General features: G+C 70.4%; 45 protein-coding genes, 1 tRNA gene and 3 pseudogenes (1 of these 49 running past the window's edge). 14 read left to right on the forward strand and 35 right to left on the reverse strand.

Translation table 11 applies throughout. The features are described from left to right. The first annotated feature begins 15 nt into the window (after positions 1–15). From F7R91_RS30890 to F7R91_RS43885, 3 genes are all read left to right on the forward strand, one after another. Positions 16–147, forward strand: coding sequence for a transposase (locus F7R91_RS30890; protein ID WP_225320873.1), 132 nt, complete (start codon positions 16–18; stop codon positions 145–147). 657 nt (positions 148–804) lie between these two features. Continuing rightward, positions 805–2,610: a group II intron reverse transcriptase/maturase gene (gene ltrA, locus F7R91_RS30895; protein WP_408056074.1), complete on the forward strand. Its 1,806-nt coding sequence runs from the start codon at positions 805–807 to the stop codon at positions 2,608–2,610. A 103-nt stretch (positions 2,611–2,713) separates the two neighbouring features. Then, positions 2,714–2,845: a hypothetical protein gene (locus F7R91_RS43885; RefSeq protein WP_269144776.1), complete on the forward strand. Its 132-nt coding sequence runs from the start codon at positions 2,714–2,716 to the stop codon at positions 2,843–2,845. Between the two features lie 149 nt (positions 2,846–2,994). On the opposite strand, the pseudogene F7R91_RS30905 reads toward F7R91_RS43885, so the two are convergent. Together F7R91_RS30905 and F7R91_RS30910 are read right to left on the reverse strand one after the other, a co-directional pair. Further along, positions 2,995–3,309, reverse strand: a pseudogene (locus F7R91_RS30905) (hypothetical protein); the annotation flags it as partial. Between the two features lie 121 nt (positions 3,310–3,430). Then, positions 3,431–5,782, reverse strand: a complete 2,352-nt coding sequence (locus F7R91_RS30910; RefSeq protein ID WP_150954331.1) for an immune inhibitor A domain-containing protein — start codon at positions 5,780–5,782, stop codon at positions 3,431–3,433. 387 nt (positions 5,783–6,169) lie between these two features. Between F7R91_RS30910 and F7R91_RS30915 the strand changes: the two genes are divergently transcribed. Then, positions 6,170–6,454, forward strand: a complete 285-nt coding sequence (locus tag F7R91_RS30915) for a hypothetical protein (protein WP_191971698.1) — start codon at positions 6,170–6,172, stop codon at positions 6,452–6,454. A 7-nt stretch (positions 6,455–6,461) separates the two neighbouring features. On the opposite strand, the gene F7R91_RS30920 is transcribed toward F7R91_RS30915, so the two are convergent. Both F7R91_RS30920 and F7R91_RS30925 read right to left on the reverse strand, forming a co-directional pair. After that, the gene (locus F7R91_RS30920) at positions 6,462–7,112 is read right to left on the reverse strand and encodes an RDD family protein (RefSeq protein ID WP_150954333.1); all 651 of its coding nucleotides are present in this window, start codon (positions 7,110–7,112) and stop codon (positions 6,462–6,464) included. A gap of 89 nt (positions 7,113–7,201) precedes the next feature. After that, a complete protein-coding gene (locus tag F7R91_RS30925; RefSeq protein ID WP_150954336.1) occupies positions 7,202–8,803 on the reverse strand; it encodes an RDD family protein in 1,602 nt (533 codons plus the stop codon). Positions 8,804–9,081: 278 nt separating this feature from the next. Here F7R91_RS30925 and F7R91_RS30930 point away from each other — a divergent pair, with 278 nt between their 5' ends. After that, positions 9,082–9,555, forward strand: a complete 474-nt coding sequence (locus F7R91_RS30930; RefSeq protein ID WP_150954339.1) for an SsgA family sporulation/cell division regulator — start codon at positions 9,082–9,084, stop codon at positions 9,553–9,555. Positions 9,556–9,569: 14 nt separating this feature from the next. Here F7R91_RS30930 and F7R91_RS30935 read toward each other — a convergent pair whose 3' ends face one another. Beyond that, complete coding sequence (locus tag F7R91_RS30935) at positions 9,570–10,970, reverse strand: FAD-binding oxidoreductase (RefSeq protein WP_150954342.1); 1,401 nt, start codon at positions 10,968–10,970, stop codon at positions 9,570–9,572. 97 nt (positions 10,971–11,067) lie between these two features. Here F7R91_RS30935 and F7R91_RS30940 point away from each other — a divergent pair, with 97 nt between their 5' ends. Further along, positions 11,068–12,525 (forward strand): tetratricopeptide repeat protein, encoded by a 1,458-nt coding sequence (locus tag F7R91_RS30940; protein WP_150954345.1) that lies wholly within the window; start codon positions 11,068–11,070, stop codon positions 12,523–12,525. Between the two features lie 6 nt (positions 12,526–12,531). Here the strand turns inward: F7R91_RS30940 and hppD are convergent, their stop codons facing one another. Beyond that, a complete protein-coding gene (gene hppD / locus F7R91_RS30945; RefSeq protein ID WP_150954348.1) occupies positions 12,532–13,677 on the reverse strand; it encodes a 4-hydroxyphenylpyruvate dioxygenase in 1,146 nt (381 codons plus the stop codon). Between the two features lie 121 nt (positions 13,678–13,798). Between hppD and F7R91_RS30950 the strand changes: the two genes are divergently transcribed. Genes F7R91_RS30950 through F7R91_RS43090 form a run of 4 tightly spaced genes read left to right on the forward strand, consistent with a single transcriptional unit; the run spans position 13,799 to position 17,047 of the window. Beyond that, a complete protein-coding gene (locus F7R91_RS30950) occupies positions 13,799–14,281 on the forward strand; it encodes an Lrp/AsnC family transcriptional regulator (RefSeq protein WP_150954351.1) in 483 nt (160 codons plus the stop codon). A 36-nt stretch (positions 14,282–14,317) separates the two neighbouring features. After that, positions 14,318–14,983, forward strand: coding sequence for an ABC transporter permease (locus tag F7R91_RS30955; protein WP_150954354.1), 666 nt, complete (start codon positions 14,318–14,320; stop codon positions 14,981–14,983). After that, entirely contained in the window at positions 14,976–16,229 is a 1,254-nt protein-coding gene (locus F7R91_RS43085) for an ABC transporter ATP-binding protein (protein WP_150954357.1), read from the forward strand. Before F7R91_RS30955 ends, F7R91_RS43085 begins: the two co-directional genes overlap by 8 nt. Then, positions 16,226–17,047: an ABC transporter permease gene (locus F7R91_RS43090; protein WP_150954360.1), complete on the forward strand. Its 822-nt coding sequence runs from the start codon at positions 16,226–16,228 to the stop codon at positions 17,045–17,047. Before F7R91_RS43085 ends, F7R91_RS43090 begins: the two co-directional genes overlap by 4 nt. 71 nt (positions 17,048–17,118) lie before the next feature. Here the strand turns inward: F7R91_RS43090 and F7R91_RS30970 are convergent, their stop codons facing one another. From F7R91_RS30970 to F7R91_RS30990, 4 genes are all read right to left on the reverse strand, one after another. Next, positions 17,119–17,910 (reverse strand): S16 family serine protease, encoded by a 792-nt coding sequence (locus F7R91_RS30970; protein ID WP_150954363.1) that lies wholly within the window; start codon positions 17,908–17,910, stop codon positions 17,119–17,121. Positions 17,911–18,009: 99 nt separating this feature from the next. Next, complete coding sequence (locus tag F7R91_RS30975; RefSeq protein WP_150954367.1) at positions 18,010–18,651, reverse strand: IclR family transcriptional regulator; 642 nt, start codon at positions 18,649–18,651, stop codon at positions 18,010–18,012. Positions 18,652–18,960: 309 nt separating this feature from the next. Next, positions 18,961–20,763, reverse strand: coding sequence for a DEAD/DEAH box helicase (locus tag F7R91_RS30980; protein WP_150954370.1), 1,803 nt, complete (start codon positions 20,761–20,763; stop codon positions 18,961–18,963). A 637-nt stretch (positions 20,764–21,400) separates the two neighbouring features. Further along, a complete protein-coding gene (locus tag F7R91_RS30990) occupies positions 21,401–22,873 on the reverse strand; it encodes an MFS transporter (protein WP_150954373.1) in 1,473 nt (490 codons plus the stop codon). A gap of 205 nt (positions 22,874–23,078) precedes the next feature. Between F7R91_RS30990 and F7R91_RS30995 the strand changes: the two genes are divergently transcribed. Further along, positions 23,079–23,150, forward strand: a tRNA-Cys gene (locus F7R91_RS30995). A gap of 379 nt (positions 23,151–23,529) precedes the next feature. Here F7R91_RS30995 and F7R91_RS43095 read toward each other — a convergent pair. The 10 genes and pseudogenes from F7R91_RS43095 to F7R91_RS31045 form a co-directional block, all read right to left on the reverse strand. Continuing rightward, positions 23,530–23,943: pseudogene (locus tag F7R91_RS43095) on the reverse strand (SUKH-4 family immunity protein); the annotation flags it as partial. A 246-nt stretch (positions 23,944–24,189) separates the two neighbouring features. Continuing rightward, positions 24,190–26,496 (reverse strand): xanthine dehydrogenase family protein molybdopterin-binding subunit, encoded by a 2,307-nt coding sequence (locus tag F7R91_RS31005; RefSeq protein ID WP_150954379.1) that lies wholly within the window; start codon positions 26,494–26,496, stop codon positions 24,190–24,192. Continuing rightward, positions 26,493–28,121, reverse strand: coding sequence for a (2Fe-2S)-binding protein (locus F7R91_RS31010; RefSeq protein WP_150954382.1), 1,629 nt, complete (start codon positions 28,119–28,121; stop codon positions 26,493–26,495). The genes F7R91_RS31005 and F7R91_RS31010 overlap by 4 nt, the downstream gene beginning before the upstream one ends. Continuing rightward, the gene (locus F7R91_RS31015) at positions 28,118–29,011 is read right to left on the reverse strand and encodes an FAD binding domain-containing protein (RefSeq protein ID WP_150954384.1); all 894 of its coding nucleotides are present in this window, start codon (positions 29,009–29,011) and stop codon (positions 28,118–28,120) included. Before F7R91_RS31015 ends, F7R91_RS31010 begins: the two co-directional genes overlap by 4 nt. Positions 29,012–29,247: 236 nt before the next feature. After that, positions 29,248–30,873 carry a beta-N-acetylhexosaminidase gene (locus tag F7R91_RS31020; protein WP_150954387.1) on the reverse strand — a complete coding sequence of 542 codons (1,626 nt, stop codon included), beginning with the start codon at positions 30,871–30,873 and terminating at the stop codon, positions 29,248–29,250. A 1-nt stretch (position 30,874) separates the two neighbouring features. Continuing rightward, positions 30,875–31,720 carry a carbohydrate ABC transporter permease gene (locus F7R91_RS31025; protein ID WP_150954390.1) on the reverse strand — a complete coding sequence of 282 codons (846 nt, stop codon included), beginning with the start codon at positions 31,718–31,720 and terminating at the stop codon, positions 30,875–30,877. Next, positions 31,717–32,610: a carbohydrate ABC transporter permease gene (locus F7R91_RS31030; RefSeq protein ID WP_225320870.1), complete on the reverse strand. Its 894-nt coding sequence runs from the start codon at positions 32,608–32,610 to the stop codon at positions 31,717–31,719. The genes F7R91_RS31025 and F7R91_RS31030 overlap by 4 nt, the downstream gene beginning before the upstream one ends. Further along, positions 32,607–33,902, reverse strand: a complete 1,296-nt coding sequence (locus tag F7R91_RS31035; protein WP_150954393.1) for an extracellular solute-binding protein — start codon at positions 33,900–33,902, stop codon at positions 32,607–32,609. The genes F7R91_RS31030 and F7R91_RS31035 overlap by 4 nt, the downstream gene beginning before the upstream one ends. Before the next feature lie 212 nt (positions 33,903–34,114). Continuing rightward, a complete protein-coding gene (locus F7R91_RS31040; protein ID WP_058925017.1) occupies positions 34,115–34,399 on the reverse strand; it encodes a DUF3039 domain-containing protein in 285 nt (94 codons plus the stop codon). Between the two features lie 30 nt (positions 34,400–34,429). After that, positions 34,430–35,002 (reverse strand): YqgE/AlgH family protein, encoded by a 573-nt coding sequence (locus F7R91_RS31045; protein WP_150954559.1) that lies wholly within the window; start codon positions 35,000–35,002, stop codon positions 34,430–34,432. Between the two features lie 252 nt (positions 35,003–35,254). Between F7R91_RS31045 and murA the strand changes: the two genes are divergently transcribed. Continuing rightward, positions 35,255–36,601, forward strand: a complete 1,347-nt coding sequence (gene murA / locus F7R91_RS31050) for a UDP-N-acetylglucosamine 1-carboxyvinyltransferase (protein ID WP_150954396.1) — start codon at positions 35,255–35,257, stop codon at positions 36,599–36,601. 253 nt (positions 36,602–36,854) lie between these two features. On the opposite strand, the gene F7R91_RS31055 is transcribed toward murA, so the two are convergent. The 6 genes from F7R91_RS31055 to F7R91_RS31080 all read right to left on the reverse strand — a co-directional run bounded on the left by F7R91_RS31055 (position 36,855) and on the right by F7R91_RS31080 (position 44,030). Further along, entirely contained in the window at positions 36,855–37,136 is a 282-nt protein-coding gene (locus F7R91_RS31055; RefSeq protein ID WP_007498188.1) for an HU family DNA-binding protein, read from the reverse strand. A gap of 362 nt (positions 37,137–37,498) precedes the next feature. After that, entirely contained in the window at positions 37,499–38,914 is a 1,416-nt protein-coding gene (locus tag F7R91_RS31060; RefSeq protein ID WP_150954399.1) for an NAD-dependent malic enzyme, read from the reverse strand. A 371-nt stretch (positions 38,915–39,285) separates the two neighbouring features. Next, entirely contained in the window at positions 39,286–41,625 is a 2,340-nt protein-coding gene (locus tag F7R91_RS31065; RefSeq protein WP_150954402.1) for a HelD family protein, read from the reverse strand. 128 nt (positions 41,626–41,753) lie between these two features. Continuing rightward, positions 41,754–42,527: an anti-sigma factor family protein gene (locus tag F7R91_RS31070; RefSeq protein ID WP_272918573.1), complete on the reverse strand. Its 774-nt coding sequence runs from the start codon at positions 42,525–42,527 to the stop codon at positions 41,754–41,756. Positions 42,528–42,574: 47 nt separating this feature from the next. Further along, positions 42,575–43,096 carry a sigma-70 family RNA polymerase sigma factor gene (locus F7R91_RS31075; protein ID WP_010039908.1) on the reverse strand — a complete coding sequence of 174 codons (522 nt, stop codon included), beginning with the start codon at positions 43,094–43,096 and terminating at the stop codon, positions 42,575–42,577. A gap of 340 nt (positions 43,097–43,436) precedes the next feature. Continuing rightward, positions 43,437–44,030: a CGNR zinc finger domain-containing protein gene (locus tag F7R91_RS31080; RefSeq protein WP_150954408.1), complete on the reverse strand. Its 594-nt coding sequence runs from the start codon at positions 44,028–44,030 to the stop codon at positions 43,437–43,439. A gap of 198 nt (positions 44,031–44,228) precedes the next feature. Between F7R91_RS31080 and F7R91_RS31085 the strand changes: the two genes are divergently transcribed. Next, a complete protein-coding gene (locus F7R91_RS31085) occupies positions 44,229–44,777 on the forward strand; it encodes an anthrone oxygenase family protein (RefSeq protein ID WP_150954411.1) in 549 nt (182 codons plus the stop codon). A gap of 55 nt (positions 44,778–44,832) precedes the next feature. Here F7R91_RS31085 and F7R91_RS31090 read toward each other — a convergent pair whose 3' ends face one another. The 7 genes and pseudogenes from F7R91_RS31090 to F7R91_RS31120 all read right to left on the reverse strand — a co-directional run bounded on the left by F7R91_RS31090 (position 44,833) and on the right by F7R91_RS31120 (position 53,116). Beyond that, on the reverse strand, positions 44,833–45,984 hold the full coding sequence (locus F7R91_RS31090; RefSeq protein ID WP_150954414.1) for a uroporphyrinogen-III synthase: 1,152 nt from the start codon (positions 45,982–45,984) through the stop codon (positions 44,833–44,835). Positions 45,985–46,104: 120 nt separating this feature from the next. Continuing rightward, on the reverse strand, positions 46,105–47,487 hold the full coding sequence (locus F7R91_RS31095; RefSeq protein WP_150954417.1) for a nitrate/nitrite transporter: 1,383 nt from the start codon (positions 47,485–47,487) through the stop codon (positions 46,105–46,107). Between the two features lie 122 nt (positions 47,488–47,609). After that, positions 47,610–48,784: pseudogene (locus F7R91_RS31100) on the reverse strand (acyltransferase family protein). Next, positions 48,781–50,973 (reverse strand): bifunctional polysaccharide deacetylase/glycosyltransferase family 2 protein, encoded by a 2,193-nt coding sequence (locus F7R91_RS31105; protein ID WP_150954420.1) that lies wholly within the window; start codon positions 50,971–50,973, stop codon positions 48,781–48,783. Before F7R91_RS31105 ends, F7R91_RS31100 begins: the two are co-directional and overlap by 4 nt. Continuing rightward, the gene (locus F7R91_RS31110; RefSeq protein ID WP_150954423.1) at positions 50,973–51,635 is read right to left on the reverse strand and encodes a hypothetical protein; all 663 of its coding nucleotides are present in this window, start codon (positions 51,633–51,635) and stop codon (positions 50,973–50,975) included. Before F7R91_RS31110 ends, F7R91_RS31105 begins: the two co-directional genes overlap by 1 nt. Positions 51,636–52,112: 477 nt before the next feature. Further along, entirely contained in the window at positions 52,113–52,301 is a 189-nt protein-coding gene (locus F7R91_RS31115; protein ID WP_150954426.1) for a DUF397 domain-containing protein, read from the reverse strand. Beyond that, positions 52,298–53,116 carry a helix-turn-helix domain-containing protein gene (locus F7R91_RS31120; protein WP_150954431.1) on the reverse strand — a complete coding sequence of 273 codons (819 nt, stop codon included), beginning with the start codon at positions 53,114–53,116 and terminating at the stop codon, positions 52,298–52,300. Before F7R91_RS31120 ends, F7R91_RS31115 begins: the two co-directional genes overlap by 4 nt. Before the next feature lie 136 nt (positions 53,117–53,252). Here F7R91_RS31120 and F7R91_RS31125 point away from each other — a divergent pair, with 136 nt between their 5' ends. Beyond that, a complete protein-coding gene (locus F7R91_RS31125; RefSeq protein WP_150954433.1) occupies positions 53,253–53,657 on the forward strand; it encodes an ATP-binding protein in 405 nt (134 codons plus the stop codon). Positions 53,658–53,761: 104 nt separating this feature from the next. Here F7R91_RS31125 and F7R91_RS31130 read toward each other — a convergent pair whose 3' ends face one another. Continuing rightward, complete coding sequence (locus F7R91_RS31130) at positions 53,762–54,505, reverse strand: hypothetical protein (protein WP_150954436.1); 744 nt, start codon at positions 54,503–54,505, stop codon at positions 53,762–53,764. After that, positions 54,502–57,671, reverse strand: partial view of an RICIN domain-containing protein gene (locus F7R91_RS31135; RefSeq protein WP_456243072.1) — the 3' portion only. It continues 1,300 nt past the right edge of the window; the window shows 3,170 of its 4,470 coding nt (coding positions 1,301–4,470); the start codon falls outside the window, past its right edge; it ends in the stop codon at positions 54,502–54,504. Before F7R91_RS31135 ends, F7R91_RS31130 begins: the two co-directional genes overlap by 4 nt.

A 57,671-nucleotide genomic window follows, 5' to 3' on the forward strand; every position in this document is an offset into this window, starting at 1 on the left:
GACATACACGTCGTCCTGGACAACGGTTCCTCCCACACCGCCAGGCACACCAAGAAGTGGCTGGCCGACCATCCGAGATGGACGGTGCACTGGACTCCGCCGCACGCTTCCTGGCTGAACCAGGTCGTGCGACACGAAGTCGCTTGAGGAGAGTGGGAATCACCGAGGAGGTTCGACTGATGTCGAAGGTGTAGGACCCGAGCCAGTGCGCAGGGCTCGTTCCCGCCCCAGCGTGCGTTGCGAGTAATCGCGGGGTGCGAAGCCTGGGGAACTGCCCAAGGATTCCCGTTCCATCCGGGGGTTACAGGCTGGGAAATGCCGGACGGGTGAATGCGAATGAACCCTTGATGATGCCTCGTCATGAGCACTCTCGCCGATGGGTTGTTTCAGCGGGAGATAGGGACTGGCCGTTGGAAAGCGGCAGGCGCCGACCGGAGATATCTGACCGGTCGGGAGTGCACCGCCGTCCCCGGGGTGCAGAGGGCACCCTCCCCGGCAGCATCTCTCTCATGCGGAACGTGACAACCCCGATGGAGTCCAGGCCACGCAGTTCTGGTCTGGTAAGCCAACCGCAAGGAAGGCCCAACTCTCCAGCGGGCGCAGGAAGACCCAGCAAGCGAATGCCGGTGGCCGAAAGGCAGCAGGAAACCGGGAACCACATGCCGACACCTCCGTCGGCGGTCCCCGCATAACTGGCCGGATAGGGGCTGATGCTCCGACCTGAAAGGGTGCTGACGTGGGTCTGGTGAGCTTGTGAAGAGACGATGACCGAAGACACCGGAACCGAAGGGCAAGTTGGACGCCGTGACGACACAGACGGCCGGCGCGGCTCAAGCCGCAGCCACCGCCCCCGGCATGGCGAACGGACCTGAGGACGAGATCACCGACTGGCCGTCGATCGACTGGCGCAGGGTCGAGGACGACGTACGGCGTCTGCGGCAGCGCATCTTCACGGCATCGCAGGCAGGAGACCTGGCCAAGGTCAGGAACCTGCAGAAGTTGATGCTCCGCTCCCGCGCCAACACACTCGCGAGTGTGCGGCGCGTCACGGAGGTCAACGCTGGCCGCAAGACGGCGGGCATCGACGGGAAAGTCGTCCTGCTGCCCCAGGGCAAGGCCGAGTTGGCCGACTGGGTGCAGCATGGCGCGGCCCCGTGGAAACCCAAACCCGTCAGGCGGGTCTATATCGCCAAAGCGAATGGAAAACAACGTCCGCTCGGAATTCCCGTGATCGCCGACAGATGCCTTCAGGCTCTGGCGCTGAATGCACTGGAGCCCGAGTGGGAGGCGCGGCTGGAGCCGAAGGTCTACGGTTTCCGTCCCGGTCGTGGCTGTCATGACGCGATCGTGGCCATCCACACGACGGCGAGTGGCAAGAATGCCAAACGCCGGTGGGTGCTCGACGCCGACTTGAAAGCGGCTTTCGACCGGATCGACCACGAGTACCTGCTCGCGTCACTGGGTTCCTTCCCCGGAAGGGGGATGATCGCCGGGTGGCTGAAGGCGGGTGTGGTCGAGGAAGGTTGGTTCGCCCCCACCGTGGAGGGAACTCCCCAGGGCGGGGTGATCAGTCCCGCGTTGTTGAATATTGCTTTGCATGGAATGGGAAAGGCCGCTGGAGTCCACTACCAGACTCTCGGCAGTGATGCCGCGATTTTGGCGCGTGACTCCCCGGTTCTGGTCGTCTATGCCGACGACCTTCTCGCCCTGTGCCATTCACAGGAACAGGCCGAGGAGCTCAAGGCACGGCTGGCCGCGTGGCTCACGCCCCGGGGACTGGCCTTCAACGAGGACAAGACGCGCATCGTCCACCTCGACGAGGGCTGTGACTTCCTGGGGTTCAACATCCGACGCTATCGCGGCAAGTTGCTGACCAAGCCGAGCAATGCGGCCCTGCGGCGGATCCGGGAACGGCTCGCCGCCGAGGTGCTGGCCCTGCGCGGGGCCAACGCCGACGCGGTGATCGCCAAGCTCAACCCGATCATCAAGGGCTGGGCTGCCTACTACCGGATCGGGGTGTCCAAGCGGGCGTTCAACTCGCTGGACGCCTACGTGTGGAGGCTGGTCTACAAGTGGGCCAAGTTCTCCCACCCGAACAAGTCGAAGCGCTGGGTGACCGACCGGTACTTCGGCATGTTCAACCCGTTCAGGCAGGACAGGTGGGTGTTCGGGGACCGCACCAGCGGTTTCTACCTCTACAAGTTCGCCTGGACACCGATCGTCCGGCACCGGATGGTGCCAGGAACGGCGTCGACCGACGATCCCGCCCTGGCCGACTTCTGGGCCAAGCGGCGTCGCCGCGGAAAACCCCCGCTGAGCAAAGGCACCCTGCACCTGTTGCAGAAGCAGCACGGCCGGTGTCCACTCTGCGGAGGACTGCTGCTGCACGCCGACCACGAGCCGCAAACCCCCGACCAGTGGGAACAGTGGCTCAAGGTCACCCGCACCGCGATCCGCAAACACGCGATCACCGCCGATGCGGGCAACGGCAAGCCGGACAAACCCGCCACCCCACGCCTGATCCACACCCACTGCCACCGTCGGCCGACCACCGGCATCGGCAAGACGCCAGCACTTCTGACCAGCCCGCGAGCCATAGAGCTTGCTTGAGCCGGTTGCCCGGAAACGGGCACGGCCGGTTCTTAGGGGGCGGGGACGCAGCAATGCGTCCCCGCTACCCGACGAGCTGTTCTTCTCAGCGACGACCCGCCGGGTGCTGCGGCACGGCGACTTCTCCAGCCGCGACGACCTCATCGACAAACTGGACACCTACGTGATCAACCACAACACCACCGCCAAGCCCTACCGCTGGACCTACGACGGCACCCCGCTCAAAACTTCCTGATGCCCCAACACCCCTCCACGAACTTGCGCGGAGCAGCACTAGGAGCGGTCCAGGAGCCACTCCGGACGCCTCTCGGGACGGCCCAGGAGCCACTCCGGACGGTCCAGGAGTCTCTCCGGGGCCTCCGCGGGGACTGCGGGGGTCTCCTTGGGCTGTCTCAGCAGGGCCCGGATCGGGCGCCACAGCTCGGTCGTGAGGACTCCGTTGTCCGGTGCGGTGCGCCATATCAGGCCGTCCGGATGGTGCAGGACCGCCGTGATCTCGTCCGGGGTCGGAGGCGCGGCGTTGCCCCTGAGGTAGATCGCGCGCATACCGAGGTTGCGCAGCCTGGTCAGGGCGCGCGCCCGGTTCTGCGCGTGGACGAGCACACGCACTCCGGACGAGCCGTCGGCGGCGGGGCTGGGCAGGTTCAGTGCCACCACCACGCTGCCTGACGGCAGCTTGCAGAAACCTCCTGCGGCCATGCGGTCACACCCCCGTGCAAGTCAGTGTCAATAAGAGAGGCACAGGACGCACCTAAACACGATCGGCGGCAACCCGCCAAGGGGCTGCCGCCGATCGCGCTCTGACCTGCTAAAACGCTGACTACCTCACCGCAGGGGCGATCTTGAGCCAGATCTTCGAGCCGTCCTCGGCCTCCCGGACGATCTTGATCTTGGTGTTGGTGTCAGTGATCTTGACGCCACCGGTCGGGTTCGACTCGTCGTAGTAGGTGCTCGTGTGGTCGTTGAAGACCGACACACCCTTCGACGACTTGATCTTGGTCGCCACGTCCGCCTTGTGCAGCGTGATGCCGTCCGTGCGGTTCAGGCCGAACGTCGAGTCGTAGGCCTGGATGCGGTTGCGGATCAGCGTGCCGTCGGCCCACTTCAGCGCCTTCGGGTGCGCGTCGACCGGCATGATCAGGGCGGTGCCCGGGTGCTGGCTGGTGTTGTTGTCCGCCTGGGAGGTGTCCCACTGCCAGATCAACAGGCCGTTCTGGTACGGGTAGTGCTCCACCCAGTCCGGACGGGTCGTCGAGAAGCCGAAGTTGTACGGGCCGACCTTGAGGGTCTTGTCGTACGACACGTACTGGCGGTTCTCGGCGATGTAGTACTGCGCGTAGTCCTTGGTGAAGGACGCGCCGATGCGGGAGAAGCCGTTCGCGGTCCAAGCGGCGTCCGCCGTCTCGGCATTGTCGGAGAACACGGTGGCGCCGTCGGCGGTCAGCGTGATCTCGTCGGCCGCGAAGCCCTTCTGCGCCACGCCGCCGTCGGTCTGGTAGCGGAAGCGGACATCGATCTTCTTGCCCGCGTAGGCGTCCAGGGAGTACGACAGCTTCTTGTAGCCGTCGACCGTGCCGGTCAGGACCGGCTTGTCGCTGCCGTCACGCGGGATCGGCTGGCCGTCCACCGTGCCGTCGAGCGCGGTCCAGTTGGCGCCGCCGTCGGTCGACACCTCGGTGTAGAGGTAGTCGTAGTTGGCCTCGATGTCGTACCAGCCGGCCAGGGTCAGCGCGGCCGAGGACTTGCCGGTGAGGTCGACGGAACGGGACAGCGTGTTCTTGAGGTTGTCGCCGCTGCCGCTCCACCACTGGGTCGCGCCCTGAGCCGGGGTCACGATGGTGGTGGTGACCGCCTTCTCCGGCAGCGAGACCACGAGGGCCTGCTTGTCCCAGGTGTTGTACTCGGCGACGCCCAGCTTGTGGGTGGACTGCTTGCCGGCCTTGGCCGTGTCGTAGTTCAGCCAGCCGAGCTGCAGCTTGTCCCAGGCGCCGAAGTCGCCCGGCAGGTCGCCGATGGAGTCCTTGCCCCGGCCGAGCCAGGAACCGGAGGACATCAGGGTCCAGAAACCGGTGGAGTTGTCGCCGCCGGCCGTGTCGTAGTGGTCCGGCAGCCCGAGGTCGTGGCCGTACTCGTGGGCGAAGACGCCGAGTCCGCCGTTCTCCGGCTGGATGGTGTAGTCGCCGACCCAGATGCCGGTGCTGCCGACCTGCGCGCCGCCCAGCTTGTTGTTGTCCGGGCCGGTGGCGCCGGCGTCGGTGCCGAAGGCGTACCAGCGGTGGGCCCAGATCGCGTCCGTGCCCTGGACGCCGCCGCCCGCCGACTCGTCCTCACCGGCGTGCACGATCTGGAAGTGGTCGACGTAGCCGTCGGGCTCGTTGAAGTTGCCGTCGCCGTCGAAGTCGTAGCGGTCCCACTGGTCGTACTTGGCCAGGTCCGCCTTGATGTCGGCGTCGGACTTGCCGGCCGCCTTCTGCTGGGCGACCCAGGAGGTGAGGCCGTCGCTCACGACGTTCCACACGCTCGGGCAGTTGGTGTCACCGCAGGCGTTGTTGCCGTAACGGGCCTCGTTGTAGGGGACCTTGACCCAGTCGGAGACCTCACCGGCCACCGAGTAGCGGCCCGAGGACTGCTTCTCGTAGAACTTCTTCAGCGACTCGGTCTTCTTGCCGGTGCCGAAGTAGAGGTTCCGGTAGTGCTTCTGGTTGTAGTCCTTCTGCCAGGCCGTGCTGTTGTCCTTGCGGCGGTCCGGCGCGGCGATCTTGTTGTGCAGCGGGCCGGGGGTGCCGCCGAACTTCGGGTCGATCTGGTCGCCGAACTCCACCAGGATCGTGAAGATCTTGTCGGTCTTCTCCCGGCCGAGTTCGACGTACTTGCTGTCGCCCTTCTTGCTCTTGAGCTGGACGACCTGCGAGCCGTTGCGGTCCTTGACCTTGGCGTCGCCGGATATGACCTGGTTCAGGGCTTCTTGACGCTGGGCCTCCTGGGTCTTGCTGAGGGGACCGTCGAGGTCGTGCTTCTGCTGTTTCACCGGCGCCGGGTCGTGCCGGTTCGGTGCCGCTGAGTCGGCCGTCGTGCGGGCCTCCGCCACGGCGAACGTCGAGAACGTGGCGGTGGCCGCCGCGAGCGCGACACCGATCGCGGCCGCTCTGAACGTCCAGGGTCTACTGGTCACTTGAGATCCTCCCCCGCGTTCGTGCGCGCGGAGGGGGATGGTGGTCAGGCAAGGTCCGCGCGCGCGTGATCAACGCGTGTAGTCAAGTGACGACATTTGACTAGAGGTTCACCGGAAAAGACAGACCTTGACTTGCACAGGACAAGTGCACTATGCGGAGCCGCCGTTCGCTTTGCGGACGCCCGACCGGCGCGCGCGTAGGTCCACTTGATGGACGCCATGACTCCGTGCGCCCCCTGTGCACCGGCACTGTTGGTTAGGTCACGCTTACTGTTCGTTCCGCTCGGGCATTCAGCCGGTTAGAGTCGATTGGCGGAACGCCCGGACATCGGCGCAAAGCCAGGCCGACGCCCCCCGTGTACCCCCGATTCCGAGGACACGATTGCCATGCCTCGTCCGACCGCCGCACAGCTCGCCTACGGTTCGTGCACCGTGATCTTCTCGACGCTCGCCATGCTGCTGCTGTCACAGACGAGTTCGGGTGTGGGGATCGCGGTCATCGCCGTCTCGGCGCTCGCCCTCGGACTCCTCGTCGCCATGACGGTGCCGCTGCCCAGGCAGAGCGTCGCCGAGGCTCCCCGGCGCGCCGCCACCATGCACGCGGAGCAGACGCCGGTTCCGGCCACGGTGGCCGCGGCGACCGAGCCCGTGCACGAGCGCGCCGCTTCCTGAGGCGAGGTCAGCCGACGCTGACCACCACCGTCTTGGCGGCCTTGTCGTGCAGGCCCTGCTTGTAGGGCTTGTCGAAGTAGCTCCAGCCGCCCGCGATCGCGGTCCAGATGCAGGCGCAGCAGAAGGCGAACGGAATCCACAGCACCGACGAGCGGATCAGCGTGGACTGCACGGAGGGCGTGGCGCCGTTGTCAAGGTCGGCCACCCGCATGCGCAGCCACTTCTTGCCGAGCGTCTGCCCCGATCTGGCAATCATGACGGTGTCGTAGGCGATGTAGAGGACGGCGGCGATCACCGACTGCGCGAAGGACTTGCTCACCTCGATCTTGTCGCTGTCCACCTCGTACTCACGGACGTTGAAGCCCCAGGTGAGCAGCCAGACGACGATGCCCACCAGGATCATGTCGATGATCCTGGCGAGCGTGCGTCTGCCGCTGTCCGCGAGCGGCGGCATGCCGGCCAGCGGGTCGCCGGGAGCGCCGCCGTGCGGGGCGCCGCCACCGCCGTAGGACCCGCCCTGGAAGGGCGGCGGCTGGCCGCCCTGGGGGGCGTCGTACGGCGAGCCCGAGCCCTCTCCGGGAGCGCCGGACGGGGGTTTCCTGAAACGGTCGTCTTCCGGTGGCTGCTGACCCGAGCCGGGCGGCGGTTCGCTGCTCATGGCCCGAGTCGACCGCGAACGCCCCGGCTCCGCATCCGGCGAGCGGCCGTCCGGAGTACCGCGTCAGGTGCTCCGGACGGCGTACACGGTCACCCCGCCACGAACGTATGCGCGGCCTTGTCGTGCCAGCACTGGTGCCACGGCCGGTCGAACAGACACCACACGACGCCGACGACACCGACGCCGAGCAGACCGGGCACGCTGTAGACGAGCCAGCGGCGCAGCGCCGCTCCGAACGTCGGAGGCTCGTGGGCCTCGATGTCCCGCACCTCCAGCCCGAGCAGCTTCTTGCCGAGCGTACGGCCCCACTTGGCGTGGGGCAGCGCCTCGTAGAGAACACCGAAGACGAGCAGGACTGCCAGGACGATGCCGAGGTACGCCGACGTCGTGCCGTCGAGCAGCCAGACGGTGACGGTCTGTCCGGAGAGCTTGGCCGCGTCGATCTTCTCGTTGATGTGGTCGACCGCCCGTGTGCCGAGGGGTACGGCGGCCACGGCGGTGACGCCGGCGAGGACGAACGTGTCGATCAGCCGGGCGGCCAGCCGCTTGCCGAGTCCCGCGGGCCTGGCCGCCGCCTGACGCCGTGCGGCCGCCTGGAAGATGTCCTCGACCGGCGGCTTCCAGGGCGTGACGGGCTGCTCGTCACCCCCGGCCAACTGGTGCACCTGCTGCGCCCAGGAGGACTGACCGCCGCCGGGACCACTGGTCACGGGGGTGGCGGCCGCGGCTTCCGGCTGGGGGGCGCCGGGCTGGGCGGGCACGGCCGGGGCGGTGGTCTGCGGCGCGGGGGCGGCCGGGGACGGCGGAGTTGGCTGGGGACCGGAGAAGGCCGCCGGGGACGCCGGAGTCTGCTGGGGGCCGGAGAGTGCCGTCGGGGCGGCGGGGGAAGCCTGGGCGGCTGCGCCGCCTGCCGCCGTCTGGGCCGCCGCGGCGCGGGCCGATGCGGCCTTCCCGGCGCCGAAGCCGGGCGCGTCCGGCCTTCCGGCCGCCGCGGACCCGCCGCCCGCCTCCGCGGCCGGATCGGCGGCGGGCACTTCCGCACCACCGGAGCCACCGGCCTGCGCGGACGGCCCCGCCGTGCTCGCGCCCCCGGCCTGCGCCCCGGGCGCCCCGTACTGCTGCCCCGTGCGCGGGGCAGCCGGCCGGAACACCATGGTGCCGTCGTCGCTCGCATCCGTGCCCGAAGCAGCCTCGGTCTGCCCCGGCCCCGCCGCAGGCCTGCGGAACACGAAGGTGCCGGCGGAGTCGGTCGCGGGTGTCTCCGTGGGCGGGACGGTGGCCGTGCCGTCCGTGCGGGCGGAGTTGCCGTCCGGCCGGCGGGGGTCGGCGTCCTGCGGGGCACCCCAGGAGACCCTGCGGTCGTGGTCGCCGCCGAAGCCGGACTGCTGGGCGCGGTCGGCGCCCCAGGCGGACGCCGCTTCGGGGCGGCTGCCGTGCTGGGCGTCCGCCGCCGAGGGCGCGCCGGCCGGGTCCTCGTCGAAGAAGTGCGGGCCCGTCGCCTCGACCGGGGCCGGAGCGGGCGCGGCGGCGGACGGCGGAGCGAGCGGCTCACCGCCCGTCGGCGCCGGACGGCTGGTGCCCGGCACCCAGGCGGCACCGTTCCAGTACCGGACATATCCAGGAATGGACGGGTCCGGGTAATACCCTTCGCGGGGCCTGTCGTCACCGGGGGCCGGGGTTGGGGCGCTCATGTCCGTCGTCCCGTATCTGCTCGGGGGTCAACTGGGGGCCTCAACATCTATCAGACCGGCGCAACGACCACCGCCAGTCCCACTCGACCCACCCTTTCCGGGCAACCTCGCGCACGCTCCTCTCACGACCGGAGAGTCCGCGAACACGGTCGTAAAAAAAGTTCGTCGAACCCGCGTAATGCCCGGCCTCGCGCCCCCTCTCTCCTCTCGTACGCGCCCACCGCCACGGCCGTACGCGCGTCACGAGAGAGCGAGAAAGCGAGAGAGGAACCCACCCCATGGACAAGGTTGTAGAGCGGGAAATGGAGCTCAAGCTCATCCTGTCGCCCGAGCGCAGCGTCGCGGTCCCCGCGCGGCTGAGCTACTTCAGCGACGATCCGTACGCCGTCCACATCACCTTCCATATCGGCTCCGAGCACCCGGTGAGCTGGACGTTCGCCCGCGATCTGCTGGTGGAGGGGGTGTTCCGGCCGTGCGGGCACGGGGACGTGCGGGTGTGGCCGACGAAGGCCGCGGGGCGCAGCGTCGTTCTGATGGCGCTGAGTTCGCCGGGCGGGGACGCACTTCTGGAGGCCCCGGCGGCGCAGGTGTCGGCCTGGGTGGAGCGCACGCTGCGGGTGGTCCCGCCGGGCCGGGAAGCCGACCGGCTGGGCATCGACGACATCCTCGCCGAGCTGCTCACCCCGACGCCGGCCGACGAGCTGTGGCTGTGCGAACCATGGCCCTCGGAGGACTCACTGGACGGGGAGTGACGCGCATCGGTGCGTCAGAACAGCTTGCCCGGATTCAGGATGCCGAGCGGGTCGAAGGCCGTCTTGACCGCCTGCTGCATCTCCACCCCCACCGGGCCGATCTCACGCGCCAGCCACTCCTTCTTCAGGACGCCCACGCCGTGCTCGCCGGTGATCGTGCCGCCCAGCTCCAGGCCGAGGGCCATGATCTCGTCGAAGGACTCGCGGGCGCGCCGGGACTCGTCGGGGTCCTGGGCGTCGAAGCAGACCGTCGGGTGGGTGTTGCCGTCGCCTGCGTGCGCGACGACGCCGATGGTGAGCCGGTGCTTCTGGGCGATCCGCTCGACCCCTTCGAGCATGTCGCCGAGCCGTGACCGGGGCACGCACACGTCGTCGATCATCGTCGTGCCCTTGACCGCCTCCAGCGCGGTGAGGGACAGCCGCCTTGCCTTCAGAAGCAGTTCGGACTCGGCGACGTCGTCGGCCGGTACGACCTGGGTGGCGCCGGCGGCCTCGCACAGCGCGCCGACAGCGGCGAGGTCCGCGGCCGGATCCGGGGTGTCGAAGGCCGCGAGCAGCAGCGCCTCCGTGCTCTCCGGCAGGCCCATGTGCGCGAGGTCGTTGACCGCCTTGACCGTCGTACGGTCCATCAGTTCCAGCAGGGACGGCACATGGCCGCCCGCCATGATCCGGCACACGGCGTCGCAGGCGGCGGCCCCGGACGCGAACTCGGCCGCGAGCACCAGCTGCTCGGGCGGCTTGGGCTTGAGGGCCAGGATCGCCCGTACGACGATGCCGAGCGAACCCTCGGAGCCGACGAACAGCCGGGTGAGGTCGTACCCGGCGACTCCCTTGGCCGTGCGGCGGCCGGTGGACATGAGCCGCCCGTCGGCCAGCACGACGTCCAGACCGAGGACGTACTCGGCCGTCACCCCGTACTTCACACAGCACAGGCCGCCGGAGGCGGTGCCGATGTTGCCGCCGATGGTGCACATCTCCCAGCTGGACGGGTCCGGCGGGTAGTACAGGCCGTGTTCGCCGACCGCGCGGGAGAGGGCGGCGTTGATGACGCCCGGCTCGACGACGGCGATGCGGTCGACGGGACTGATCTCGAGGATGCGGTCCATCTTCGTCAGGGACAGCACGATGCAGCCGTCGGAGGCGTTGGCCCCGCCCGACAGGCCGGTACGGGCGCCCTGCGGGACGACCGGGACACGTAGCTCGGTGGCGATGCGCAGGACGTGCTGGACCTGTTCGACCGTGCGCGGGAGCACGACGACCGCCGGGGAGCCGGCCGGGCAGAAGCTGGCCATGTCGTTGGCGTAGGAGGCCGTGACGTGGGGGTCGGTCAGGACGGCCTCGGCGGGCAGACCGCTGAGCAGACGGTCCAGCAGGTTGCCGGTCACTTCGTCGTGAGGCGCTTCGATACGGCTCATGATCCAAGCCTCGCACCGGGGGCCATCGGTGTGAACCCCGTCTGCGCCGACCGCCGTATGCCGTGGTGACCTGCTGGTACGGACCACAGTGAACGCCATGGAGAACCAGGAGGAGGCACCCGCGCCGGCACCCGCGCCCGGTCGCGGGCGAGGCTTGATCATCGGCGCGGTCGCCGGGTGCGCCGTGCTCGGCGGGACACTGACGCTGCTGCTCTGGGGCGGTGCGGCGCACCAGGCGCCCGCTCCGGCCGCGGGGGCGCAGGCCCTCACGGCGGTGAACGACGGGGTGCCCGCCGCGCTGCCCGACCTCGCGGTGCTGATCGACGAGCGGGAGGCCCATCTGCGGGCGCATCCCGGGGACGCGCAGTCGTGGGCGGTGCTCGGGGCGGCCTATGTGGAGCAGGGGCGGCGGACCGCGGACGCCTCGTACTACCCGAAGGCCGACCAGGCGCTGCGCATGTCGCTGAAGGCGCGCCCGGAGGAGAACGCGGAGGCGCTCCTCGGCCTGGCGGCCCTGGCGAACGCGCGCCGGGACTTCCCCGAGGCCCGCACGTGGGCGGAGGCCGCGCGGAAGCTGGACGCGAAGCGGTGGACGACGTATCCGCTGCTGATCGACGCCTGTACGGGTCTCGGCGACTACAAGGCCGCCGACCGGGCCCTGGAGGAACTGCTGGAGCTGCGTTCCGGGCCGGCGGTGCTGGCGCGGGCCGCGGCCGTCTACCGCGACCGGGGCCGGCGCGAGGACGCGGCGGCCGCGCTCCACGACGCCGCGGCGGCGGCCCGGGCGCCCGCCGAACGGGCGGCGTGGCTGGAGCGGGCCGGGCAGCTGGCCTGGGAGCGCGGGGACCGCGAGGAGGCGCTGCGGTACTTCCGGGAGGCGTCGCGCATCGACCCCGACCAGTGGGCCGCGCGGGCCGGGGAGGCCAGGGTGCTGGCGGCGCTGGGGCGGACGACGGAGGCGCTGAACACGTACCGGGTCGCCCTGGAGAAGCAGCCCTCGCCGCAGTACGCGCTGGAACTCGGCGAGCTGTACGAGTCGCTGGGGCTGCGGCACCCGGCGCGGGTGCAGTACGACCTGCTGCGGGAGCGGGTGCGCGGGGCCGCCGAGGGCGGGGCCGACGAGGAGTTGGTGCTCGGGCAGTTCGAGGCGGACCACGGCGACGCGCAGGCGGCGGTACGGCGGCTGCGGGCGGAGTGGGAGCGGCAGCCCGGGATCGCGGTGGCCGACGCGCTGGGCTGGGCACTGCACCGGGCCGGGGAGGACGAGGAGGCGCTGACGTTCGCCACGGCGGCGACGGACAAGGTGCACGGAGGCGGGGTGCGCAGCGCACTGTACGTCTACCACCGGGGCATGATCGAGCGGGCCCTGCAACAGCAGGGGCCCGCGCGGCGGCATCTTCAGGAGGCGCTGCGGATCAACCCGTACTTCTCACCACTGTGGGCGCCGAAGGCCCGCGCGGCGCTGGCGGAGCTGGGCGAGCCCCCGGCGGAGGGCCCGCCCACGGACGACGACGAGGGTGAGGACGAGTACGAGGACGAGGACGAGGAGAGCTGACGGGATCTAGAGGTTGCCGCGCTTGGCCTGCTCCCGCTCGATCGCCTCGAACAGGGCCTTGAAGTTGCCCTTGCCGAAGCCCATCGAGCCGTGCCGCTCGATGATCTCGAAGAACACGGTCGGCCGGTCCTGGACCGGCTTGGTGAAGATCTGGAGCAGATAGCCGTCCTCGTCGCGGTCGGCGAGGATCTTCAGCTCGCGCAGGGTCTCGATCGGGACGCGGGTGTCGCCGACCCACTCCCCCAGGGTGTCGTAGTACGAGTCGGGGGTGTCGAGGAACTGCACCCCGGCCGCCCGCATCGTCCGTACCGTCTGCACGATGTCGTTGGTGTTGAGCGCGATGTGCTGGACGCCGGCGCCGCCGTAGAACTCCAGATACTCGTCGATCTGGGACTTCTTCTTGGCGATCGCGGGCTCGTTGATCGGGAACTTGACCTTGAGCGTGCCGTCGGCGACGACCTTCGACATCAGCGCGCTGTACTCGGTCGCGATGTCGTCGCCCACGAACTCCTTCATGTTCGTGAAGCCCATGACCTTGTTGTAGAAGCCGACCCACTCGTTCATCCGGCCGAGTTCGACGTTGCCGACGCAGTGGTCGATGGCCTGGAAGGTGCGCTGGGCGGGCGGTTCGACGATCGGGTCGGCCGCGACGAAGTTGGGGAGGTACGGACCGTCGTAGCCCGTCCGCTCGACCAGGGTGTGGCGGGTCTCGCCGTAGGTGGCGATCGCGGCGAGGACGACCGTGCCGTGCTCGTCCTTCATCTCGTACGGCTCGGCCACCGAACGGGCGCCGTGCTCGATCGCGTACGTGTAGGCGGCGCGGGCGTCCGGGACCTCGATCGCGAGGTCGACGACGCCGTCGCCGTGCTCGGCCACATGCTGGGCGAGGAAGTGGCCCCAGGGGGTGGACGGCTTGATGACCGACGTGAGGACGAAGCGTGCCGAGCCGTTGGTCAGCACGTACGAGGCGGTCTCGCGGCTGCCGGTCTCGGGTCCGGAGTACGCGACGAGCCGCATGCCGAAGGCGGTGGAGTAGTAGTGCGCCGCCTGCTTGGCGTTGCCCACGGCGAACACGACCGCGTCCATTCCCTTGACCGGGAAGGGGTCGGCCCGCCGTGCGGTGTCGGGAGTGTGGTCTGTGGTCTGTGTCATAGCGGAAGCCTCGCCCCACCCCGCAAGGTGCGCAATAGTTTGCGTATCCGCTGGACAACATGAGCAGTGCAGGGTCCGTTTCTGCGGGCTTTCTGTACAAGATGACCACTGGAGGCGGGCCGTGGCGATCGATCATCTGGACGGGCGGATCATCCTGCTGCTGGCGAGGGAGCCGCGCATCGGGGTGCTGGAGATGTCCCGGCGGCTGGGGGTGGCCCGGGGAACCGTCCAGGCGCGCCTGGACCGGCTTCAGTCGAATGGCGTCATCCGCGGGTTCGGGCCCCAGGTCGATCCCGCGGCGCTCGGCTATCCGGTGACCGCGTTCGCCACGCTGCAGATCCGGCAGGGGCAAGGACCGGACGTACGGGCGCACTTGGCGACCGTGCCGGAGGTGCTGGAGCTGCACACGACCACCGGCAACGGGGACATGCTGTGCCGGCTCGTGGCCCGCTCGAACGCCGATCTCCAGCGCGTCATCGACCTCGTCGTCGGTTTTGATGGGATCGTCCGGGCCGCCACCGCGATCGTGATGGAGAACCCTGTTCCGCTGCGGATCATCCCGCTGGTGGAACAGGCGGCGGAGGACCGCGACGGACGGGAGTGAACTGGCCGGGCAGGCCCTCGCAGGGGGTGAGCGGATGTGAGCTTCTGGGAGTACCTGGGCGACCGCCACCAGCAGCTGCTGACGGACGCCGGCGAACAGGCGGGCATCGTTTTCCTGTCCATGGTCATGGCGACCCTGCTCGGGGTACTGACCGGCCTCGTCACCTGTCGCAGCGAGCGGGCGGGCAGCCTCGCGACCACGGCCTCCTCGGCCGTCCTGGCCCTTCCCGCGCTCGCCGTGATCGGGCTGCTCGTCCCGGTCGTGGGACTCGGCACTGCGCCCACGGTGATCGCGTTGACCCTGTTCGGGCTGATGCCGGTCATGCGCAGCACCGTCGTCGGGCTGCGCGCGGTCGACCCGTCGCTGGTGGAGGCCGCCACCGGCATCGGCATGTCCCGGCCGATGCGGCTGGCCCGGGTCGAGCTGCCGCTGGCCTGGCCGCCGATCCTGACCGCGATCCGGGTCTCGACACGGATGCTGATGGGGATCGCCGCGATCGCCGCGTACGCCTCCGGCCCCGGGCTCGGCAAGGAGATCTTTCGCGGGCTCGCCTTCCCGGACGGCGAGAACGCGCTCAACGAGGTGCTCGCGGGCACACTCGGGATCATCATCCTGACCCTGCTGTTCGACGTCGTGTACGTCCTCGTCGGGCGGCTGACGATCTCCGGCGGCATCCGTGCGCCCGGGGGAACCCGTGTCTGAGCCCGCCGGGCTGCAGTCGGGCACCACCGCGGCCACGGTCGAACTGGAGCAGCTGACCAAGCGGTACCCGGGCAGTCCGCAGCCCGTCGTCGACAACGTCACCCTGACGATCCGGGCGGGCGAGACCGCCGTCCTCGTCGGGCCGTCCGGATGCGGCAAGTCCACGATCCTCAAGATGATCAACCGGCTGGTCGAGCCGACCGGCGGCCGGGTCCGCGTGGGCGGCGAGGACGTCGGCGCCATGGATCCGGTGGGGCTGCGCCGGAGGATCGGGTACGTGACCCGCGCGAGCGGACTGTTCCCGCACATGACGGTCGCCCAGAACATCGCGCTCGTACCGGAGATGAGCGGCTGGCCGAGGGCACGGATCAGGGCGCGGGTGGAGGAGATGCTCGACCTGGTCGGCCTCGACCCCGTCGAGTTCCGGGACCGCCATCCGCGCGGGCTCTCCGGCGGTCAGCGGCAACGCGTGGCCGTGGCACGGGCGTTGGCGGCCGATCCGCCGGTGCTGCTGATGGACGAGCCGTTCGGCGCGGTCGACCCGGTCACCCGCGACCACCTCCAGGGCGAGCTGATCAGAGTCCAGGGCGAGCTGCACAAGACGATCGTCTTCGTCACACACGACTTCGACGAGGCGATCAGACTGGGCGACCGGATCGCCGTACTGCGCGAACGCTCGCACATCGCGCAGTACGACACCCCGGAGTCGATCCTCACCAACCCGGCCGACGACTTCGTGTCCGGATTCGCCGGCGGCGGGGCGGCACTGAAGCGGTTGAGCCTGACCCGCGTACGGGAGGTGGACATCGCCGCCTACCCGACGCTGACGGTCGACGACCCGCTCCAGGAGATCTTCAACAAACTCCGGGCCAGCGTGACGAACGAGATCCTGCTGCTCGACCAGCGGGGGCGCCCCTACAAGTGGCTCAGGCGCGGCGATCTGATGCGCGCCAAGGGCTCGCTGGCCCGGGCCGGAACGCTGGTGAACGACACGGTTCCCCGGGACGCGACCCTGCGGGACGCCCTGGAAGCGGTGCTGACCGACAGTGCGGGGCGGGTCGCGGTGACCGGGAGACGCGGCGAGTACGCCGGAGTCGTCGATGTGGAGACGCTCATGAACACGGTGCACGAGCTGCTGGAGGCCGACCGGCTGGAGGCGATGGAGACGCGGCACGCACTGGAGGAGATGCGGGCCACGCAGACGCACGCCGAGCAGGAGGGCGAGGGCGGAGGGCAGATGACGTGACCACCCCCGAGTGGCAGGAAGAGCAGACGGACCCGGAAGCAGGTGAGGCGCCGGCTCCGCCCGAACGACGTGTCGCACGACGCGCCACACGACATGTCACCTGGCAGAAGCTGACCCTCCTGCCCGCCCTGCTGGTTGCGCTGCTCCTGGCGACCTGGCTGTGGTTCCTTCAGGCCGACCTGGACCCGGTCGCCGAGCGGGCGCTGTCGGACGGCCGGGTGGCCGAGGCACTGTGGCAGCACGTCGAGCTGACCGTGATCTCCACCTTCTTCGTGCTGGTCATCGCGCTCCCGCTGGGCGTCCTGCTCACGCGCGGGGCGCTGCGGAGTGCGGCCCCGGCGGTGCGGGAGGCGGTCCGCCTGGGCCGGGCGGCCCCGGTGATCGGTCTGCTCGCCCTGCTGGTCATCTGGCTGGGCACCGGACGGACGGCCGTCCTGATCGCCATGATCGTCTACGCCGTTCTGCCGGTGCTGTCCCACACCGTGGCGGGCCTGAAGGCGAACGACCCGACGCTGCTGGAAGCGGCCCGCGGCATCGGTATGTCCCCGCGGGAGGTGCTGACCCGCGTGGAACTGCCGCTCGCCGTCCCGCTGATCCTGGCGGGCGTGCGTACGGCCCTGGTCCTCGATGTCGGTACGGCGACCCTGGCGGCGTTCGGCGGGGGCGGCGGCCTCGGGACACTGATCGCCGCCGGCATCTCCACCGACCGTATGCCGGTCCTGGTGCTCGGCTCGATCCTCACCGTCGCCCTGGCCCTGCTGCTCGACTGGCTCGCGTCACTGGCCGAACTGCTGCTGCGGCCACGGGGGTTGGACTGAGAGAGACCGACAAAGAAGTCGTTGCAGAGGGTTCTTTGCAACGCTGTCAACCATGCTCGTGAGCAATACACCTAGCAGCTCGGGACGGAACCTTTCCCCTTCTCCAGTGCCGCCAGCGAGTTCACCGCGCTGTTCAGGGTCGTCACCGGGATCAGGCGCAGCCCCTTGGGCAGTTCGGACTTGGCGTCGCCGCACTCGGCCTTCGGCACGAGGAACACCGTCGCCCCGTCCCGCCGCGCGGCCTGTGTCTTCAGGGCCACGCCCCCGACCGCGCCGACCTTCCCGTCGGCGTCGATCGTGCCCGTACCGGCGATCGTGCGGCCGCCCGTGAGGTCGCCGCCGCTGCCGTCGCCGTCCAGCTTGTCGATGATGCCGAGGGTGAACAAGAGTCCGGCGCTCGGGCCGCCGACGTCGGCGAGATTCAGTGTCACCTTGACGTCCTTCTCACTGAGGTCGAGGTAGTTCAGCGCGGCCTCGGTGGCGGCGTCCTGGGACTCCTTCATCTGCTCGGTGTTGTGCTGCTCGATCTCCTTGGTGGTCTTGCCGCTCGGGTAGACCGAGTCGCGCGGCATGACGGCCTCGTCCTCGGCGAACCAGGCGTCGATCACCTCGCCGAGCGTCACGCGCGTGTCCGGGTTGGTCGCCTCGATGGTCGTCATCCGCAGCTGCCCGCTCGTCGTGCGGGTCGGGGCGCCGGAGATGGTGATCACCGGGGTGCCCTTGTTCTCGCCGAGCACGTTCGCCGTCAGGCCGGGCTGCGTCAGCGAGAACGGCAGCGGCGCGAACGCGGCCGTGGCGAGCAGGGCCACGACGGGCGCGGCACAGACGGCGACGGCCTGGGAGCGTGTGAGGCGAGAGAGCACGGGATCAATCTAACGTGGCGACGAGATCCGGCCGGGGCCGGTCCACTCCCCCACAAGTCCCCGCAGGCCACCTCCGGGCCCCCTCCAGGTCCTCTCGGTTCAGCGCAGTGCGTCGGCGACCTCTCGTGCCGCGTCCACGACCCTCGGCCCCACCCGCTCCGGGACGGAGTCCGCCAGCATCACGACCCCGACGCTGCCCTCGACACCCGTGACCCCGAGCAGCGGCGCGGCCGCCCCGCTCGCACCCGCCTCCAGCTCGCCGTGCGTGAGCGTGTAGCCGGGGTCCTGCGGGGGCTTCTGCCGTGCGGAGAGGATCGCCCGGCCCGCGGCACCCCGGTCCAGCGGGTGGCGGAAGCCGGCCCGGTAGGCCACGTGGTAGTCCGTCCACGACGGCTCCACCACGGCCACGGCGAGCGCGTCCGACCCGTCCACCAGCGTCAGATGTGCGGTCGCCCCGATGTCCTCGGCCAGCGACCGGAGCGCGGGCAGTGCGGCCTCGCGCACCAGGGGGTGCACCTGGCGGCCCAGCCTCAGCACCCCGAGCCCGACCCGGGCACGTCCGCCCAGGTCACGCCGTACGAGCGCATGTTGTTCCAGTGTGGCGAGCAACCGGTACACAACGGTCCGGTTCACGCCGAGTTTGTGGGAAAGCTCGGTGACGGTCAGCCCGTGGTCCGTGTCGGCGAGCAGTTTGAGGACGCGCAGTCCCCGGTCAAGCGTCTGAGAGGTCTCCGCGGTCACGACGCCCACATCCTTCGGTGGTGAGGTCGGCAGCCCCCGCCGCGGGAAATGCGTCACCGAGTCCCGTCAGTGACGCGCGTCAGAGGCCGCCGATCGGTCGGCGGCCCGTCCTTGTCCGGGCCGCGTCGCTTCACGGCTGCGCTCCGCGGCGGCGCTGCCACGGGGCGTGTGCGTAGCGGGACATTAGCGAAGCAGGTTCGCTGAGCGGAAGGCTCCGTCCAGAATCCGGGCAGCACTAAGGATGGAATCGCACCCTTTGCCCTTATATGTACGGCGTACCGCGCGGTTCGTTACTCCCGGTAACCGGCGTCACCGCATCCGCGTGGCCCACTCCTGCACCTTGGCGATCCGCTGCCGCAGCTGCCCGGCGGTGGCCTCGGCGCTCGGCGGGCCGCCGCAGACGCGGCGCAGCTCCGTGTGGATGACCCCGTGCGGCTTGCCGCTCTGGTGGACGTAGGCGCTCACCATCGTGTTGAGCTGCTTGCGCAGCTCCATCATCTCCTTGTGGCTGACCACCGGCCGTCGCTCGGCGGGCAGCTCCAGCAGATCGGCCTCCGCGTCCGGCTTCCTGCGGCTGTGCGCGATCTGCCGGGCCTGCCGCTTCTGCAGCAGCAGCTGCACCTGGTCGGGTTCGAGGAGCCCGGGGATGCCGAGGTAGTCCTGCTCCTCCTCGCTCCCGGGGTGGGCCTGCATACCGAACTCGGCCCCGTCGTACAGCACCCGGTCGAAGACGGCCTCGGACTCCAGCGCCTCGAAGGCGAACTGCTCCTGCTCGCCGGTGTCCTCGTCCTGCTCCTTGTTCGCCTCCTCCATCTCCTTCTCGGACTCGGCGTACGGGTCCTCCTCGCCCTCCTTCTTCGGCTTGTCGAGGGCGTGGTCGCGCTCGACCTCCATCTCGTTGGCGAAGGTGAGCAGGTCGGGGATGGTGGGCAGGAACACGGAGGCGGTCTCGCCGCGGCGCCTCGACCGCACGAAGCGGCCGACGGCCTGTGCGAAGAACAGAGGCGTCGAGATGGTGGTGGCGTACACGCCCACCGCGAGCCGGGGCACGTCCACGCCCTCGGACACCATCCGGACGGCGACCATCCAGCGGTCGTTGTTGCTGCTGAACTCGTCGATCCGGTCGGACGCGCCCGCGTCGTCGGACAGCACGAGGGTCGCCCTGTTGCCGGTGATCTCCCGGATGAGCTTGGCGTAGGCCCGGGCCGAGTCCTGGTCCGAGGCGATGACGAGGGCGCCGGCGTCCGGGATGCCCTTGCGGACCTCGGTCAGCCGCTTGTCGGCGGCGCGCAGCACGCTCGGCATCCACTCGCCGCGCGGGTCGAGGGCGGTGCGCCAGGCCTGACTGACGGCGTCCTTGGTCATGGGCTCGCCGAGCCGGGCGGCGATCTCGTCGCCGGCCTTGGTCCGCCAGCGCATGCTGCCGCTGTAGGAGAGGAAGATGACGGGCCGCACGACATGGTCGGCGAGCGCGTTCCCGTACCCGTAGGTGTAGTCGGCCGCGGACCGCCGGATCCCGTCGTTCCCTTCCTCGTACGCCACGAAGGGGATGGGGTTGGTGTCGGACCGGAAGGGGGTACCGGTGAGCGCGAGGCGCCGCGTGGCGGGCTCGAAGGCCTCGAGACAGGCCTCGCCCCACGACTTGGAGTCACCGGCGTGATGGATCTCGTCCAGAATCACCAAGGTCTTGCGCTGCTCGACCCGGTTGCGGTGCAGCATGGGCCGCACGCCCACGCCCGCGTAGGTGACCGCGACGCCCTGGTACTCCTTGCCGAGCGGGCCCGCGCTGTACTCGGGGTCCAGCTTGATGCCTATCCGGGCCGCCGCCTCGGCCCACTGCTTCTTCAGGTGCTCGGTCGGCGCGACCACGGTCACCTGCTGCACGACATGGTGGTGCAGCAGCCAGGAGGCGAGCGTCAGCGCGAACGTCGTCTTCCCGGCGCCGGGCGTCGCCACCGCGAGGAAGTCACGCGGCTGCTCCCGGATGTACTTGTCCATCGCCCCCTGCTGCCAGGCACGCAGCTTGCTGGCGGTACCCCAGGGGGCACGGCCGGGAAAGGCGGGAGAGAGATGGTGGGAGTGCGAGGCGGAGGAGGCGGCGGTGGTAGTCACGGTCTCCGTTAAGGGGTCGGGCGGCTCGGCGGGGTGAGCGGTGGTGGCTGACGGGCGAACGGCTCGGCGGGCGCGGCGGCGGTGGGCGACGGGCGGACGGGTCGGTGAGTTGTGGGGTCGGACGGCTCGGCGGGTATGACAACCGGGCCACCCTACCGGCGGCCCACCGCCGCCAACGCGCGGACAAAGCCGCGTAGCCCGCAGGTGGGACCCACGTCACAACTGCCGCAGCCGCCGCGCGATCCCGGCCACATCCGCCTCCACACCGGAGGCGACATCGATGACCAGCGCGTACGCCGCATCCTGGTCGACACCGGCGGGATCGACCCCGTTCACGGCGAGGAAGGTGGCGGCGGCGAGCCAGGCGGTGCGGCCGGGCCGGGCGGCCCACGTTCACTTGTTCAGGGTGGCCGACGGCCGAAGGCGACCTGGGCGAGGGCGAGGTAGGGGTGTGCGGAAGCGGAATCAGGCGTGGGAGCGGGGCCCATGCCGGTGCCGTTGACCGTCGCCACTGCCGGTGCCGCTTCCGTTGCTGTTGCCAGGGGGAGTTCGCACGCTGGCCTTCTCAACAGACCAGAGTGCATCCAGGTGAGCCGCCCCAGCGGAGCGCACCCGCTCCGGCCGCTACCCCCTGTGATCACCCCACGGCGAGCGGCCGTGGCTCACGCGCCCGCAGCCGCGTCGTCACCCACGCCCCCATCAGCGCCACCCCCGCCATCGGCAGGAACACCGCCGCGAACGCGGCCGGATGGGAGCCGGAGGCCTGCGTCGTCGCGTGGGTGGCCGTGCCGCCGCCCAGGGCCGCGAACGCGGTGCCGCCGGCGGCCAGGAGGAGGACGTTGCACAGGCCGTCGGAGATCTGCAGGGCGGCGGAGTTGGTGCCGGCCTCCTCCGGGGCGGAGAGCTGCAGCAGGAGCACACTGGTGGACGAGATCACCAGGCCCATCCCGAAGCAGCCGAAGCCCCAGGCGACGGCCACGGTCCACGCGGGCACGGAGTCGATCAGCACACTCGGCGCGACGGCGATCGCGGCCGCCACCAGGATCATGCCCAGCGTCATCAGCCGTTCCCGGTACGGCTCCAGCCGCGCCCGCGACTGCACCCACGACCCCAGCGCCCACGTCCCGCCGCCCGCCGCGAGCGAGAACCCGGCCAGCGTCGGGGACAGCCCCCGCTGGGTGACCAGCATCAGCGGCACGAAGGACTCGGCAGCGATGAACGAGCCCGCGGCTACACCGCGCAGCAGCACCACGGACGGCAGCCCGCGCGCCGCCCGCCAGGTGCCGCGCGGGAGCAGCCCCAGCACGGCCGGCACGAGCAGCGCGGCCCCCGCGGCTGCCGGGAGCAGCGACAGCCACCGCAGGTCCTGGGCGGCGTACTGGAGCAGCCCGGCACCGAGGGAGATGCCGAGGGCGAGCCGGATACGACGACGGTCGAAGGAGGCGCCCTCGGCGCAGCCGTCGACCGCCCCGGACGCCCGGCGCCGTATCTGAGGCAGGGCGAGCGCCAGCGGGAACACCACGAGCACCGGGATCCCGACGAACACCCAGCGCCAGCCCAGGTGTTCGGTCACGGTGCCCGCCGCGAGCGGGCCGACGACCGAGGGAACCACCCAGCTCGCCGCGAACGCCGCCATGATCGACGGCCGCAGCCGCTCCGGATAGGCCCGCCCGACAACGACGTACAGCGCCACGATCACCAGTCCACCGCCGAGCCCCTGCACGGCCCGCCCCACCACGAACAGCCACATCGCGCTCGCCGTCCCCGCGAGCAGCAGACCGGCGGCGAAGGCGGCGATGCCCGTGGTCAGCGCGCCCAGCGGCCCCCGCCGGTCCGACCACTGACCGGCGAGCACCATCCCGAACAGGCTGGTCGTGAAGTACCCCGAGAACGCGAACGCGTACAGCGACACCCCGTCCAGCTCTCGCGCCGCAACCGGCATGGCGGTCCCCACGGCGGTCGCCTCGAAGGCGATCAGCAGCACGACGGAGACGATCCCGACGCTCAGCGCGCGGTACGAGCGCCCCAGCACGCGCTCGTCACGCTCGCCGTCCGAGCGCAGGTCAGGGGTGTCCGCGACGTCCGTGTCAGCGGGTTCCAGGCCGTTCATGTCCGCCAGAGTAAGGGCCAAGCCCTGCCTTGACCCCTGTCGAAAGGTCCCCCGGCACTGGGACCTTGGTCGTACTCCCACGGCTTTCATGAACGGCGCATGGCAGTCCCGTTGCAGCACCCGCGCTGCCCTTGAGCCCCTTCCCCGCCCCGCCCTACGGTCGTTTCACCGAGTCCGGAACGGAAGCACAGGCCTCCACCGACCCGACCGTGTGCCCGAGCGGTTCAGGGGCTCGCCTGCAACGCGAGTTACGCGGGTTCGAATCCCGCCACGGTCTCTGCCTGCCTGACCAGGCAAAAACGAAGGGGTGGCCCCACGAGGGGTCACCCCTTCGGTCATCCGTCCATGGTGATCTAGAGGTCCAGGTCCCCGACGCGGTACGTCAGCGTGTAGGACCCGCCCTCGCCGCCTTCGAAGTCGCCTGTGTGTTCCCCATTGGACTCAGTGCGGGAGATGTCCACAAAGCCTAGCGAGTCGGAACCCAGCGGACTCTCGTCATCCCGCAAGCTGAACCGCATCTCTGCGTCTGCACCGAATTCGAAGACCTGATTCACGAACGCCTCGGTGTCCTTCGTCATGGAGAAGATACCCGAAGGCGGCCAGAACCTTGTTCCGTTGTGGAACATGAAGAGTTCATCGACGTTGTCGTCGTCGGTTTCAGGCTGGAGCAGCCACAGCGCGAACGCGAGCATCGAGATGTCCGTGGTCAGCGGGTGCAGGATGGCCTCGGGCTCGCTCCAGGCGAGGATCGCGCCCGTGGTGCCGTCCACGACCAGGCTGTTGTCCTCCGTCAGATTCCCCAGGCGTATCAAGTGGTCCGGACGGTCGGGGAGTTCGGTCACCCAGTCGGCTTCGGTGCAGTACTCGGCGAGGGTCGGCAGCGGCAGGTCGGTGTCGAGGTGGAAGAGGAAGCTGTCCTCCGGCAGGCCCGTCTCGCTCAGGAAGCGGCGGGTCGGTTCGTGAGTGAGTGTCATGGGGAAGTCGACATCCTCGAAACGCACGACCTTGCCCTGGCCGAACTCCCGGTCCAGCAGACGGGGCGGCAGGTCGAGGGCGAGCCCCGAGTCCGTGCGCAGCTCCCGCTCGATGCGGGTGATCACCGCTGTAGCGGTGGTGCAGGTCGTGCTCATGTGGTCCCCCGTGCATGGATGCCGCTGTCCCCCGAGCGGGGCACGCGCAGCCGTCCGGTCCAGGCCGCCGGTCCAGGCCGGAAGGGCCGTCCCCCACTGCTCAGAACAGTACGCGGCACCACTGACAACGCCCCGGAACGGCGGCGTCGGTGACCATCCCTCAGGCCCCGGGCGACTCGGGACCGCTCACTGGCCCGTCACCACCGCCGCCTGGGGGCGGATCGGCAGGCGGTTGACCGGGCGGCCCGTCGCGGCCCGTACCGCGGAGGCGATCGCGGCCGGGGAGGTGACCACCGGTACCGCGCTGACCGACTTCGCCCCGAAGGGGGCGACGACGTCACGTTCCTCCACCAGCTTGACGATCCGGATGTCGGGCGCGTCCAGGGCGGTGGGCAGTGCGTAGCCGGTGAGGTCGGGGTGGCGGACCAGCCCGCGCGCGGTGCGCAGGTTCTCCGTCAGCGCGATGCCCACGCCCTGGGTGACGCCCGCCTCGATCCGGGCCGCCAGCTGGGTGGGGTTGAGCACCCGGCCGACGTCCTGGGCGAGCGCCAGCTCGACCACCCGTACCGAGCCCAGTTCGATGTCGACGTCCACCACCGCGCGGATCGCGCAGAAGGCGAGGCCCACGAAGGCGTCGCCCTGGCCCTCCGCGTCCAGCGGCTCCGTCGGATGCGGGCGGCACTGGGCGGTGGCCCACAGTTCCTTGCCGTCCATCGCCTCGGTGACTGTGGTCGACAGCACACCGTCGTACGAGGTGATCTTGCCGTCGGTGATCTGGAGCAGCTCGGTGGACATGCCGAACTTGTGCGCCAGGGGCTGGAGCAGCTGCGTACGGACCATCTTGGCGGCCCGCTCCACGGCGCCGCCGGACACCCAGGTGTGGCGTCCGCGGCAGCCCGCGCCGGCCGGTGGCTGGTCGGTGTCGACCGGTGCCACGTGCACCTCGTCGATGCCGAGGGTCTCCTGCACGATCTGGCGGGCCAGGGTCGTGAAGCCCTGGCCGGTCTCGACGGCCGCGCACAGCACCGTCGCCACGCCGTCCTGGACCCGTACCGTCGCGGTGGAGACCTCGTCGGCGCCCTCCGCGCCCAGCATGTGCACCATGCCGAGGCCGTAGCCGACGCCCCGGCGCACGGCGCCCGGTTCGCCCGCGCCCTCGGGGCCGCCGGGCAGCAGCCACTCGTCCTCGGGGGTGTCCTTGGGCAGCGGCGGCAGCGGGAAGTCCCGTACCGCCTGCAGGAGTTCGGCGACCGGTGCCGGGCAGGTCACCATCTGGCCGGTCGGCAGGACGTCGCCCGTGCCCATGACGTTGCGCAGACGCAGTTCGGCCGGGTCGAGGGAGAGCTTCTTCGCGAGCTTGTCCATCTGCGCCTCGTAGGCGGCGCAGACCTGCATGGCGCCCTCGCCGCGCACATGGCCGGAGGGCGGGTTGTTGGTGCGGACCGCCCAGCCCTCGATGAAGGCGTTCGGGACGATGTACGGCCCGCAGGCGAACGACACGGCGGCGGCCAGCGCCTCCGACGAGGTGTCCGCGTACGCGCCGGCGTCCAGAAGGATCTGCGCCTCGACCTTCACCAGCCGGCCCTCGGCGTCCGCGTGGTGCCGGTACCGGAGCAGGGTGGGGTGCCGGTGGGCGTGGCCCAGGAAGGATTCCTCACGGGTCGCGGTCAGCTTCACCGGGCATCCGGTCTTCAGCGCCAGCAGACCGAGCGGGAGCTGGAAGCCCTGGTCCTCGCGGTCGGCGGTGGCTCCGGGCACACCGGTGACGACGACCTTCACGCGCTCGGGCTCCAGGCCGTAGCAGGCGGCGGCCGTGTCGCGGTCGGTGTGCGGGTCGGTGGAGGCCAGGTACAGCTCGACGCCGCCGTCGGGACGCGGCACGGCGAGGCCGGCCTCGGCGCCGATGGGTGCCGGGTCCTGGCGGCCGATGCGGTACAGGCCTTCGACGACGATCTCGCCGGCCGCCTCGGGGTTGCCGTGGTGCAGCGGGATGTGCCGGATCAGGTTGCCGTCGGGGTGCAGCGGCTCGGCCTCGAAGGCCTGCTCGGGGTCGGTCACCGGCTCGAGCACCTCGTACTCGACGATGACGGCGGCGGCGGCCATGCGCGCGGTGTCGGGGTGGTCGGCGGCGACGGCCGCGATGGGCTCCCCGTGGTGGCGGACGACCTCGGAGGCGAACAGGGGCCGGTCGGCCTTGCCGCGGCCGTGCAGCGGGCTGCCGGGGACGTCCTCGTGCGTGATCACGGCGCGTACGCCGGGCATCGTGTGCGCGTGGGTGGTGTCGATGGAGACGATGCGCGCGTGCGCGTGCGGGGAGCGCAGTACGGCAGCCCACAGCAGGCCCTCGGCCCACAGGTCGGCCGCGTACGGGAAGGTGCCCTCGGTCTTGGCGCGGGCGTCGGCGGGGGGCAGGGAGGCGCCGAGGCCGTGCGGGATCGCGTCGGGGGCGGGGGCTGCCTCCGCGGTGGTCGCGGTGGCGGCTTCGTTGCTCACGCCTGGCCTCCGTCCGGTCCGTACGCCTCGTCATGCGGCCCCCGGGGCCCGGGCGGGCCGAACGCCGACGGGTTGACGCCGCCGGCTCCCGGGCCCGCCTGGTGGGGGATGCGTACCCCGTCGCCGTCCTGCTCGGGTTCGTCCGTCCTGGCGTGCGCCTCGCGTTCGGCGACGACCTCCTTGACGGCCTCGACGACGCCCCGGTAGCCGGAGCAGCGGCACAGGTTGCCGCACAGGGCCTGGCGGGTCTCCAGCTCGGTCGGCGCCGGGTTGCCCTCCAGGAGGTCGTGCACGGTCATCGCCATGCCCGGCACGCAGAAACCGCACTGCACCGCGCCGCACCTGGCGAGCGCCCGCTGCACGTCCGAGGGCTGTCCGTCCTCGGCCAGTCCCTCGACGGTGCGGACCTCGCTGCCGGCCGCGGTCACGGCCGGCACCAGGCAGGACGCGACGAGACGTCCGTCGACCTGAACGTTGCAGGCCCCGCACTCGCCCTGCGAGCAGCCGTCCTTGGCGCCCGCCAGACCGAGCCGCTCGCGCAGCACGTAGAGCAGCGACTCGCCGATCCAGGCGTCGCTGACGGGCCGTTCGGTGCCGTTGACGCTCAGCACGTACGAGGCGAGGGGGTGTTCCTCGCCCGGGAGCGAGGGGGCGTCGTCCTCGGCGGCGTCCGCGGGGAACTCGGCGCCATCCACGGGCTCCTCGGCGGCCCGCCGTCCGGATTCCGCGTCGTCGGCTGCCGCGCCGGGGTCCGCGTGCGGCTCGGCGGCCTCTTCGGCGCCTTCTGGGGCCCGTTGGGCGGCCTCGGCTCCCTCCGGGACCCCGCCGGTCCCTTGAGCGTCCTGCGAGGCGTCTACGGCGTCATCGGCGGGCGCGGACGCATACGGCTCGGAGGTCTGCGCCCCGGGCTTCCTGGGCCCGTCCTCGGCCTGGCCCGGCTCGGCGGTCTCGGGCGCGTGCGGTGCGGGCTGCCCGGGTGCGGCGCCGGTCGGCTGCGTCTGCGTGTGCCCGGGCCCGGCTCCGGTCGCCTCCTCGGCCGCCGGCGCCTCCTGCCCCCAGGGCTGCCCCGTCTGTGTCGCCCAGGGCGCGGGCGCGCCCCCGGGGAGCGTGGCGGGGGGTGTGCCGCCGCCCCACTGCTCGACCAGCGAGGAGGTGGTGAACTCGCCCGATTCGTCAGGAAGGTCGCCCCCGGCCACCGGGATCGACCACTCCCCGGTGACGTCCTGGCCGGGTCCGGCCGGGGCCTCCGTCTGCGCGGCCTCTTCGAAGGTCCACTGGCCGGTGGACCCCGGGTCGTAGGCGAACCGCTCGTCCCCGGCGCCCTGTCCGTCGTGGGGCACGGCGTTCGGGTCGGGCCACTGGGTGCCGTCGGCGGGCATCGTCCAGGTGCCCGTCGCCGCCGGGTCGGTCCCCGCGCTCGTGCCGGGCGCGACCGTTATCTGCGGCGGAACGTATCCGTGACCCGGCGCGGCGAGCGGGCTGTCGGAGGAGGCCAGGAGGGCGTCGATGCCCCCTTCGGGGAGTTTCACGAAGGCGGTGGCGCCGTCGTCGTAGTCGCCCTGGGGCAGCGGATCCCAGCGGCCGCCGCTCCTCGGCGTGCCCTCTCCGTGCTGGTCGTCGGTCACGACAGCGCCCTCCCCAGTGCTCGTCGGGCCAGCGCGGCGACGGTGCGCCGCAGGTGCAGTACGGCGGGCGGAAGCTCTTGCACGGAGCCGTCCTCGCCCGGGGCCGGGTCGGGGATGCAGGCCGCGGCGACGTACTCCCCGAACGCGTGCAGCGCCTCGGGGACGATCTGACGGTTGTTGTCCCAGTCGATCAGCCGGCCCACCCACTGTTCGGCCTCCAGGGGCCGCAGGGGCATCGGCGCAATGGCGCCGACCGCGCACCTGACTCCGCGCCGGGCCGGATCGAGGACGAGCGCGACGGACGCCATCGCCCGGCCCGGACCCGTGCGGCCGGTCGCCTTCAGGAAGACCTGTGGCGCGTGCAGCAGCGGCACGCGCACGTAGCCGATGAGTTCACCGCCGCGCAGCATGTCCACGCCCGCCAGCAGGTGCGACACCGGGATCTCCCGGCGGGCTCCGCCCGCGCCCGCGATGATCAGTGTCGCCTCCAGGGCGGCCAGCACCGGCAGCGCGTCCCCAGCGGGGGCGGCCGAGGCGATGTTGCCGGCCAGGGTGCCCGCGTTGCGGATCTGCGGCGGGCCCGCGGCGCGCGCGGCGGCCGCGAGCGCCGGGATGAGCGCGGCGAAGTCGGGACGGCCCATCCGCGCGTGCGTGAGGCCCGCGCCGAGCAGCGCGTGACCGTCCTGGTACTGCCAGCCGCGGATCTCGCTGATCCGGCCGAGGCCGACCAGGGCGGCGGGCCTGAGCTGCCCGGAGTTCACGGCGGCCATGAGGTCGGTGCCGCCCGCCACCGGCACGGCTGCGGGCATGGCTGCGAGGGCCGCCACTGCCTCGTCCAGCGTCGTGGGCAGCGTGACGGCCTGCGCCGCCTGCGGTGCGTGCGTGGTCAAACCGGCTGCCCCTTCCCGCTGCCCCACCTGGTCCTGCCTGTGTTGCCGTACGGTACGTGCTGACAGGGCGGACGTGGCAACTCTGGCACATCTTCGCGGGGCCCGAAGACAGGGGTCCGCTAGGCGGCATTCGCCCCCCTCACCAGGGAGATGGTCCGTTTTCGCACGGCATCACCCGTGAGTACCGATTGACACTCTTCGGTGACTCTTGAGGGCTTTTTCCCATACCTCTTCCCCTACCTGTTCGGGGGCGGCCCCTCGATCGGGCGGCCGGGCACCCCGGGCCGCTGCTGCCACGGCAGGGGGCCGGTGGGCGGCCGGTAGGCGACGCCCAGGGCGTCAAGTCGCCGGTAATGGACGGCCATCCGCCGCTCGAACTCGGCGAAATCCCGCTCCCCGGGGGCCGGAAGCGCACTCCAGGCCACCTCGGCGAAGGCCGCGAGCCGCGGGAAGGTCTGGTAGTCCACGCGCGCGTGGTCCTCCATCACCTCGGTCCACACGTTGGCCTGCGTGCCCAGCACATGCCCGGCCTCCTGCGAAGTGAGCTCCGGTGGAACGGGTTCAAAGCGGTAGACGTCCTCCAGGGTGCGCACGTACCCGATGGGCACCGGCTCGTCCGCGCCGCCGTCCTGCCGGTGGTCGAGGTACACCCGCTGCTCGGGGCACAGGACGACGTCGTGTCCGGCCCGCGCTGCGGCGATGCCGCCCTGGTACCCGCGCCAGGACGACACGGCCGCGCCCTCGGCGAGCCCTCCGTCCAGAATCTCGTCCCAGCCGATGAGCCTGCGCCCGCGCGCGGAGAGCCACTTGGCGAAGTGACCGATGAACCACGACTGCAGTCCGTCCTCGTCCGCGAGCCCGAGTTCCTTGATGCGCGCCTGCGCCGCCGGGGACCGCCGCCACTGGTCCTTGAGGCATTCGTCACCGCCGACATGGACGAACTCCGAGGGGAACAGGCCGAGGATTTCCTCGAACACCCCCTCGTAGAAGCGCAGGGTGTTGTCAGTGGGGGCGAGTACGTTCGCAGAGATCCCCCAGTTGTCCCAGACGGAGAGGGCGGTGGTGTCGATGATGTCGGTGTTGCCGAGTTCCGGGTACGCGGCGATCGCGGCCTGCGAGTGGCCCGGTAGGTCGATTTCGGGGACGACGGTGATATGCCGGTCGGCTGCGTAGGCGACGATCTCCCGGATGTCGTCCTGGGTGTAGTAGCCGCCGTGGGGCTTCTCCACCCACAGCGGTGAGGCACGGTGACCGAATTTTGTGCGCGCCCGCCAGGAACCGGTCTCGGTGAGTCTCGGGTGGCGCCGGATCTCGACGCGCCAGCCCTGGTCGTCCGTGAGATGGAAGTGGAAGACGTTCAGTTTGTGCGCGGCCATCAGGTCCAGGTAGCGCAGCACTCCGTCCTTGGGCATGAAGTGCCGGGCGACGTCGAGCATGAGACCGCGCCAGCGGAAACGGGGGGCGTCCTCGATGGTGACGTGCGGAGCGGCCCAGGTGCGGTCGCGGCTGAGCGGGGCCCTGCGGTACACGTCGGGACCGAGGAGCTGCCGCAGCGTCTGCGCTCCCCAGAAGACACCGGCCTCGCTGCCGCCCTCGATCAGTACGCCGGTCCAGTCACTGACGAGACGGTACTCCTCGGGGCCGAGCTCGGGGTCGAGTTGGAGCCCGATGCCGTCGCCCTCGGTGTCGTCGAGCTCCCTGCCCTCGCGCAACGGCAGGCCGGTGGCCTGCCGGAGGACGGTGCGCAGCCAGTGACCGACGCCCTCCGTTTCGGTGCCGGCGTACACCTGGGAGTGCGCTGTCAGCCGCACTTCGCCGGAACCGGCGACGACGCTGCGGGGGGCCGGAATCACTTCAGTCACGTCAGTCCTTCACCGCTCCGCCCAGCCCCGAGACCAGGCGTCGTTGTACGAGTACGAAGAAGACCAGCACCGGAATCGTCATCACCGTGGACGCGGCCATCACACCGCCCCAGTCCGGCTCGTCCGGCTTGAAGAACACCAGCAACGCCATCGGCAGGGTCGACCGGGACATGTCGCTGATGATGAACGACTTGGCGAACAGGAAGTCGTTCCAGGCCGAGATGAAGGAAAACACGCTCGTGGCCACGAGCCCGGGGAGTACCAGCGGGAAAAGGATCTGCCACAGGAATCGCGCACGGCTCGCCCCGTCGATGTACGCGGCCTCCTCCAGCGTCTCCGGCACGGCTTTCACGAATCCCCGCAGCATCCAGATCGCGAACGGCAGCGAGAAGGCGATGTGCGGCAGGATCAGCGACCCCAGGGTGTTCAGCTGCCCGAAGTCCCGCATAAGGAAGAACAGCGGGATCGTCAGGGCCTCCACGGGCACCGTCTGAGCCACCAGAAACATGATCAGCAGGGTGGTCCGGAAGCGGAAGCGGAATCTCGTCACGGCGGTCGCCGCGAGAAACGCGATCAGTGCCGAGACGACCACGACGGAGCAGGCGACGACAAGGCTGTTGACGAAGTACCGGCCGAATTCCTGCTGTCCGAAAACGCGTCGGAAGGAATCCAGGGAAGGCGACGCGGTCCATGGACGCGGCTCGGCCGACTCGATCTCCCCGGCCGGTTTGAAGGCGCCGAGCACCATCCAGTAGAGGGGGAACGCGACGACGAGGGCGGTCAGCAGCGCCGAGGCCTCGGCGGCCAGCCTCCACGGACGCCGCACCCTCCGCCGTACAGGATTCACAGATCCTCCCCCTGCCGGCGCAGCAGCCGCAGATACCCGAGCGTGACCGCCAGCAGGATCAGCAGCGTCACCACGCCGATCGCCGAACCGAGGCCGTACTCGGACGAAGCGAACGCCTGCTGATAGGCGTACACGTTCAGGACGAGGTTCTGGCCCGCGATGCCGCCGCCGTTGGTCATGACGTAGATCTGGGTGAAGACCTTGAAGTCCCAGATGACGGACTGGATGGTGACGACGGTCAGGACCGGCCGCAGCATCGGCGCGAGCACGGACCGCCAGATACGCCACTGCGAGGCGCCGTCCAGGGCGGCGGCCTCCAGCACCTCGGCGGGTACGGCGCGGATCCCGGCGTACACCGTGACCATCACGAACGGGAAGGAGCACCAGACGACTTCGAGCAGAACGAGGAGGAAGGCGCTGCCGCGCCCGTACGTCCACGAGTGGTCGCCGATCCCGAGGACCCTGTTCACCGGTCCGAAGTCGGGGTCGAAGAGGAACAGCCAGACCGTGGAGCCCGTCACCGCCGGGGTGGCCCACGCGCCCAGCGCGGCCAGCATCAGAGCGAGCCGCGGCAGGGCACGCACGCGTGTGAGCAGCACGGCGAGCGCACAGCCCACCGCCAGCGTCGACACGACGCACGCCGCGGCGAAGAACACGGTCGCCAGCAGCACCTGCCAGAACTGCCCGTCCCCGAACAGCTCGGCATAGTTCCCGAACCCCAGAAAGACCGTCGGCTCGCCCCCGCTGACCTGGGCCTGGGTGTACCGGAAGAGAGAGATCAGTCCGAGTTGGTAGATGGGGTAGGCAAGCAGAGCACCGAGGACGACAAGAGCCGGGGCGAGATACAACCAAGGTGCACTGCCACCCCCCGGCCTACTGGGCACCGTCACCCGGCGGAGCCAAACGCCTCGTTCATCTTCACCGCCGCGTCCTTCGACGCCGCGCCCACAGTCTTCTTACCGCTGATGACCTCCTGGAACATGGTCGGCAACACCAGCGAGGAGTCGATCCGCGCCCACGCGGGCGAGGCGGGCACGAACTTCGTGCCGGCGACCAGCGTCTGCACGAAGGGCTTCACGAAGGGCGCCTTCGCGGCCACCCGCTGCCGCACATCCACGTAGGTGGGCAAGAACCCCATCGCCTCGAACAGCGACGCCTGCGTCTCCTTCGACGCAAGGTCCTCCATCAGATCGACCGCCAGCGTGCGATGCGACGTGCTCTTCAGTACGCCGATGTTGTTGCCGCCCGCGAACGCCGGGGCGATCGACCCCGCCGCCACCCCCGGCAGCGGTACGACCGCGTACTTGCCCTTCACTTTCCCCGCCTCGACGGCGGCATGGCTGAAGTCGCCGCCGATCGCCATGCCCGCCTTGCCGGCGGCGAACGCGGTGACCGTGTCGTTGCCGCCCATTCCGGCGCACTTGGCGGGGGGACAGTTGTGGTCAGCGAACAGCGAGGTGTACGCCTTGATGCCCTTCTGGGCCGCCACGCTGTCGATGGCGGAGGCGTACGAACCGTTCCTGCCGGTGGCGATCTCGCCGCCGTTCGCCCATACGAACGGCATCGCGCCGTATGTGTAAGCGCCGCCGACGACCAGCCCGTACAGATCGGGCCTCGCGTCGCGGATCTCGCGGGCCGTGGACGCCAGCTCGGCCATGGTCCGCGGAACGTGCAGGCCCAGGTCCTCGAAGACATCGGTGCGGTAGTACAGGGCGCGGACGCCGACGTAGAAGGGAGCGCCGTAGACCTTGCCGTCCACGGTGACCGACTGTCTGGCGGTCGGGTCGGTGTCCTTGGCCTCGGTCCAGTCGCCGAACTCCTCGGTCACGTCGAGGAGTCCGCCGTCGTGGACATAGCCGGCGGTGTCGGTGTTGCCGTACTCCATGACGTCGGGAGCGGACTTCGTGTCGTTGAAGGCGGCCTTGACACGCTGGGCGCGGGTGTCGACCGGGATGTACTCGACGTCGACCTTCGTGCCCCGGTGGGCCTTCTCGAAGGCGGCGACGACGGAGTCGACGGCCTTTTCCTTGGGTTTGTTGCCGACCTCCTGGAAGAGCCAGACGCGCAGGGTGCCCGTCTTCTCGTCCGTGCCGTCGGTGGAGTTGTCGGACGTCTGGGGAGCGCAGGCGGTGACGACCAGGGCGGCGGCCGTGAGCACGGCCAGTCGGACGGGGAGCTTCATGCAGCGATCCTCCGAGCGTTGCAGCATATGCAATGGCTGTTTTGCTCTGCACAACAGACAGGAGGCTAGGGACTACATGACCATGCCGACAAGAGGTCTCTACCACTCTGTGACCCCCTGACGCACCCCGTGCAACGACAGAACCGGCAAAGGCCCCCGGAGCACGCAGAACGCGCCCCGAGGGCCTCGCGGATCTCAGGCGGGAGGGAGGGCTACTTGTCGCCGCCCTTGCCCTTGTCGCCACCGCCGGCGCCCATGGAGTCGTAGATCTCCTTGCACATGGGACACACGGGGTACTTCTTCGGGTCGCGGCCCGGCACCCACACCTTGCCGCACAGCGCCACGACGGGGGTGCCGTCGAGGGCGCTCGCCATGATCTTGTCCTTCTGGACGTAGTGGGCGAAGCGCTCGTGGTCGCCGTCGCCGTGGGACACCTGCGGCGTCGGCTCTACGAGGGTCCCCGTACCAGTCCCGCGCTCGGGCTCAAGAGTGCTCATAAATGCCAAGGGTACTGAAGCTCACACGCATCAGTTGAGCGAAGGGTCGTCCGGATACGTGGCCACCATCGCCAGCTCGTTGCGCTGGCGGCGCAGCACCTCGCGCCAGAGTCTCTCCGGGGACGGGGAGGAGACATCGCCGGGCTCCGACTCGACGACGTACCAGGCGCCCTCCACCAGCTCGTCCTCCAGCTGGCCGGGCCCCCAGCCGGCGTATCCGGCGAAGATCCGCAGTGAGCCGAGGGCCGAGGCCAGCAGCTCCGGCGGAGCCTCCAGGTCGACCAGACCGATCGCACCGTGCACCCGCCGCCAGCCCAGCGGAGCCCCGTCGACGGTCGCACCACCCGGGATGACGGCCACACCGAGGGCCGAGTCCAGCGACACCGGGCCGCCCTGGAAGACGACGCCCGGCTCACCCGTCAGGTCCGCCCAGCCCTCCAGGATGTCGCCGACGTCCACAGGGGTCGGACGGTTGAGGACGACGCCGAGGGAGCCCTCCTCGTCGTGGTCGAGAAGGAGCACCACCGCACGGTCGAAGTTCGGGTCCGCCAGGGCGGGCGTTGCCACGAGCAGCCGCCCTGTGAGCGAGGACACCTCGGTCATGGCAGACATGATCCCGCATCTTCCCTTCGGAGGGGGAGGCAATGCGGGTACGGGAGTGAATGCAGCTCAGGGCGGAAGGAAGCGCCCCCGGCGCACGGACGGCCGCGGTGACCCCATGTGCCCGGTGCGGAACCGTTCGTGTTGTGACACAGCTATGACGAACCTGGGGCGTCACTGGGCTTACAGAAGGGGGGTGGACGGCGATTACCCTTTCCCTCCTGGCCCTGCCCATCTCATCGGAACGCGAGATACATGACCGTCAACGGCTCTGACGACGTACTGCTTGTCCACGGCGGATCCCCGCTGGAGGGCGAGATCCGTGTCCGCGGTGCGAAGAACCTCGTACCGAAGGCCATGGTCGCTGCACTGCTGGGCAGTGAGCCGAGTCGGCTGCGCAACGTTCCGGACATCCGTGACGTGCGCGTCGTACGCGGCCTCCTGCAATTGCACGGGGTGACGGTCCGTCCGGGTGAGGAGCCGGGCGAACTGGTGATGGACCCGTCGAACGTGGAGAGCGCGGACGTCGCCGACATCGACGCGCACGCGGGGTCGAGCCGTATCCCGATCCTGTTCTGCGGTCCGCTGCTGCACCGTCTCGGGCACGCGTTCATACCCGGCCTCGGCGGCTGCGACATCGGCGGCCGGCCGATCGACTTCCACTTCGAGGTGCTGCGGCAGTTCGGCGCGCGGATCGAGAAGCGGGCGGACGGCCAGTTCCTGGAGGCTCCGCAGCGGCTGCGCGGCACGAAGATCCGGCTGCCCTACCCGTCGGTGGGCGCGACCGAGCAGGTACTGCTGACGGCCGTCCTCGCGGAGGGGGTCACCGAGCTCTCGAACGCGGCCGTGGAGCCGGAGATCGAGGATCTCATCTGCGTGCTCCAGAAGATGGGCGCCATCATCGCGATGGACACCGACCGCACCATCCGCGTCACCGGTGTGGACAGCCTCGGCGGCTACACCCACCGCGCCCTGCCGGACCGCCTGGAGGCCGCCTCCTGGGCGTCCGCGGCGCTCGCGACGGAGGGCAACATCTACGTCCGCGGCGCCCAGCAGCGCTCGATGATGACGTTCCTGAACACCTACCGGAAGGTGGGCGGTGCCTTCGAGATCGACGACGAGGGGATCCGCTTCTGGCACCCCGGCGGCCAGTTGAAGTCCATCGCGCTGGAGACGGACGTGCACCCCGGCTTCCAGACGGACTGGCAGCAGCCGCTGGTCGTCGCGCTCACGCAGGCGACGGGGCTGTCCATCATCCACGAGACGGTGTACGAGTCGCGCCTCGGCTTCACCTCCGCGCTGAACCAGATGGGCGCGCACATCCAGCTCTACCGCGAGTGCCTGGGCGGCTCCGACTGCCGCTTCGGCCAGCGCAACTTCCTCCACTCGGCCGTCGTCTCGGGCCCGACCAAGCTCCAGGGCGCCGACCTGGTCATCCCCGACCTCCGCGGCGGCTTCTCCTACCTCATCGCAGCGCTGGCCGCCCAGGGCACATCCCGCGTCCACGGCATCGACCTCATCAACCGGGGCTACGAGAACTTCATGGAGAAGCTGGTGGAGCTGGGCGCGAAGGTGGAACTCCCCGGCAAAGCACTCGGCTGATGCAGCGCCCTGAAGGGGCGCGGGGAACTGCGCGACCAGCCACGACGGCGCCGCAGACGACCGACGACGCATCGCGGCGCTTCCGGCGGAGCGCTTGGTCACAGTCGGCCGGGCAGGCAACGAGCCCGGCCGGCGTGTGAGGCCATTTTCAGGCGCAACCACGACGGGGCGGCACCCGGAATCGAGTCCGGGGGCCGCCCCATCAGCGTTGATTACGCGCCGTACACCGTCCCGTGGTGTACAGACGGCAAGGTCACTTGCCCTTGGCCGCTTCCTTGAGCTTCGAGCCCGCGGAGACCTTGACGCTGTAGCCGGCCGGGATCTGGATCGGGTCGCCGGTCTGCGGGTTGCGCGCGGTGCGAGCGGCACGGTGGGTGCGCTCGAAGGTCAGGAAGCCGGGGATGGTGACCTTCTCGTCGCCCTTGGCGACGACCTCGCCGACGGTCTCGGCGAACGCGGCCAGAACGGCGTCGGCGTCCTTGCGGGTCACCTCGGCGCGGTCGGCCAGCGCGGCCACCAGCTCACTGCGGTTCATGTTGTTACTCCCGTGTTCTTCTTACCGTTGAGGCGTGCCACGCGGCGGAGCCGCATGTCGGGCACAGCGAAGCCGATGCTGCCAGGGTCCTCGGACGGGCCCCGGACCCGGGTCCGTCGCCAGACCCTCGCGCCCAGAGACGCATCCTGCCCCTAGCTGCGGCGGGAAAGCCAATCCGGCACCCGTTGGAGTCGTGAGAACACCCTTGGGAGTCACACGGAAAGAGGCCCGAGCCTGGCCGACACAATAAACGCCTGCCAAGAGACCCGGGTTCCACGACGCGCCGGGCGCACACCTGTGGAGGCGTGGCGATCCTCACAGCTCCGCACCGCCCTCGCCGCCGCAAAAGGCCCGGCCAGGGCCTACGAGGCGGCCGACGCCGACTTCGCCGCCTCCCGCACCGCCCCGGCGACCGCTCCCGCGACCTTGTCGTTGAAGACGCTCGGAATGATGTAGTTCGGGTTCAGCTCGTCCTCGGTCACCACGTCCGCGAGGGCGGTCGCGGCGGCCAGCATCATCTCGGTGTTGACGGTACGGGACTGCGCGTCGAGGAGGCCGCGGAAGACGCCCGGGAACACCAGCACGTTGTTGATCTGGTTCGGGAAGTCGGAGCGTCCGGTGGCGACAACCGCCGCCGTCTGCCGGGCGATTGCCGGGTCGACCTCGGGATCCGGGTTCGCGAGCGCGAACACGATCGCGGCGTCGGCCATGGCGGCCACGTCACCGCCGTCGAGGACGTTCGGGGCGGAGACGCCGATGAAGACGTCGGCGCCGCGCACCGCCTCCTTCAAGGTGCCGGTGAGGCTCTCGGGGTTGGTGTTGTCGGCGATCCAGCGCAGCGGGGAGTCCGCGGCGGCGTCGACGAGGTCCTCGCGGCCGGCGTGCACGACACCGTGGATGTCGGCGACGACGGCGTTCTTGACGCCCGCCGCGATCAGGAGCTTGAGGATGGCCGTACCGGCCGCGCCGGCGCCGGACATCACGACGCGAATGTTCTCGATCGCCTTGCCGGCGACGCGAAGTGCGTTGGTGAGCGCGGCGAGGACGACGATCGCGGTGCCGTGCTGGTCGTCGTGGAAGACGGGGATGTCGAGGGCCTCGCGCAGCCGCGCCTCGATCTCGAAGCAGCGGGGCGCGGAGATGTCCTCCAGGTTGATGCCGGCGAAGCCGGGAGCGATCGCCTTCACGATCTCGACGATCTGGTCGGTGTCCTGGGTGTCCAGGCACAGCGGCCAGGCGTCGATGCCGGCGAACCGCTTGAAGAGGGCCGCCTTGCCCTCCATGACCGGCAGCGCGGCCTTGGGGCCGATGTTGCCGAGGCCCAGCACGGCCGAGCCGTCCGTCACGACCGCAACGGAGTTGCGCTTGATGGTGAGGCGGCGGGCGTCCTCGGGGTTCTCGGCGATCGCCATGCAGACGCGGGCCACACCGGGCGTGTAGATCATGGAGAGGTCGTCACGGTTGCGGATGGGGTGCTTCGACTGCATCTCGATCTTGCCGCCGAGGTGCATGAGGAACGTACGGTCCGAGACTTTGCCGAGGGTGACGCCCTCGATGCCGCGCAGCTTCTCGACGATCTCGTCGGCGTGCCCGGTGGAGGTGGCCGCGATGGTGACGTCGATCCGGAGCTTCTCGTGCCCGGAGGCGGTCACGTCGAGGCCGGTGACCGAGCCTCCGGAGGACTCCACGGCGGTGGTGAGCTGTGAGACGGCGGTTCCGCTCGCGGGCACCTCCAGCCGGACCGTCATCGAGTAGGAGACGCTGGGCGCCGTTGCCATGGCCGACTTCCTCTGCTTTCACCGGGTACTGCGCCGCGCTGTGCCCTGCGGGCACCGGTACTGCGTGCACCGCGGTCACTGCGCGTACCGCTTGGGGCGCGGGTTTGCCGTCCGATCGTCGCACCTACCGCCGAGTACGGGAAAGTCGCCTCGAATTGCGATCGTTTTGTTCATAACGGAAGAGGCCCGCGTCACATCGTGACGCGGGCCTCGCCCATGTTCAGTGACACCGGCCCGCCATGCTCGCCTCGCGGCAAGTGGTCGCTCGTAGCGACAAAGGTTGGGCCCGGGGGCTTGGATCGAGCCGGTGCCACACCCAGGCTAACAAACGGATCCCGTAGGGCCATTCCTCTCCCGGGAGTTCATCTCGATCAGTCCCGGAGCAGGTCCGGGACCCCGTTCGCGTCCGGTTCGTCCCGTTCGGCGGAGACGACGGTGAGCTGCTGGGTGGCCCGGGTGAGCGCCACGTACAGCACACGCAGTCCCGCGGGCGACTCGTCCGCGATCTCCGCCGGGGAGACGACGACCGTGGCGTCGTACTCCAGGCCCTTGGCCTCCAGGCTGCCGAGCGCCACGACCCGGTCGCCGAGCCCGGTGAGCCAGCGTCCGGCCTCGTCCCGGCGGTTCATGGCGACGACGACGCCGACGGTGCCGTCGACGAGGCCGAGGAGCCGGTCGGCCTCCGCGCGGACGGTCTGCGCCAGCGAGCCCCGTACGGCGGTGCCGTGTCCGTTCGCCGTCACGAAACGGGGCTGCACTCCGGTGGAGCGGACCGCCGTCGGGGACGGCGAGCCCGGCATGGCCAGTGCCAGCACCTTCGCCGCCAGCTCGGCGATCTCGGCGGGGTTGCGGTAGTTCACCGTCAGCTCGAAGCGGCGGCGCGGACGCGTGCCCAGGGCCTCGTCGCGGGCCTGGGCGGCCTCGTCCGGGTCGGACCAGGAGGACTGGGCCGGGTCGCCGACGACCGTCCAGGTGGCGTGCCGGCCCCGGCGGCCGACCATGCGCCACTGCATGGGGGTGAGGTCCTGGGCCTCGTCGACGATGACATGGGCGTACTCGACGCGCTCCTGCGCCAGCCGCTCGGCCCGCTCGCGCTGCGACTCCTCGCGCACGGGCATCAGCTCCTCCAGGCCGGTGAGCTGGTCGAGCGGGTCCAGCTCGCGCCGCTTCTTCGGGCGGGCCGGGGTGCCGAGGACCGCCTGGAGCTCGTCGAGCATCGCAACGTCGTGCACGGAGTAGCCCTGGCGTCGGAGCGAGCGGGCCGTCCTGCGGACCTCACCGGGGTTGAGGATGCGCCGGGCCCAGCGCCCGAGGCGCCGCTCGTCGGCCATCGCCCCGAGGACGGTTCTCGGGGTGAGCTCCGGCCACCAGGCGTCCAGGAACTCGATGAAGCTGTCCTCCGAGCTGACGTCCTCGTCGAAGGAGGAGCGCAGTTCCGCGGCGAGCTCCGGGTCTGTGTGCCGGCCGGCCGCTCCGGACTGCGCCCACAGGGCGTCCAGGAGCAGCTTGCGGGCGCGGGGGCGGAGCAGGTTGACGGGCGCGGTGCCGCCGAGGGCGGCATGGCGGATGCGGTCGAGTTCCCCGGACTCCAGCTCCAGGCGCCGGCCGAAGGCGACGACCCTGAGCCGGGCAGGCGAATCGTTCAGTTCGAGGGCTCCGCGCGCGGCCTTGCGCAGCACCTTGAGCATGCGGTACGAGCCCTTGGCGCGGGCCACGGACGGGGAGTCGTACAGCGTGGCCTCGGCACCGCCCGCGTCGCCGGCGAGTGAGCCGATCGCGCGGATCGCGACCTGGCCCTCCTCACCGAGGGAGGGGAGCACGCCCTCGGTGTACGCCACCAGCAGCGGGGTCGGCGAGACGATCAGGATGCCGCCCGCGTACCGGCGCCGGTCCTGGTAGAGGAGGTAGGCCGCCCGGTGCAGTGCCACGGCGGTCTTCCCGGTGCCCGGGCCGCCTTCCACATAGGTCACGGAGGCGGCGGGGGCGCGGATCACCAGGTCCTGCTCGGCCTGGATGGAGGCGACGATGTCCCGCATGGTGTGGCTGCGGGCCTGGCCGAGGGCGGCCATCAGGGCGCCGTCGCCGATGACGGGCAGCCGGCTGCCGTCGAGGTAGGCGGTCAGCTCGGGCCGCATCAGGTCGTCCTCGACGCCGAGGACGCGGCGGCCCTTGGAGCGGATGACGCGACGGCGCACGACCCGGCCCGGGTCGACGGGGGTCGAGCGGTAGAAGGGAGCGGCGGCCGGGGCCCGCCAGTCGATCACCAGCGGAGCGTAGTCCTGGTCGAGGACACCGATGCGGCCGATGTGCAGGGTCTCGGCGATGTCGGCGGTGTTGTCGGCCCGCACGGCCCCTTCGGCGGGTTCCACGGCGGTGTAGGCGCCGTCGGGTCCCTTCTTGCCGTCCTTGCCGAGCAGCAGGTCGATCCGGCCGAAGAGGAAGTCCTCGAACTCGTTGTTCAGACGGTTGAGGTGGACACCGGCCCGGAAGACCTGCGCGTCCCGTTCGGCGAGCGCGCCGGGCGTGCCGACCTGGCCGCGCTTGGCCGCGTCGTTCATGAGGAACTCGGCCTCGTGGATCTTCTCCTCGAGACGCTGGTACACCCGGTCCAGGTGTTCCTGTTCGACGCTGATCTCTCGGTCGCGCACCGAATCCTGTGCGGTGTCCTGAACCGAGCCGAGCGCGGTTTCCTGTTGAGCCTGAGCGGCCACCGGGCCCCCTTCTGACGTGCTGGGCAGCCGTCAACCGTACGCGAAGGGGACCCCTTGAGGCTACGGACCTGCCCGGGCGTATCCGACCGGGCAGGCTGGGGTCGTGGGTGTCGCGGGCCTGTCCGGCCCTATGCGTCGATCTCGACGAGCTTCTTGCCCTCGAAGGTCATGACCTCGTATTTGTCGATCTCGTTCGGGTTGAAGGCCGCTCCGCCGCCGATGTACAGCGGGTTCTTGGCCTCCTCCGTCTTGGCGTTCGGCAGGCCGTAGCCCCAGTTCGGGACGGACCAGGAGGAGACGGTCTCCCGCTCGCCGTTCTTGCCCACGGCGATCAGGGAGCACTTGGCCGGGCCCTTGACGTTCTTGAGCTGGAGGACCGCCTGGGTGCCCCAGTCCTTCTTCGCCGTGGCGACCGTGCCGGTGACGGCGGTCGTCGGGTCGGTGGCCGTGACCTTGTCGGGCAGGCTCTCGAAGAGGGTCTTGGCGGGGCTCGCGACCGCCACCTGGTTGCCGGTGTCCGAGCCGCCGCCCGTCGCCGCGAGGACGGTGAGCGGACCGCCGATGATCAGTGCGGCCGCGGCCGCCACCAGGTAGAAGCTGCGCCGGCGCTTGAGGGCACGGCGTTCGGAGACCTCGTCGACCAGCTTCTCCGCCAGCCGTGGGCTGGGCTTGGCGGACAGCGACTCGCCGATCGAGGGCGTACCGGAGCCCGGCAGGTCCGCGAGGGCGGCCAGCATCGGCTCCATTCCGGCGAGCTCGTCGAGCTGCTGGGCGCACCATTCGCAGGTCGCGAGATGGGCCTCAAAAGCGGTTGCCTCGGCGTCGTCGAGGATGCCGAGAGCGTAGGCGCCGACGGTTTCGTGCTCGTTCGGCACCGGAGATCCCATCATGGAGCCAGACATACCCGAACCACCTGTGCCGAATCCCTGGTTTCCCCCGTAAACACTCATCACGCCGTCACCCCCCGCTCCTCCAGTGCCAGCTTCATCGAACGCAGGGCGTAGAACACCCTTGAACGCACCGTGCCGCTGGGGATACCGAGCGTCTCGGCCGCCTCATTGACGGTACGCCCCTTGAAGTACGTCTCGACGAGCACCTCCCGGTGGGCCGGGGTCAGGTCGTCGAGCGCATCGGACAACGTCATCAGCCACAGCGCCTTGTCGATCTCGTCCTCCGCGGGGATGACCTCCAGCGGCGACGGATCGACCTCCTGCGGCCGGGCCTGCCGGCTGCGGTGGCCGTCGATGACGATGCGCCGGGCGACCGTCACCAGCCAGGGGCGTACCGATCCGGTCGCCCGATTGAGCTGACCGGCGTTCTTCCAGGCACGGATGAGTGTTTCCTGGACCACGTCCTCGGCTCTCTGCCGGTCACCCGCGACCAGGCGAAGGACGTACGCAAGGAGAGGTCCGGCGTGCTCCCTGTAGAGGGCACGCATCAGCTCCTCATCTGGTTCCGAGGGCTGGGACATGCGATGTCGGGCCCTCGATCCACGTTCATTGGCCACGACAGAATCCTTGCGCACGCCCACCTCCGATGTCCCGGGGTTCCCCCAGTCGGTCGCTCGCCCACGGGTACGGACGGGTCCGGTGGTGTGTTCAAAGTGACACGACACTTTTCTGCGGGGTGACGTGACGAGCCCGGACATGGGGGCACATTCCCACTGCGCGATCTTTACATTTCCCCCACACTTTCAAAATCGCGTGAAGTGTCCCTGTGAGGCTGAAGGTAAACGAGATGTAACCGAAATCACGTCGACGACTGATTCACAGAAGCCGCATACAGGACGCCCGGGCCGGCGCCCGCGTCCCTCAGGCACGGGCGAGAGCCGCTCGACGACGGTGCCGGGCCACCCTTTCGCGGTTCCCGCAGACCTCACTGGAACACCAGCGTCTCCTGCGTCCCCTGGACGTATCGACGTATACGAGCGAGCAGTTGTCGCCCTCGCACTGGCGCAGTCCGGCCCGGGCGACCGGGTCCGTGAGCAGTTCGACGACGTCCCGGGCGAGCGTGCCGAGCAGGGCCGCGCACGCGGGCGGCCCGTCCAACACGCGTACCAGTACGCCGTCTTCGCCGCGGACCGCGCGCGGGGCGGGCGGCGCGACCCGGGCGAACTCGTTGACGCGGGCCAGCGCGAGGTCGTACGGGCGGCTCTCGGGGGCGAGTCCCCCGGGCACCAACCGGCCGACGAGGCCGCGCAGTTCGCAGAAGCCCGTGAGCCAGGCGGCGTCGGTGTGCGCGAGCGGGGTGCCCGCCGGGACGAGCCCCGCCGCGATGATCCAGGCACGCAGGACCTCGACGGAGCCGAGCCGTTCCTCCGGGTGGGCGGTCGCGAGGAGATCCAGGCAGATCCGCCCGGAGTCGAACCGGAGCTCGTGCGAGGCCGTGGCCGTACCCAGTGCCATGTGCCTGTCACCGCCTAGGGGTCACCCTTGTCATGAGGGGTCGGCGCGATGCCGGTGGGGGCTGGTGAAGCGTTCCCTCCCACAGTGCCTGCCCGCTCGCCCGCCCCGGAACCCCTCGGAACACGCGCGGACGACGGCGTATGCGTCCGCGCGTCAGGAGCATGTCCCGCCCGGACGCGCGCCGGTTGACTGGCCCGCATGACGCAGAACAGCACGGGGCGGCGGACGGCCGCCGGAGGAGTACTGGGTGCGGCCACGGTCGCGATGGGCCTGATCGCCGGGGTCTTCTACATCTTCGCCTGCGCCGTGATGCCGGCGGTGGCGCGCAGCGACGACCGGGTCTACGTCGAAGTCGTCCAGAACGTCAACGACGTGATCCAGAACCCGGTGTTCATGCTGAGCCTGGGCGCACTGCTGCTGACGGCGGTGTCGGCATGGCAACTGCGCACGACGAGCGGACCGCGGGGGTGGGTCTGGGCGGCGCTGGCCGCATACGCGCTGGCCTTCCTCGTCACGGTCGCCGCGAACATCCCCCTCAACAACGCCCTCGCCCGCGCGGCCGACCCGGTCACCGCACGCGAGAGCTTCGAGGACCAGTGGGTGGCGTGGAACGTCGTCCGGACTCTGCTGTCGACGGCGGCGCTCGCGTGCTTGGCCCGCGCGCTGATCCTGTACGGGGGCCTGCAGCGCCGGGCAGGCACACTCAGCCGTCCGGCGTTCGAGGACGAGGCCGTTTCAGGCCGATGAAGGGGTCCGGGGGCTGCAGCCCCCGGCGACGCCCGCACCAGCGCCGGGTGCAGACTCACACGTCGGCATACTTCGCATCGGCCGCCGGATCCAACGCCAACCGGTACCCCCGCTTGACGACGGTCTGGATCAGCTTCGGCGCCCCAAGTGCAGTGCGCAGCCGGGCCATCGCCGTCTCCACCGCATGCTCGTCCCGCCCCGCCCCCGGCAACGCCCGCAACAGATCGGCCCGGGCCACCACCCACCCCGGCCGCCGGGACAGCGCCCGCAGCAGCGACATGCCCGCCGGCGGCACCGGCCGCAGCGCCCCGTCCACCAGCACCGCATGGCCACGGATCTCCACCCGGTGCCCGGCGATCGGCAACGCCCGCGCCCGGCCGGGCAGTTCCCGGCACAGCAGTTGTACGAGGGGACCGAGCCGGAAGCGCTCGGGCGAGACCGTTTCGACGCCCCGGGACTGGAGCGGCACCGCGGTGACCGGCCCGACGCAGGCCGGCACCACGTCATGGCTGAGGGCTGCGAGCAGGTCGGGCAGCAGACCGCGGTCCTCGGCGCGCGACAGCAGCGAGGCGGCGGCGGGCGCACTGGTGAAGGTGAGCGCGTCCAGCCCGCGCGAGACCGTCGCGTCCAGCAGCCGGTCCATCGGCCCGACGTCCTCCGGCGGCAGCCACCGGTAGACGGGCACGCCAAGTACCTCCGCTCCCCCGGCCCGCAGTGCCTCCACGAATCCGGGCAGCGGCTCTCCGTGCAGTTGCAGGGCGACACGTCGGCCGTCGACGCCCTCCTCCAGGAGCCGGTCGAGCACCTCGGCCATGGACTCGGAGGACGGCGACCAGTCCTCCGTGAGGCCGGCCGCGCGTATCGCACCCTTGACCTTGGGGCCGCGGGCGAGCAGCTCGACCCCGCGCAGCCGGGCGAGCAGTTCCTCGCCGAGTCCCCAGCCGTCGGCGGCCTCGATCCAGCCCCGGAAGCCGATCGCGGTCGTGGCGACCACGACGTCCGGCGTCCGGTCGATGACCTTCTTGGTCGCGGCGAGCAGCTCGCTGTCGTCCGCGAGCGGCACGATGCGCAGGGCGGGGGCGTGCAGCACGGCGGCACCACGGCGCTGGAGCAGCGCCCCGAGCTCGTCGGCCCGGCGCGCCGCGGTCACCCCCACGGTGAAGCCTGCCAGGGGGGCCTGGTCGGGTTGCTGCTGTTCGTCGTACATGGCTCTCGTCCCGCACTCGAGTCGTGTGCACTAGAAGTGAAGTTCTCGGACCCTCATGCCGAACGAGCCTGTCAACGGCTCGTGACAGGCTCGGTTCGGCTTGATGTCGTCAGTGTTACGTCACACTTCCGCGTAGCTGAGCTGCGGCTTTGCCTCTGTGGCGGATGTCTCCTGCACCTTGGCGGCCGGACGGCGAAGGTATACGGCCCAGGTGACCACGAAGCAGATGCCGTAGAAGGCGAGGAAGGTCACGAAGGCGCCGGTGCCGGAACCGTAGGACAGGTAGGACTGCCGGAAGGCGAGGTTGATACCGACGCCGCCGAGCGCGCCCACCGCGCCGATCAGGCCCATGGAGGCGCCGGAGAGCCGGCGCCCGTAGGCGGCCGCTTCCTCGCCCCGGAGCCCCTTGGCGAGGGCCTTGGCCTGGAAGATGCCGGGGATCATCTTGTACGTCGACCCGTTGCCGAGGCCGGTGAGGACGAACAGGGCGACGAACACGCTGACGAACAGCGGCAGCGACTTCTGCATGCTCGCGTAGACGAGGGCGGCGGTCGCGGCGCCCATGCCGACGTAGTTGTAGAGGGTGATCCTCGCGCCGCCGTACTTGTCGGCGAGCCAGCCGCCCACCGGGCGGATCAGGGAACCGAGCAGCGGGCCGATGAAGGTGAGATACGCGGCCTGCAGCGGCGTACGGCCGAACTGGACCTGGAGCACCTGACCGAAGGCGAAGGCGTAGCCGATGAAGGAGCCGAAGGTGCCGATGTAGAGGAAGGACATGATCCAGGTGTGCGCGTCCTTCGCGGCGTCCTTGGCGGCGCCGGTGTCGTTCTTCACGGACGCGAGGTTGTCCATCTTGAGTGCGGCGAGGACGGCGGCGATCACGATGAACGGGATGTAGATACCGAGCAGCACGCGCGGGCCGGCGCTGGCGCCGATGACCGCGAGCGCGACCAGCTGGATGACCGGCACGCCGATGTTGCCGCCGCCCGCGTTGAGGCCGAGGGCCCACCCCTTCTTACGCAGCGGGAAGAAGGCGTTGATGTTCGTCATCGAGGAGGCGAAGTTGCCGCCGCCGAGGCCGGCCAGCAGGCCCACCAGGAGGAACGTGTTGAAGGACGTCCCCGGTTCCATCACGGCGAACGCGGCGACGGTCGGGACGAGCAGAAGGGCGGCCGAGATGATCGTCCAGTTCCGGCCGCCGAAGATCGCGACGGCGAAGGTGTAGGGGATGCGCACGACAGCGCCGACCAGCGTCACGATCGACGTGAGCAGGAACTTGTCGGCCGGGGTGAGCCCGTACTCCGGGCCCATGAAGAGCACCAGCACGGACCACATGGTCCAGATCGAGAACCCGATGTGCTCGGACAGTACGGAGAAGATCAGGTTCCGGCGGGCAACCTTCTCGCCGGTCTCGTTCCAGAAGGTCTCGTCCTCCGGATCCCACTGCTGGATCCAGCGGCCACCCCTGTTCGGGGGTGCGGGGGCTGTACTCGGGGCTGTCATGACGCCTCCACGGGCTCCGGGGCTCGGTGATCCCTGTCGGTACTGAGCGGTGATGAGTCCCGAAGGTAGGGAGGGCGCGTTTCCTGCCTGTGGCTGTGGGTGACCGGAAAGGAACTTTGCTCTCACCTCCCGCGCGAACGGGAGGTGAGGTCCGGCCACAGGCGCGGCTTCCGCCCGGCCGCCATGTCCTCCGCCCAGCCGAAGCAGACGATGCAGCCGGCCACGAGGATCCAGGTGAGGCCGAGGACCGGCCAGGAGCTCTCCAGCAGCCAGGGGACGTGCAGCTCCAGTGCCTCGAAACCCCACAGCCGATCCCACATCGACGCGGCGACGACGATGCACACGGTGTGCCAGAGATAGATCGTCACGGCACGGGAGTTGAGCAGGCTGATCAGCCCGCCCCAGCGGCGCAGCCTGCGGGGCCACTCGGACCACGAGGGGCTGAGGTGCAGAAGCAGCAGCACCGTCGCGAGGGACCACAGGGCCTGTCCGAAGGGGATGTCGTCGAGGTCGTGGCCGGCCCTGAAGCCGTGCGTCATTGCGTACGAAAGGCCCAGGAGGGCGACGGCCGGGGTCACCGAGGGGACGGCGTAGCGGGGGATGCGCCTTCCTGGTGGGCCATGCCGAGGATCCAGCAGGCGCCGAAGGTGGCGAAGTCGAGGACGGCCGAGTCGAGCCGCGGGCTGATGACGGTGACAGGGCCGAACTCCAGGAACGCGCAGAGGCCGACCGGCGCCAGGATCGTCGCCCACGGCAGCGCGCGCAGGGCCTTCAGCAGCAACGGGGAGAGCAGGACGAACCACAGATAGGCGCGGATGTACCAGAGCGGCACCGCGAGTTCGAAGGCCCAGTCGCCGCCGAGGACGCCCTGGATCCCCGGGAGGTCCGCTGCGCCGGGCGGCTCGCTCAGCGGCAGGATCCAGTACATGAGGTGGAGCCACCACCAGCCGGGGTGACCTTCGGAGTCCGGGCCCCAGCCCTGAACCACCATGCCCGTCACGCCGACCGCGCCGAGCAGCCACAGCGGCGGCAGCAGCCGGCGCAGGCGAGCGCGTACGGCCTTCAGGGGCGGGCGTTCCCCGAGCGAACGGGCCATGAGGTGGCCGGCGAGCGCGAACATCACGCCCAGGGACGGGAAGACGACGGGCAGCCAGGCCCAGCCCGTCAGGTGGTAGAGGACGACCCGGAACAGGGCGATGGCGCGCAGCAGATCGAAGTAGCGGTCGCGGACGGGTGCCGGCCGGGTCTGCTCCTCGGCCGGCTGTGCCGGGGCCGGTGTGATCGGCGGGGTGCTCATCGGACCGGCCCTTCTTCCCTGACCTCACCGCGCTGGGCGGGTACTCCCGGCGGAGCGGAGACCTGACCCTTGCGCCGCAGCTTCTGCCAGCGCAGACGGCCGCCGGTGAGGGCGGTGATCCAGGACTGGAGCAGGACGACGTACATGAGCTGGCGGTAGAGGATCTGTTGCAGCGGCAGCGAGACCAGCGGGGCCGGAGACTCGCGGTCGAGGTAGAAGGAGTAGCCCGCGCAGGCCGCCTGGACGGCCAGGACTCCGAACCAGGCCGCCACCGTTTTGCCCGTGGGGCCGAAGACCAGGCCGTAGAGCAGAAACACGTCGATGAGCGGGGCCAGCAGCGGGGCCACCACCATGAACAGGGACACCAGCGGCAGGCCCACCCGGCCGAAGCGGCCGGAGGGGCCGCGATCGACGAGGGCGCGGCGGTGTTTCCAGATCGCCTGCATGGTGCCGTACGACCAGCGGTAGCGCTGGGACCACAGCTGCTGGACCGACTCGGGGGCCTCGGTCCAGGCGCGGGCCTTCTCGGCGTAGACGACGCGCCAGCCGTCGCGGTGGATCGCCATGGTGATGTCGGTGTCCTCGGCGAGGGTGTCGTCGCTCATGCCGCCGACCCGTTCGAGGGCGGTGCGCCGGAAGGCGCCGACCGCGCCGGGGATCGTCGGCATGCAGCGCAGCACGTCGTACATACGGCGGTCGAGGTTGAAGCCCATCACGTACTCGATGTGCTGCCAGGCGCCGATGAGGGTGTCGCGGTTGCCGACCTTCGCGTTGCCGGCGACGGCGCCCACGCGCGGGTCGGCGAAGGGCTGCACCAGTTCGCGGACGGTGGACGGTTCGAAGACGGTGTCGCCGTCCATCATCACGACGATGTCGTACCGGGTGCCCGCCAGACCGCGGTTGAGGGCGGCCGGTTTGCCCGCGTTGTGCTGGCGGATCACCCGTACGCCGGGCAGGTCCATGGCCTCCACGATCCGCGCGGTGCCGTCGGCGGAGCCGTCGTCGACGACGATCACCTCGATCGGGTGCTCGCTCGCGGTCAGTGAACGGACCGTGTTCCGGATGCACTTGGCCTCGTTGTACGCCGGGACCAGCACCGACACCGGTTCGGTGACCGGCGGGCCCCAGCGGAAGCCGGGCCGGCGGACCCTGCGCGCATGAAGGCCGGACAGTACGAGCATCAGGCCGAAGCGGGCGATGACCAGGACTCCGATGATCGCGAGGCAGGCCACCAGCACGCCGGTGATCCCGTCCGCGGCCCGCACCAGGTGGATCCACACGCGGGCCTTCCACAGCCCGGCACCGGTGACCGGGGTGTGGGCGCTGGGGGCACCGAGGGCCTCGGTGAGGTTGGCGAACTGGTAGCCCCGGGCCTTCATCCGCGGCAGGAACCGGTCGAGTGCCTGCACGGTCTGATGGCGGTCGCCGCCGGAGTCGTGCATCAGGACGATCGCCGCTCGGCCGTCCTTCGGGGTGGCGTTGCGGATGATCCGCTCCACGCCGGGCCTGCGCCAGTCCTCGCTGTCGTGGTCGGTGAGGACGGTGATGTAGCCGCGACTGCCGATGTACCGGGTCACCGGCCAGGACCGGTTGTCCATGCCGTGGGCGTCGGAGGAGTACGGCGGGCGGAACAGCGACGTGCGGATGCCGGCCGCGCCGGTGATCGCGAGCTGGCTCTGGGACAGCTCCCAGTCGATGCGCCTCTTCGACTGGTAGGTGAGGTCGGGGTGGTTGAAGGTGTGCAGCCCGACCTCGTGGCCCTCGGCGACCATGCGCCGGACCAGGTCCGGGTGGCGGGAGGCCATGGTGCCGGTGACGAAGAAGACGGCGCGCGCGTGGTGCTTGTCGAGCACGTCCAGGACCTTGGGGGTCCAGGTCGGGTCGGGGCCGTCGTCGAAGGTGAGGACGAGGCGGTGGTCGCGCACCTTGAGACCGGCGGTGCGGCCGCCGCGGGTGTCGATGACCGGGCCGCCGCCGCGGATCGTCCGGGGCACCTCGTCGGAGGCGGTCGCGGGCCGGATGCGATGGTCGGCGAGGATCTCGCTGTGGGTGTAGCCGCGCAGCATCAGCATCGCCATGAGCACGGCGAGGACAAGTGCGGGCAGCAGCAGGCGCATGGGCAGACGGCGGCGCCGGGAACGGTCGGCGGTTCCGGTCGCGCGCCCGCCGCGGCGGGTGCGGGGTGTCATCAGAGAACGGGCTCCGGGGAGGGGGAGGCGGGCGCTGCGGACGTGCCCCTGTCCCCGGCGGGGCTCACGGCGATGGGCAGGGGATCAGCCCCGCCGTTGGCCACCGGGCCGGGGCCGAGGTCGACACTGCCGCCGGACGGCGAGGGGTCGGGCGAGGCGCTGCCGCCGTCCGCCGAAGCACTGGGGTCGGGCGAGGGCGAGCCCTGCGTCGGCGTCGGCTCGGGGCTCCGGTCGGCCGGGCCGGTTCCCGGACCCGGGATGGTCCTGGCGCTGGTCGGCGAAGGGCTGGCGGACGTGCTGGGCCGGTCGGGGCCGGTCGAGGAGCGGGGTCGGGCGCTGCCGGTGTCCGGCCTCGGGGTCGTAGCGCCGGCGGCCGTCGGGGCGGTGCCGGGAGTGGCGCCCGCGGACGGATGTTCCCTGGCCGGGGGCCGCGGGGAGGTGTCGACACCGTCGGCCGGCCGGTCGGCGTTCTGCCCCGGTACGGGCAGCCAGGGCGCGTGGGAGTTGCCGGACAGCAGGGTGGCGACGATGACGACGGCGTAGACGGCGCAGGCGAAGCCGACGGCTATGCCGATCCGGCGGAATGTACGGCTGCGGCGGCCCGACTCGTCGACGAACACCGGCCCTTCGGAGCCGTCCGTCCCACGCCTCGTCTGCTCCAAGCCTCGGTCCTCCCACCGCGCGCCGAGGTCGTCGAGTGGGACCGTGACCTCGTCGGGGTCGTGCTCGTTGCACGAGGCGTCGGATCCCTCCCAAGGGTCGGCGAGAGTGCCGGTTCCCGCGGTGTCCGGAAAGGACTGGGTCTCGCCGCCGTTTGCAGCGCGTTCACTGATCGCGGATGCTACTTCCGGCCATTCCGATGGGGCGTTTTTCCGCCCATCACTCGCATTCTTCACGTGCACGTACATCCCCCCACGGAATGCTCATGGGTGCGCGCACGACACCGAGCACCAGTCGCCGATCCAGGCCCCCACCCGACCCGAGCGCCCCCTTTGTCGCAAGTTGTGCTCAGGTCCCCGAATGTAGCGCAGAGGACCGTTGCATGTTTGCCAACTGCCAATTGTCCGCCCGCACGAGGGAAGCGCAGGCGAGGGGACGGGGGCGGTTGTTGTGGGAGCCGGGCCTCCGATGCCCGGGGCTCAGATCGCGCGCGAGGCGTACCCGAGGAAGGCGGTCCAGGCGTGGGAACGGACGGCGAAGCGGGGGCTTCGAGTGCCTAGCTTGGAGTCTCGGATGTGGATGATGTGGGGGCGGACGGCGACTTCGAGGCAGGCTCCGCCCTGCGAGTCGCTGTAGCTGGACTTGAACCATGTCAACGGCTCGGTCATAGCTCTTCCGCCACCTTCCCGATGAACGCAGCCGACTCCTCAACTCCGAGGGCCTGCATGCGGATCATGCCATGCACCTGCGCAAGGTCGCTGACCTTGCCTGCATCGGAGTGCAGCACACTCGTCTCCGGACCCTCAACGTAAGCGAAGCGCTCGTGATCCGCGGTCTCGAGCAGAATGAACGAGCCATTGAGCGCCAGTCCCCCGCACTTGCCGAACGGCAGCACCTGAACGGAGACGTTGCGCAGCGCGCCGACGTCGAGGAGGTGGTCCAACTGCTGCCGCATGGCCGCCCGTCCGCCCACCCTCGTCTTCAGAGCGGCCTCGTGGACGACGAAGCCGTACACCGTCTTGGTACGGCGCGTCAGCGCCTCCTGCCTCGCCAACCGCGCGCGGACCCGCTCGCCCACCGTCTCGTCGTCCAGCGGAGGACAGCTCTCGCTGATCAGCGCCTGCGCGTACGCCTTGGTCTGCAACAGACCAGGAATCAGCGCCAGCGAGTAGTCGTGCACGGCGATCGCCTCGGCCTCGATCGCCATGTACTCCTGCGACCGCGCAGGAAAAGGCTCAGGCTTCAGAAACTCGTGCGCCGCCACCAACTTGCCGCGGGCCCCGCACAGTTGATCCGCGATCTGCAGCAGCCGCAGCGTCGGCCGCCGCCTGCCGCACTCCATCGACTTGACGTACTCACCGTCGTACCCGGCCTCACCGGCCAGCGCCTGTCGGCTGACCCCCGCCTCCTCCCGCCACAACTTGATCTGCCCGCCGCAGTACCGCCAGTTCTGCTGTGCCTGCTGGGACTCCCCCGAAGCCACGCACCCACCCGCCTCCCGCTGCCACACCGTGTACAAGCACGCTGTGTACCCGCTCCGCTACTGCCGAGGCTAGGCGGCAACCACCAGCCTGATCACGGAAAACGACGGAGAATCACACGCAAGGAACCCCGCGAGCATGGACATCGAGTGGCGCCTCCCCCGGCACGCCCGCAGTGTGGGTCGGGCCCGAACCCTCCTGCGGGAACAGGCAGCCTCCTGGGAACTCCCGGACGAGGTGACGCAGACGGCGGTCCTCCTGCTCAGCGAGCTGATGACGAACGCCTACCGCCACGCGAAGGTCTCACCGGGCCGCGAGATCCGGGCGCGCTGCGTCCTGGAGGCAGGCCGCCTCCGCATCTCTGTGGCCGACGCGAACGACACCCTGCCGACGCCCAGCGAGGCATCACCCGACGACGAGTCCGGCCGGGGATTGACACTGGTGGCGGCACTGGCGGACGACTGGGGCGCGGGGCCTCGTCCCGGCGGCATCGGCAAGACGGTGTGGTTCGAGCTCAAGGCTCAACCGCAGCAGTCCTGGTAGGTGCCCGTCGGACGGGAGTCTCCAAGGCAAGGACGCGGCACGTGGCCGGTGGAGCGAGGGTCCCTGGTTCCTCTCCCGCTCCACCGGCCACCTTCAGCTCGCGCCTACAACTGCCGGTCTCCCTGCCAGCTGATCGATGTCAGCGCGGCCAGACCGCCATGGGCCAGACCTTTGTACGTAACTGTCCGGGCAGGGCCGAGCTCGTGGGCGATTCGTCTCGCCAGCTCCGTCCCTTCGCGGAACAGCCGCTGCCACTGGGCGTCGTACTTGCCCTCCTCCCGGTCCCTGAGGTCCAGGTTCAGCGTGCTGTCGATGCTCTCCGCCCATGTGTACAGATCGGCGACGAGGTCGTCGGACAGGGCCAGCCCGGAGGCGGGGTCGTCGGGGAAGAAGTCCCCGAATCCCTCGGAGCGCAACGGACCGTACTTGAACTCGCCTTCGACCGTGAGGTCGACCGGGTGCGGCGGTGTGCCGTGGTCGTCACGCTCCCAGTGCAGGCGGTCGCAGCCCCAGCACACCCATTTCGCCGTCCTGTGGCGCTCGTCCCAGTAGCGAACCGACCACGACGGGCCGAGCCGCCTGGCCAGTCGCCGGGCCGTCTCCAGCCCCTGCTCGACGTGCTTGCGCAGGTCGGGGCGGGAGGTGAAACCCGCAGGGGGGCGGGCCGACGACCAGGAGCGCAGCACGTCCACCAGTTCTGCCGGGAGGGCCAGCCGGTCGTCGTCCAGCGGGACATTGCGGGTGAAGGCACCGAGGTCGTCGTGGGCCTCCGGATCCACTGGCTCGTACAGCGGGGAGGGCTCGCCCCGGGCCTGCACGAGCACGCTCCGCGGTTCTTCGGACGTCATGCGATGTTCGCTCCGATCACGTATCCGTTGTCGCCCACGCTAACGGCCACGCGCTGGGTCTTGCCGTTGAAGACGACCTCGTAGATCGGCCTTCCCGCCCCCTGGGTGCCGACCCTCGTGCCTTCGGTCAGGGCCTTGCTCACAAGGACTGGGATGTCCTCGATGCGGACCCCCGCGGCCGCGAACTCTCCCGCGTGCCGGAAGATGATGTGGGTCAGGCCCGCGTTGACGTTGCCCTTCTCGAGCCAGGCGAGGTTCACACCGGGCTTGGCGTACTCGATCACCCAGATCGTGTCCGCCTTGTTGAACTTCACCCCGGCGTCCTTGAGCCGGTCCAGCAGCCTGGGGTCCAGTGCGCCACGGGCGATCTTGGCTCGTTCCGCCACACCGCGAGCGATACGCAGCGCCATGCCCGCCTCGCTCGCGGAGTTGGCGAGGGCCTGGGCGGCGCCCGTCTCGCCGTAGATCTTCTTCAGATCCGCGAGGACCTCCGCGGCCTTCGTACCACTCTTGATGGCCTCTTCGACCCGTGCCGCGAGCTTGACCGACTCGGCGAGCTTCTCGGCCATCGACGGCGGCACGACCAGCGCGGCCGCCCAGGCGCAGCTGGACTTGTCGCCGTGGTAGCACCGGGCGACGTCGCCCAGCACGATCTCGTACAGGATCGCGCCGGCCTTCTCCCCGAAGAGGTTCTGCCAGCCGATCCGGGTGATGTCACCGAAACTGAAGTGGTGCGTCCAGTTGTTCTTCTGGTCCTTGAGCGTCTCCGTCTTGAGGAAGATCCAGTCCGCCTTCGGGCAGCCGGCCTCGGTGGCGGGGACGTCGGGGTTGGCGCAGTAGTAGAAGCTGGCCGTGACATTGAGGTGCAGCTCGTACGTCACTGTGCAGCCCTGGGGGACGTATTGGCACTCGTTGAGCTGCTTGCCCGGTGCCGCCTCGGTGACCTTGTCGACGACGTAGAAGACACCGTCGATGCCGGTGCCGGAGCCCGTCGAGACCGTCTGGTTCGCCTCCTTCCGGTCGGCCGAGTCGGCCGCCTGCTGCGCCGACTCCGCGTACTTCTGGGCGTCCTTCGCCGCCTCCTCGGCCGCGGTGGCCTCCGCGTCGGCGCGTTCGGCCGCCGCTCGGGCGTCCTTTGCCGCCTGCTCGGCCTCGGAGGCCGCCGTGCGGGCCGCTGCCGCGTCCAGGGCCGCCTGGTCGGCGGAGTCGCGGGCATCCTTGGCGTAGCCCTCGGCGCGTCCGGCCGCCTTGTCGGCCGCGTCGGCGTCCTCGGTGGCCTGCTGGTCGTATTCGATCGTGCGGGCCAGTGACTTCTGCGCGTCCGCCGCGTACTTGGCTGCCTCGGAGGCGTAACCGAGCGCTTCCTTCGCCGACTTGCGCGCGTTCGCCGCGTACCCGGCGGCCTCCGCCGCGATCGTGTACGCGGCCTTCGCGTCGCCGGTCGCCGCGTTGGCGAGGCTCTGCGCCTGCTCGGCGTTCTTCTTCGCGTTGGCGGCGTGTGCCTCGGCGACGGCCTGCTGCTGCTCGGCGATCGTCTTCGACGACTGGCCCGTCAGGACGACCAGACCCGCGGCGGAGTCGGTCGTGACGTAGGGCGAGCCGAGCTGGATCGCGTCGTTCGCCGGGGCCGCCACCTGCCGGGCCGAGGCGCCGGCGTCCTCCGCCGCCTGCGCGGTCGTGTAGGCGTGACCGACGGCGTCGGCCGCGCCCGCGACCGCCTTGGCCGCCTCCGCCTTCGACGCGTCGGCCTGCTTCTTCGAGTCGGCCGCGTGCTTCTCGGCCTCGTCGGCCAGCTTGACCGCGGTGCGTGCCGCGCTCGCGGCGTCCTGAGAGGCCTTGATGGCCTCCGCGGCGGCACTGGTCGCCGTCTTCACCGCGGCGTCCGCCTTCAGCTTGGCCGCCTGGGCCGCGTCCGCGTCGGAACGGGCCCGCTTGGCCGCGGCCTCCGCACGCGTCGCCGCGGCGTCCGCGTCGGCCGCCGCCTTGGTGGCCGCGTCCGCCTCGGAACGGGCCGAACTCGCGGCCGCTTCCGCGTCGTCGGCGGCCCTGTCGGCGTCATTGGCCGCGGCCCGCGACTCGGCCGCGTCGTCCGCGGAGTCGTGGGCCTCGGCGTAGGCGTCCTTGGCATCGGCCTTGGCACGGGCCGCGTTCGCCTTGCTTTCCGCGTCCCAAGCGTCGTCCCGCTTGCCCTTGGCCCGGTCCCGGGCCGCTTCCGCGCCCTGGCGCTTGCTCCGGGCGGTGGACTCGGAGGCCTCCGCCCGGCCCTTGGCCTCGCCCGCCGTCTTCGCGTAGCCCTCGGCGTTGCTCCTGTGCTGCGCGGCCTCGGCCTGCTTCTGCGCGGCGGTCTCCTTCTCCGCCTTCGCCGTGGCCGCCTCGGCTTCCGCCGCGAGCCGCTTGGCGTGCGCGGTGGCGGCTGCCGCCTTCGCCTCCGCCTCGGCCTTCTCGGTCTCGGCGAGCTTGGTCTTGGCGAGGTCGCGCGCGTCCTTGGCGTTCTTCGCCTGGACCGCGGCCGCGTCCGCGGCGGCCTTCGCCTGCTCCTTGGCCGCCTGCGCGGCAGCCGTACGGAACGCGGCCTTGGACTGCGCGGCCTGCGTCAGCGCACGCGCGGCGATGGTCTCGCTGTCCCCGGCGGCGGCACGGGTGGCCGCGTACGCGGTGTCACCGGCCTTCGCCATCGCCTCCAGCGCGGCCGCCGTCGCCTTGGTGACCTGCGCCTTCTGCTGTCCGACCAGCAAGCCACGGCCACGGGGTGCGCCCGCCTTGTCGGCGATCGCGTAGGCGGCCTGTGTGGCGGTGTCCGTGTCGGTGGCGGACTTCTTCGCCGTGGCGGCCTGGGCCTTGAGCAGGTCGAGCTGCTTCTTCGAGGCCGTCTGGGCTTCGGTGACGGACTTCTTCACCTTGTCGAACTGCGCCTTGGTCGGGTAGTCCAGGCTGTCGGTGCCCTTGTGACCGGACGGCGTGATGTCGAACTTCTGCGGGTCGGTGGCCTTGCAGTCCCACATCCGTGCGTCGCGGCCCTTTTCGTAGCTCGCGAGGTCCAGGCAGTTGGCCGTGCCCGGGTTGTACAGGCGCGTGGTCGCGTGGGTGTTGTACTCCCACCTCTGGGCGGCGCTGTTGTTGCACGTCCAGATCTGCAACGCGGTACCGTTCGCGTTCCCGCCGCTCT

The sequence above is a fragment of the Streptomyces luteolifulvus genome, assembly GCF_008806595.1.
GTDB lineage: Bacteria > Actinomycetota > Actinomycetes > Streptomycetales > Streptomycetaceae > Streptomyces > Streptomyces luteolifulvus.

What these genes read in the sequence shown, in the direction of transcription:
- F7R91_RS31115 (WP_150954426.1), bottom strand. Translation starts at nt 52,301, where the DNA reads ATGACCGAGCCGTTGACATGGTTCAAGTCCAGCTACAGCGACTCGCAG.
- F7R91_RS31045 (WP_150954559.1), bottom strand. Translation starts at nt 35,002, where the DNA reads ATGACCGAGGTGTCCTCGCTCACAGGGCGGCTGCTCGTGGCAACGCCC.
- F7R91_RS31080 (WP_150954408.1), bottom strand. Translation starts at nt 44,030, where the DNA reads ATGGCACTGGGTACGGCCACGGCCTCGCACGAGCTCCGGTTCGACTCC.
- F7R91_RS31085 (WP_150954411.1), top strand. Translation starts at nt 44,229, where the DNA reads ATGACGCAGAACAGCACGGGGCGGCGGACGGCCGCCGGAGGAGTACTG.
- F7R91_RS31090 (WP_150954414.1), bottom strand. Translation starts at nt 45,984, where the DNA reads ATGTACGACGAACAGCAGCAACCCGACCAGGCCCCCCTGGCAGGCTTC.
- F7R91_RS31105 (WP_150954420.1), bottom strand. Translation starts at nt 50,973, where the DNA reads ATGACACCCCGCACCCGCCGCGGCGGGCGCGCGACCGGAACCGCCGAC.
- murA (WP_150954396.1), top strand. Translation starts at nt 35,255, where the DNA reads ATGACCGTCAACGGCTCTGACGACGTACTGCTTGTCCACGGCGGATCC.
- F7R91_RS31035 (WP_150954393.1), bottom strand. Translation starts at nt 33,902, where the DNA reads ATGAAGCTCCCCGTCCGACTGGCCGTGCTCACGGCCGCCGCCCTGGTC.
- F7R91_RS31075 (WP_010039908.1), bottom strand. Translation starts at nt 43,096, where the DNA reads ATGTCCCAGCCCTCGGAACCAGATGAGGAGCTGATGCGTGCCCTCTAC.
- F7R91_RS31055 (WP_007498188.1), bottom strand. Translation starts at nt 37,136, where the DNA reads ATGAACCGCAGTGAGCTGGTGGCCGCGCTGGCCGACCGCGCCGAGGTG.
- F7R91_RS31125 (WP_150954433.1), top strand. Translation starts at nt 53,253, where the DNA reads ATGGACATCGAGTGGCGCCTCCCCCGGCACGCCCGCAGTGTGGGTCGG.
- hppD (WP_150954348.1), bottom strand. Translation starts at nt 13,677, where the DNA reads ATGACACAGACCACAGACCACACTCCCGACACCGCACGGCGGGCCGAC.
- F7R91_RS30920 (WP_150954333.1), bottom strand. Translation starts at nt 7,112, where the DNA reads ATGAGCAGCGAACCGCCGCCCGGCTCGGGTCAGCAGCCACCGGAAGAC.
- F7R91_RS31095 (WP_150954417.1), bottom strand. Translation starts at nt 47,487, where the DNA reads ATGACAGCCCCGAGTACAGCCCCCGCACCCCCGAACAGGGGTGGCCGC.
- F7R91_RS30925 (WP_150954336.1), bottom strand. Translation starts at nt 8,803, where the DNA reads ATGAGCGCCCCAACCCCGGCCCCCGGTGACGACAGGCCCCGCGAAGGG.
- F7R91_RS30935 (WP_150954342.1), bottom strand. Translation starts at nt 10,970, where the DNA reads ATGAGCCGTATCGAAGCGCCTCACGACGAAGTGACCGGCAACCTGCTG.
- F7R91_RS30940 (WP_150954345.1), top strand. Translation starts at nt 11,068, where the DNA reads ATGGAGAACCAGGAGGAGGCACCCGCGCCGGCACCCGCGCCCGGTCGC.
- F7R91_RS31070 (WP_272918573.1), bottom strand. Translation starts at nt 42,527, where the DNA reads ATGTCTGGCTCCATGATGGGATCTCCGGTGCCGAACGAGCACGAAACC.
- F7R91_RS31040 (WP_058925017.1), bottom strand. Translation starts at nt 34,399, where the DNA reads ATGAGCACTCTTGAGCCCGAGCGCGGGACTGGTACGGGGACCCTCGTA.
- F7R91_RS31060 (WP_150954399.1), bottom strand. Translation starts at nt 38,914, where the DNA reads ATGGCAACGGCGCCCAGCGTCTCCTACTCGATGACGGTCCGGCTGGAG.
- F7R91_RS31130 (WP_150954436.1), bottom strand. Translation starts at nt 54,505, where the DNA reads ATGACGTCCGAAGAACCGCGGAGCGTGCTCGTGCAGGCCCGGGGCGAG.
- F7R91_RS30930 (WP_150954339.1), top strand. Translation starts at nt 9,082, where the DNA reads ATGGACAAGGTTGTAGAGCGGGAAATGGAGCTCAAGCTCATCCTGTCG.
- F7R91_RS30990 (WP_150954373.1), bottom strand. Translation starts at nt 22,873, where the DNA reads ATGAACGGCCTGGAACCCGCTGACACGGACGTCGCGGACACCCCTGAC.
- F7R91_RS30915 (WP_191971698.1), top strand. Translation starts at nt 6,170, where the DNA reads ATGCCTCGTCCGACCGCCGCACAGCTCGCCTACGGTTCGTGCACCGTG.